Source organism: Mobilicoccus pelagius NBRC 104925 (assembly GCF_000247995.1).
Lineage (GTDB): Bacteria > Actinomycetota > Actinomycetes > Actinomycetales > Dermatophilaceae > Mobilicoccus > Mobilicoccus pelagius.
This window is the reverse complement of the sequence record NZ_BAFE01000019.1, coordinates 1-57,288: the sequence shown is the minus strand read 5'-3', so window position 1 is coordinate 57,288 and position 57,288 is coordinate 1. Positions and strand designations below refer to the sequence as shown.

Here is a 57,288-nt window from a genome sequence, read left to right as displayed (position 1 = left end):
GTCGAACTCATGGACTCGCCGTGAGCACCGCACCCGTCGTCCTCGCGATCGCTCTCATGTGCGTCGGCACGGTCGCCGGCGGCATCCACGGCGTTCGGATCTCGCGCACGACATCCGACTTCTACGTCGCCGGCCGCAGCGTCACGCCGTGGCGCAACGCGTTCGCCATCGGCGGCGAATACCTCTCGGCCGCCTCGTTCCTCGGCATCGCGGGCCTCGTGTACGCCTCCGGGTGGTCGATGCTGTGGTTCCCCGTCGGCTACACCCTCGGCTACGTCGTCCTCGCCGCGGTCGTCGCCGCACCGCTGCGACGCTCCGGGGCGTACACGCTGCCCGACTTCGCCCAGCTCCGGCTGCAGAGTCCCCGCCTACGGCTCTACACCTCCGTGCTCGTCGTCCTCATCGGGTGGCTCTACCTCGTCCCCCAGCTCCAGGGCGCCGACATCGCCGTCGCCACCCTCACCGGGGCGCCCGGGCGGGTCGGCAGCGCCCTCGTCGTCGTGGTCGTGACGATCAACGTCGTCTCCGGCGGCATGCGCTCGGTGACCGACCTGCAGGCCGTGCAGTACTGGGTGAAGCTCGTCGCGATCGCCGTGCCCGCACTCGTCCTCGTCGCGTTGTGGGCGGGCGACGGGCACCCCGCGCCGACGTTGCCCGCGCCGCCCGCCGTGTCGACCCGCGCGGAGATCTACGCGACGGGCTCCCTCCTCCTCGCCCTGTGCCTCGGCACGATGGGGCTGCCCCACGTCGCCGTCCGCTTCTACACGAACCGTGACGGCGCCTCGGCACGCCGCACGACCGTGCCGGTCGTCGGGCTGCTCGCGCTCTTCTACCTCTTCCCCCCGGTCTACGCCGCGTTGGGCCGCGTCTACCTCCCGGGCCTCCCGGCGGGTGGGCAGGCCGACGAGATCGTCCTCCTCCTCCCCCGCGCGGCCGCGCCCGGCCCGCTCGGGGAGACCCTCGTCGTGCTCCTCGCGGTGGGGGCGTTCGCCGCGTTCCTCTCGACCGCCTCCGGACTCGCGGTCGCCGTGACGGGCGTCGTCGACCAGGACCTCGTCCGCCCCCGCCTCCGCGCCTGGACGGGCGACGACGTCGACGGCATCGTGAGCTTCCGCCTCTCCGCCGTGATCTCCCTCGTCGTCCCGCTCCTCATCACCGTCGGCCTCGGCCGGGTCGGGCTCGCGACGACGGTCGGGCTCGTCTTCGCCGTCTCCGCCTCGACCCTGTGCCCCCTGCTCGCGCTCGGGGTGTGGTGGCCCGGACTCACCGCCCGCGGCGCGGCGCTCGGCATGACGGCGGGAGGGATCGGATCCCTCACGTGCACCGTCCTCGTCCTCACCGGGCACGTGCCCGAGGGGACAGCCGGGCTCCTCGTCACGCGGCCCGCGGCGTGGAGCGTGCCGCTCGCGTTCGTCACCGCCGTCCTCGCCTCCTACGCGACGGCCGACCACGTGCCCCGCGGCACGCAACGGATCATGACCCGGCTCCACACCCCCGACCACCCGGCATCGCTCCCGGGCCGGCATGCCTGAGCCGTCCCCGGCACCCCGGACGTCACGGGCACCCCGGATCCCCCGGAACGACGGTCGAATCCGCCACCCTCCACGAGGCGCCGCATCCCCGTTCGTCGTCACCCGCCGACCGCTCGGCGTCGACACCTCCGCCGCCGATCGCACCCTCGCGCCACCGGCCTCTCCGCTGCACGACGCACGGCGCCGCCTGCGCACTCCCCCCGCAGAGTGGAGCGCACGACCCCCGCCGGGGGGCGGCCACCCGATCGATGCGACACGACCCCAAGGAGGTGCTCGTCGGTGGACACGACCAGCCCCGCAGCCTCGCCCTCGTACCGCCAGGTACAGGAGAGCGACGACTTCAAGGACCTGCGGAGGAGATTCCGGGGATTCGTCTTCCCCTGCACGATCTTCTTCCTCGTCTGGTACTTCGCCTACGTGATCCTCGCGGCGTACTTCCCCGCGATCATGGCGATCCCGGTGTTCGCGAACATCAACCTCGGACTCGTCCTCGGGCTGCTCCAGTTCGTCACGACGTTCGGCATCACCATCGCCTACGTGCGCTGGGCCGACAGGGTCTTCGACCCCCGCGCCGAGGCCATCCGTGACCGCATCAACGGCGGGTCCCCCCTCGCCGCCGACGACAAGGACGACCTCCGATGACCCTCGCCTCCCTCGCCGCGGCGGGCGGCACGACCGACGTCGGCAACCCGATCCTCAACATCTCGATCTTCGTCGCGTTCGTCGTCGTCACCCTCACCGTCGTCATCAAGGTCGCCTCCGGCAAGAAGACCGCGGCCGAGTACTACACCGGCGGTGCCTCCTTCTCCGGCGGCCAGAACGGGCTCGCCATCGCCGGCGACTACCTCTCCGCGGCGTCCTTCCTCGGCATCGCCGGCGCGATCGCCCTCCAGGGGTACGACGGGTTCCTCTACTCGATCGGGTTCCTCGTCGCGTGGCTCGTCGCGCTGCTCCTCGTCGCCGAGCTCATGCGCAACACGGGCCGGTTCACGATGGCCGACGTGCTCTCGTTCCGGCTGCGTCAGCGGCCCGTGCGCCTCGCCGCCGCGACGAGCACCCTCGCCGTCTCGTTCTTCTACCTCCTCGCGCAGATGGCGGGCGCCGGCGGTCTCGTCGCCCTCCTCCTCGGCCTGTCGGGTCGCACCGCGATCAACGTCGTCATCGCCGTCGTCGGCACCGTGATGATCGGCTACGTGATGATCGGCGGGATGAAGGGCACGACGTGGGTCCAGATCATCAAGGCCTGCCTCCTCATCGCCGCCGCGTTCCTCATGTCGGTGTGGGTCCTCGGACTCTCCGGCTTCAGCCTTCCCGCCCTCTTCGACGCCGCCGTGGCGAACTCACCCAAGGCCGGTCAGGCCCTCCTCGAGCCGGGCCTCAAGTACGGCAAGTCCGACCTCACGAAGATCGACTTCATCTCCCTGTCGATGGCCCTCGTCCTCGGCACCGCCGGCCTGCCCCACGTCCTCATCCGCTTCTACACGGTGCCGACGAGCAAGCAGGCCCGGAAGTCCGTCGAGGTCGCGATCTGGCTCATCGGCGCGTTCTACCTCTTCACCCTCCTCATCGGGTACGGCGCTGCCGCCCTCGTCGGCCCGGACCGCATCAACGCCGCCGCCGGCAAGGCGAACTCGGCCGCGCCGCTCCTCGCCCTCGAGCTCGGCGGCCCGATCTTCCTCGCCATCGTCTCCGGCATCGCGTTCGCGACGATCCTCGCCGTCGTCGCCGGCCTCACCATCACGACGTCGGCGACCATCGCGCACGACATCTACAACGAGGTCATCAAGCGCGGCGAGGCCTCCCCCGAGAAGGAGGTGAAGGTCGCCCGCATCGCGACCCTCGCCGTCGGTGTCATCGCCATCGCGGGCGGTGTCCTCGCCTACGGGCAGAACATCGCGTTCCTCGTCGCCCTCGCGTTCTCCGTCGCGGCGAGCGCGAACCTGCCGACGATCCTCTACTCGCTGTTCTGGAAGCGGTTCAACACCCGCGGTGCCCTGTGGAGCATCTACGGCGGGCTGTTCTCCTGCCTCTTCCTCATCTTCTTCTCCCCCGTCACGTCCGGAAAGGAGACGTCGATCTTCCCCGCCGCCGACTTCGCGTTCTACCCGTTGGAGAACCCCGGCATCATCTCGATCCCCCTCGGGTTCTTCCTCGGTTGGCTCGGCTCCGTGACGAGCAAGGAGTACAACGAGACCAAGTACGCCGAGATGGAGGTCCGCTCCCTCACCGGCATCGGCACCTCCGGCGAGGTCCTCGCCCACTGACGCGAGGCCCGCACCGCACACATCGAACCGCCCCGGACGCTCAGAGCGTCCGGGGCGGTTCGATGTGTGCGGTGCGGGGTGACACGTGCGGCGCGTGTGACGCCGCGATGTCAGCGCCGGACTGCGTCGAGGGCGTCGACGACGCCCTCGCCGTAGAATGCATTGTCGTCGGCGGTGCCGGTGCAGCGGGCGTCACCGGCGGGGCAGGCGTGGTCGTCCGCCTGTGTCTTGAGCAGCGACACGAGCTGCGCCGGCGTGGCGTCCGGGTGCGTGCCCTTGAGCAGCGCGAGGACGCCCGCGACGTGCGGGGAGGCCATCGACGTGCCCGACAGGTTCGCCCAGCGCTGACCCTGGTAGGTCGAGAGGATGCGACGCCCCGGCGCGGCGACGTCGATGACGCCCTCGCCGTAGTTCGAGAACGACGCGAGGTTCGACTCGGCGTCGATCGCCGACACCGTGACGACGCCCGGGAGCTCGGTGGGGATGTCGTGGCACGTCGTGTTGACGGTGCGCGTCACCGGCGTCGAGTCGTTGGGCGACTCCTCGTCGGTGGTCTTGTGCGCGAGGTCGTAGGCGGAGTTGCCCGCCGCGGCCGCACTCACGACGCCCCGACGGTCGGCGAACGCGTACGCCCGACGCATCGCCTCGAGCACCGGGGCCTGGTCGGGCTGGTCACCGCACCAGAACTGGAACGGGTCGACGAAGTAGCTGTGGTTGGCGACGGGGATCTGCTTCTTCGCCGTCCACATGATCCCGCACAGCGCGTACTCGGGGTAGATCATCCCGTCGCCGTTGACGACCTTGACCGAGGCGAGCTTGACCGCCGGGGCGACACCGACGATGCCGGCGCCATTGCGAGCCGCGGCGACCGTGCCGGCGACGTGCGTACCGTGCGAGCTCGTCGTCGCCTCCCAGCCGGTGGGCTGCGGCACACCGCCCATCGTGCAGTTCACCGACAGGGCCGGGACGATGTTCTCCTGCAGGTCGGGGTGGTTCGGCTCGATGCCGGAATCGACGATCGCGACCGTGACCTTGCGGTCGCCGTCGGTGATCTCGTGCGCCTTGTCCGCCTTGATGAGGCGGTTGTTCCACTGGTCGGGCTCCATCGGGTCGAGCCCGGCGGCCGGCGCCGACGGCGACCCGGTGTACATGCCCTCGAACGTCGCGAGCTTGCGGTGGCCGGGCGGCACCGGGCGACCGACACCCGCGCCGGGCGCCTCGGAGACGGGCACCGTGCGCGTCGGACCGGCGGACTCGATCGTGCCCTTCGCACCCGCACGCAGGGTGGGGAGGAAGGAGGACCGCGTCGACTGCACGACGAGGACGCCGATCTCCTCGTACCGCTGCACGACGGTGCCGCCCGCGGCGGCGACCGCCCGCTCGGCCTTCTGCATCTGGCCGTGGTTGACCTTCGCGACGTTGACGACGTAGCTCATCGTCCGCCCCTCGGGCGCGACGACGGGGACGGTGGTGGAGGGGCCCTCGCTCGCACCGGCTGAGGCGGGGACCGCAGAGGCGAGCAGGGCAGGGACCACGAGCGTGCCGGCCGCGGTGAGGGCCAGGCCGAAGCGCGTGAGACGAGAGGAAGTGGGCACGGAGTCTCCTGTGTTCGGTCGATGCCGGACGCCGTCGTCCGACCGGTCCAGTAGACACGGCGAAAGGCCCCCGTCAGGCGATCGCCGAATGGGTTTTTTTGGGCGCAAAGACGATTCGTGACCACGGGTGACGCGTCCGCCCCGGGGAACGGCGCGGGACGCGTGGTCGGGCACGGCGCCCGGGTGACGCACCCGCCGCTCCAGGACCGCGGGACGCCACCGTCACGAGCCCCGGCGGCCACCGATCGCCGGTACCACCCCCTACGCTGGCCGGAGGCCACGGGAGACCCCCGCGGTCGATGTCCCGGGTGTCGTCTCCCGCCGCCCCCGCTCCTCACGAAGGAGACCCCCCGTGGTCCGCGCCCTCTCGATCTCCGCCTGTTCCGTCCTCGCCCTCGCACCCCTCGCCGCGCCCCAGAGCGCCGCAGCGGCCCCCGCCCGTCCCGCGTCGGCGCCGATGGTGCAGCGCGTCGAACAGCCTTCGACGCCCGTCGCCGAACGCGCCCGCCACGGCCGGCTCGCGAGCTACGTCGTCAACCTCCGGGACTCCTCCCGTTCGACCCGCCTCGCCGGGCACGCCGCCGTCCGTCGTTCCGGTGGGCGCGTCGTCGCCGCGTGGCCCGAGATCGGCGTTCTCGTCGTGCAGTCCACCGATGCGCGGTTCCTCGGCCGCGTGCGCACCCAGCGTGGTGTCGAGTCGGCCGGCGCCACCCGCAGCGTGCCCGTCCGCCCCACGCCGCGCTCGGCCCGTACGGTCACCTCCGAGGGCACGCGCGGCGGCCGGGAACGCGCCCAGTGGAACCTCGCGATGATCCGCGCCGACAAGGCCCAGCGGGTCACCCGCGGCTCGAAGTCGGTGCGCGTCGCGGTCGTCGACTCCGGCATCGACCCCACCCACCCCGACCTGCGGGGCGCCCTCGACCCGGCCACCTCGATCGGCTGCACGAACGGCGGCCGCCCCACCAAGGGCGTCGCCGCGTGGCGCGCGACGAACAACCTCCACGGCACGCACGTCGCGGGCATCGTCGGCGCGGCCCGCAACGGCAAGGGCATCGTCGGCGTCGCCCCCGGGGTGCGGATGTCGTCGGTCAAGGTCGTCGACGAGCAGGGCATGATCTACCCCGAGTACGCCCTGTGCGGCGTCATGTCGGCGGCACGCTCCGGCGCCAAGATCGCCAACCACAGCTACTTCGTCGACCCGTTCGTCTTCTGGTGCGACGACCAGCCCGGCCAGCGGGCCGTCAAGACGTCCCTGCAACGGGCGTTCGCGTGGTCCGCGAGGCGCGGGGTCGTCAACGTCGCCGCCGCGGGGAACTCCGGCCTCGACCTCACCGACAAAGGCGTCGACAGCGAGAGCCCCACCGACGCCCGCGCCCGCACCCGCCGCATCAACGCCGGCTGCACCGACCTCCCCACCGAGCTCCGCGGCGTGCTCTCGGTGTCGGCGGTGGACCGCACGCGCGAACTCGCGCCGTATTCCAACGACGGCCTCGGCGTCGTCGACGTCACCGCACCCGGAGACGAGATCCTCTCCACCGTCCCCGGCGGCCGGTACGCGGTGGAGTCGGGCACGTCGATGGCGGCGCCGCACGCAACCGGGGTTCTCGCGCTCCTCGCGTCACGCCACCCCAAGGCCACGCCCGCGCAGCTCACCTCGATGCTCAAGCGCCAGGCCCGCCCGCTCCCCTGCCCGCGCGACTCCGGCTGCCGCCGCAAGGGATCGGTGACGAGCTACTACGGCCACGGACTCGTCGACGCCCTCGCCGCCGTGAAGTGACGGCGCGCGGCGCCTCCGAGGTCACCGCGTCGGGGTGGCCGTGAGCGACCCCCGCGGGTCGACCACCCGGTAGAGGACGCCCGCGACCGTCTTCGCACGCGGGGTCACCGTCACCGAGTACGCCCCGACCCGCCCGTCCTGGTCGTACCAGAAGGTGTAGGCCGCTTCCCCGTTCGTCGCACCGCAGTCCAAGGTCGTCTGCATGGGGTTCTCGTGCTCGACCGCCACGGCCACGTCGACCCTGCCGCGCCCGACGCAGGACACGTCCATCGCGAACGCCGACCCCGGCATGCCCGCGTCGTCCACGTCACGCATGGTGACGCCTCGGCCGCCCGCGTCCGGTCCCACGACGATCCCGCTGCGTTCGACCCGGAGGACGTCACCGCCCGGGGAGGGCGCGGGCGCCGGCCGGTCGTGGACGAGGCGGCGGCGGTACCCCTCGGCCTCCTGCTCGGGCCCGGCGGCGGGGCTCGCGGAGGGCGAGGCCGCACCGGGCGAAGAGTTCGAGGACGAGTCCGGACCCGCAGCAAGGGCCGTGGCCACGGACGAGGCAGCGGATCCCGGTGCGGTGGTGTCGGTGGGCGTCGCCCGGGGCGTCCCGCCGCTGCAGGCGGCGAGGGTCGCCGTCGCCAACGCCGCGGCGGTCACCGCTCGAAGGGCGCGTCCTCGTGTCGTCGGTGACATCCTCGTCTCCTCACGTCGGGCCCGTCGTCGGGCGTGGGCCCACTCCACACCCATCGAAGGTCTCACGGGCGCCGAATCGCCGAACTCCGCACCGTTCGTCGCAGAGAGGGCACCGACCGACGACGCCGGGCCCCGAAGCGGCCGCTGCGGGGGGCTCGCCCCGTACCGTGCCGAGGGTGAAGTGACCCCGGCCATACGGCCGTCACCGTCGACACCAGGAGGTCCCGTGCCCGACCAGAACTACGCCCCCTCGCCCGAGTTCGCCGCCCAGGCCGTCGGCACGGCCGATCTCTTCGACCAGGCCGAGAAGGATTTCGAGGGCTTCTGGGCCGAGCAGGCGAGGACGCACGTCACATGGCGCACCGACTTCGACACCACGCTCGACTGGAGCGACGCGCCGTTCGCGAAGTGGTTCGTCGGCGGACAGCTCAACGTCGCCGAGAACTGCGTCGACCGCCACGTCGAGGCGGGCAACGGCGACCGCGTCGCGATCCACTTCGAGGGCGCCGAGGGCGACACGCAGACGATCACGTACGCCGATCTGCAGAAGCGCGTCTGCCAAGCGGCCAACGCGTTCACCGAGCTCGGTGTGAGGACGGGCGACCGCGTCGCGATCTATCTGCCGATGATCCCCGAGGCGATCGTCGCGATGCTCGCCTGCGCCCGGCTCGGGGCCCCGCACTCGGTGATCTTCGGCGGGTTCTCCGCCGACGCGATCCGCAGCCGTGTGGCCGACGCCGAGGCCCGCGTCGTCGTCACCGCCGACGGGCAGCACCGTAAGGGCAAGGTCGCCCCGCTCAAGACCGCCGTCGACGAGGCCGTGCGCGGCGAGGACTCCCCCGTCGAGCACGTCGTCGTCGTGCGCCGCACCGACGCCGACGTCGAGTGGACCGACAAGGACGTCTGGTGGGACGAGCTCGTCGACCGCCAGAGCACCGAGCACGAGGCGCAGGCGATGGACGCCGAGCACCCGCTGTTCATCCTCTACACCTCGGGCACGACGGGGAAGCCGAAGGGCATCCTCCACACCTCCGGCGGCTACCTCGCCCAGGCGGCCTACACGAACCGGATCGTCCACGACCTCCACCCCGAGACCGACGTCTACTGGTGCACGGCCGACATCGGCTGGGTCACCGGACACTCCTACCTCGTCTACGGGCCGCTTGCGAACGGCGCGACGCAGGTCGTCTACGAGGGCACCCCCGACCACCCGCACCAGGGCCGCTGGTGGGAGATCGTCGAGAAGTACAAGGTGTCGATCCTCTACACCGCCCCCACCGCGATCCGCGCGTGCATGAAGTGGGGCGCCGACATCCCCGCGAAGTACGACCTCTCCTCGATCCGCGTGCTCGGCAGCGTGGGCGAGCCGATCAACCCCGAGGCGTGGCGCTGGTACCGCGAGCACATCGGCGGCGGCTCCGCACCCATCGTCGACACGTGGTGGCAGACCGAGACGGGCGCGATCATGATCTCCCCGCTGCCCGGCGTCACGACCCTCGAGCCGGGCTCGGCGCAGCGTCCCATCCCCGGCATCAGCGCCGAGATCCTCGACGACATGGGCGAGCCGTTCACCGAGCCCGAGAAAGTCGGTTACCTCGTGCTCACGAAGCCGTGGCCGTCGATGCTCCGCGGCATCTGGGGCGACGACGCACGGTACAAGGAGACGTACTGGAGCCGGTTCGGGAGTGAGTACTACTTCGCCGGCGACGGCGCGAAGTACGACGCCGACGGCAACATCTGGCTCCTCGGCCGCGTCGACGACGTGATGAACGTGTCGGGCCACCGTCTCTCCACCGCAGAGATCGAGTCGGCGCTCGTGAGCCACCCGACCGTCGCCGAGGCCGCCGTCGTCGGCGCCGCGGACGACATGACCGGCCAGGCCGTGTGGGCGTTCGTCATCCTCCGCGGGGACGCCGCGAACGACGACGAGGAGAAGACCGTCGCCGACCTCAAGGCCCACGTCGCAGGTGAGATCAGCCCGATCGCCAAGCCGAAGTCGATCATGGTCGTCTCCGAGCTGCCCAAGACGCGCTCCGGCAAAATCATGCGCCGCCTCCTCAAGGACGTCGCCGAAGGCCGGGAGATCGGCGACTCCACCACGCTCACCGACGCCTCCGTCATGGACTTCATCAAGAAGGGCATGAGCAAGGGCTGACCCCCGTCGCGCACTCCCGACGCCCCACCCGCCCCCGGCCGGTGGGGCGTCGGCGTCCCCGCCCCACCTCGACCACGGAGCGATGACGTCATCCGGTGTCGTCCGGCGAAGGGTGTCGGTAGCGTGCGGAGGGTGAGTGGATTCAGCGACCTCCTCGACCGGCTGCCCTTCGACACCCGCGGGCTGCGCAAGCTGCCCGTGCCGGGGATCTCGGGCTCCTGCCTGCTCGAACTCGACCTCGCACGCGGAATCGGCGAGACCTCCCCCACCTCGCCCGTCGAAGCACTGCGGGAGCGCCACACGCCCACGCTGCACGCCGTCGTCGAGGGCCTGCGCGACGCGACCGGGGACGACAAGGTGCTCGGGCTGATCGTCCACGCTTACGCCCCGGCACTCGCCCCCGCGCACGCCGAGGAGGTGCGGGCCGCCGTCGAGGGGTTCTCCGACTCCGGCAAACCCGTCGTCGCGTGGGCCGAGACGTACGGCGAGATGACGAACGGCGTCGCCGGCTACCTCGTCGCGACCGCCGCCGACGAGATCTGGCTCCAGCCGAGCGGCTACCTCCAGATCAACGGCGCCGCCGTGCAGGCGGTGTTCCTCCGTGAGGCCCTCGACAAGATCGACGTCGAGCCGCAGTTCGACAAGCGGCGCGAGTACAAGTCGGCCGTCGAGACGTTCACGCAACGCGACATCAGCGAGCCCAACCGCGAGATGCTCACCTCGCTCACGGAGTCCGCACTCGAGGTCCTCCTCACCGGGATCGCCCGAGGCCGGGGCCTCGACGTCGACGACGTCCGCGCGGTGCTCGACGAGGGCGCCCTCACTCCCGTGCGGGCCGGTGAGCTGCGCCTCGTCGACCGCATCGGTTACCGCGACGAGGCGTACACCGCGCTGAGGACACGCGTCGGCGCCGAGCCTGACGTCGAACTCCGGTACGTCGAGCGGTACGACCTCGGGTTCTCCGCCGTCGAGGCCGTACGGGGTCGCGGGCGCAAGACAGTCGCGATCGTCCAGGCGAACGGCGCGATCCACCTCGGCCGCTCGGGCAACGCACCGCTCGGCGGACGCTCCATCGGGTCGGACTCCCTCGGCGCGGCACTGCGCCAGGTCGCGGACGACGACAAGATCGGCGCGGTCGTCCTCCGCGTCGACTCCCCCGGCGGCTCGGCGGTCGCCTCCGACGCGATCCGGCGGGAGATCCTCCGGCTGAGGGAGGAGAAGCCGGTCGTCGCGTCGATGGGCACGGTCGCGGGCTCGGGCGGGTACTTCATCTCGATGCCCGCCACCGAGATCGTCGCCGACGGCACGACGCTCACCGGGTCCATCGGGGTGTACGCGGGCAAGTTCGTCACCCAGGGCGGTCTCGACCGGCTCGGCATCCACCGCACGCAGATCGAGCGGGGCCGATACGCCGGGATGCTCAGCGACCAAAGGCCGTTCACCGAGGACGAGTGGGCGCTGCTCTCGCGGATGCTCGACGAGATCTACGCCGACTTCACCACGAAGGCCGCGGAGGATCGGGGCATGCCGGTCGAGCAGCTCGAACCCCTCGCCCGGGGCCGCGTGTGGACCGGAGCCCAGGCCGCCGACCTCGGCCTCGTCGACCACGTCGGCGGGATGCGCGCCGCGATCGACCGGGCCTGCGCCCTCGCCGACCTCGACCCCGAGACCACCCCCACCCGCATCAGCCCCAAGCTCGGCGTCCTGGACCGGTTCCTGCCCGCCGACAACTCCGACGCCGTCACCCGCACGACGACGGGGCTCGGCGGCGCGGCCGTCCGCGGCACGGTGACCGCGGCCCTCGGCGAGGGCGTCCCGCTCCTCGATCAGGCGCTCGCCGCCCTCGGGGCGCGTGGCGCGGGAGTGCTCACCATGACCCCCACCCGTTGGACCTGAGGAGCGAGACGATGACCGAACAGACCACCCCCGCCGGCCCGCCCGTCCTGGTGGACCGCGACGGCCACGTCGAGACGTGGACGTTGAACCGTCCCGAGGTGCGCAACGCGATCAGCGACGACGACGTGGTCGACGCGATCGTCGAGAACGCCGCCCGGATCACGCGTGACGACGACGTGCGCGTCGTCGTCCTCACCGGCGCCGGGTCGGCGTTCTCCGCGGGCGGCAACGTCACCGCGATGGCCGAGAGGACCGGCATGTTCGGCGGCACCCCGGCACAGATGCGGGAGGGCTACCGCCGCGGCATCCAACGGATCCCCCGCGCGCTGTACGACGTCGACGTGCCGATGATCGCCGCCGTCAACGGCCCGGCCGTCGGGGCCGGCTGCGACCTCTCGCTCATGTGCGACCTCCGCATCGCCTCGACGAGGGCCTTCTTCGCCGAGAGCTTCGTGCAGCTCGGAATCATCCCCGGTGACGGTGGCGCGTGGTTCCTGCCCCGCGTCGTCGGTGCCGCCCGTGCGGCCGAGATGGCCCTCACCGGCGACCGCGTCGACGCCGCGACGGCGTGCGAGTGGGGACTCGTCTCCCGCGTCGTCGAGCCCGACGAGCTCCTGCCCGCCGCGCACGACCTCGCCCGCCGCATCGCCGCCAACCCGCCCCGTGCGGTCCGCATGACCAAGCGGCTCCTCCGCGAGTCCGGGCACTCGAGCCTCTCGACGCTGCTCGAGCTCTCCGCCGCGATGCAGCCCCTCGGCCACCACACCACCGACCACACCGAGGCCCTCACCGCCATGCGCGAGAAGCGACGCGGCGAGTACACCGGCGACTGAGCGGACGCCTCGACCGCCGAAGCTCCGACGGCCCGACCCGGGCCGGGCCGGGCCGCGCCGTGGGTGTCGGCGGCGCCCTCACCGCTTCCCCCTGCTGCGCGACGCCGCCCAGGGCCGGCCCTCCAGGCCCGCCGCCGCAGCTGGGTCGGCCCCGAGGACGAGGAGGACGTGTCCCCGACCGGCGGCGGAACGGCCGCGGCGCTCCGGCCGGGTGGCCGGAGCGGGCGCTCAGTCCTCGGCGCGGAGGACGGGGATGCTCGCCTCGTCGCCGGTGGGCCTGCGCTGCGCGACGGCGGCGAGGGCGGGACGCAGATCGAGCCACCACTGCTTCTTGGGGCGGCGGTTCTCGAGGTCGAGCTGCTCGTCCATGTGCGCGACCGACGCGAACGTCACCCGCCCGTCGACGAGACCGACCATGCGTGCCTCGCGGTCCCCGCCGTCGAGCTGATCGGCGAGGCCGTCGATGGCGTGCGTGACGAGGCGGGTCGCGAGGATCCGGTCGAACGGGCTGGGGTTGCCGCCCTGCTGGACGTGGCCGATGACGGACTGCCGCACGTCGAACAGCTCCTGCCCCTCCTCCTCGAAGAGACGGGCGAGGAAGTCGGTCGTGTAGAGCTCGTTCGCGCGCTCGTTGCGGATCGTGAGGTACAACCGCTTGCCGGCCCGGAACGCCGCCTTCATCTCCTCGACGTCACGGGAGAGGTCGGCGAGGGTGATGCCCTCCTCGTGGAGGTACACCCGCTCCGCGCCGGAGGCGATGCCCGACATGAGCGCGAGGTAACCGCACTTGCGTCCCATCGTCTCGGCGACGAAGCAGCGACGGGCGGCGTTCGCCGACATCTTGATCGCGTCGAGGGCGCTCACCGCCATGTTGAGGGCGGTGTCGGCGCCGATGGCGAGCTCGGAGCTCGGCAGGTTGTTGTCGATGCTTGCGGGCACGAGCATCATCGGCAGGTCGAAGGCGGGGAACCGGCCGCGTTCGGCGTTCATGAGGTGCACGGCCCGGTAGGCGTTGTATCCGCCGATGACGAGTAGCGCGTCGAGTTCGAGCTTCTCGATCGACCGGCCGAGGGCGTACAGCTGGTCCTCGGTGGGAATCCGGCGCCGCGTGCCGAGTTCGGCGCCACCCTCGGCGGCCCACCCCTCGACGTCACCCCATGACAGGTCGCGCACCGTGCCCTCGAGGAGGCCGGGGAACCCGCCGTCGACACCGACGATGTTCATGCCGCGCGTGAGGCCGAGACGCTCCGCCGCGCGGGCCGCGGTGTTCATGCCCGGCGCGAGACCACCCGCGTGGACGACGCCGACGCGCGGCATCCGCTCGGAGGACTCCGCGAGCGACGGCGGTCGCGACATCCGCTCGAACACGGCGTACATGTCGCCGAAGCTCGCGCCGCGGGCGGTGACGGCGGCCTCGTAGTCGCCGTTCTCGACGAACGAGGCGACCTCACGGGTGCGCTGCACGGCCTCGACGAGGGGCAGCTGGGCGATGCGGTTGTGACGGACGCCGACGATGTGCGGCGTGCTCTCCGGCGTCGCGGCGAGGACGTCCTGCACGGCGGCGTACCCGAGCAGCGTGCTCATCCACCGGTCGTAGGCGCTCGGCGAACCACCTCGCTGGACGTGCCCGAGGATCGTCACGCGCGTGTCCTCCCCGAGCCGCTCGGCGAGGACGTCCTTGACCTGTTCCGCCGTGACGGGGTCGCCGTGGCGGTCGCGAGCGCCCTCGGCGACGAGGACGATGCTGTCGCGCCGCCCGGCCGCACGCCCTGAACGGAGGAGGTCGCACATGTCGTCCTCCCAGCCGTCGGCCGGGGGGATCTCGGGGACGAGGACGTAGTCGCAGCCGCCCGCGATCGCGGCCATGAGCGGCAGGTACCCGCAGTGACGACCCATGACCTCGACGACGAAGCTGCGCTGGTGGCTCGCCGCGGTGCTCGCGAGCGTGTCGATCGCGTCGACGATGCGGTGGAGCGCGCTGTCGGCGCCGATCGTCATGTCGGTGCCGACGAGGTCGTTGTCGATCGAGCCGACGATGCCGGCGATCATGATCGCCGGATGCGCGGCGGCCTGCTCGGACGTGATCTCGCCGCGGTCGACGAGTTCGGCGAGGAGCCCGGCCCAGTCACGGCGGAACGTGTCGGCGCCGGTGAGGCTGCCGTCACCGCCGATGACGACGAGCCGGTCGATGCCGTGCTCGAGGAGGTTGCGGGCCGCCCGCAGCTGCCCCTCCCGTTCACGGAAGTCCTTGCTGCGCGCCGTGCCGATGACCGTGCCGCCGCGGTGGAGGATGCTGCCGACGTCGTCCCACTCCATCGGGGTGATGCCGTCGCCGCCGTCGACGGCGCCCTGCCATCCCTCGTGGATCGCGTACACCTCGGCCCCGAGGTGGATTCCGGTGCGCACGACGGCACGCACGGCCGCGTTCATCCCCTGGGCGTCGCCCCCGCTGGTGAGGACCCCGATCCGCGTGCTCATCGCGCCTTCTCCTCCGGTCGTCGTCCTGAGCGCGGCGGGCGGGCCGCGGATCCCGCGACGACGTCCGGGCCGTGCCCGTCTCCGCCCTCCATCATGCCGGGTGCGCGGCCTGGCGCGGCGTGGGGCGGAGACGCCGGTCGACCGCGACGGCCTGCGGCGAGGACGACGACGCCCTCGCGTACTGCGGCGAGCTCGAGAGGCACGCGGGCGTCAGCGAGGTGCCGCGGGCGCGACGCCGGGCGACATGCACGTCGGGGCCAGTGCGTCGGCCGGTGTACTCATCGGCTCCCACAGGTCACGGCCGACGAAAACGGCCCGCAGCACGTCGGGCCGGTCGGTGATGACGGCGTCGACACCGACGTCGAGGAGTCGATGCATCGTCGGGGCGTCGTCGACCGTCCACGTGACGACCCGCACCCCGAGGCCGTGAGCCATCTCGAGGACACGTTCGACGTGCACGCGGACCCGCCCGAGACGTACGGGGACGTGCGCGAACGGCGCCGTCGCGATGTCCCACGGCGGACGCACCCCCGCCCGCGCGCACGCGACGAGGGTCGTGAGCGACCGCCACCCGAGCGTCGTCGCCACCGCAGGCACCTCGCGGCGCACCTCCCGCAGCCACCCGCCCCAGGCGCCTGCGATGCACAGCCGATCCGCCACCCCCGGGCGGCGGAGGACGTCGACGAGCGGGCCGATCGCCCGTGCGTCCTTGAGGTCGACGGAGAAGTACGTGTCGGGGAACGCCTCGAGCGCCTCCTCGAGCGTCGGGATCGTCTCCCGACCCTCCACGCGGATGCGCCGCAGCTCCTCGAGCGTCCGGGCTGCGACGGGCCCCCGGGCGTCGGTGACGCGGTCGAGGGTGGCGTCGTGGAAGCACACGAGCCGCCCGTCCGCGGTGAGTCGCAGATCGCTCTCGAGATAACGGAACCCGAGCCCCGTCGACAGCGCGAACGCGGCGAGGGTGTTCTCGGGGGCCGACCCCCCGCCGCCACGGTGGGCCAGGGCGATGGGTCCGGTCGCATCGGCGTACGCCATGCCCCCACTGTCCCCGAGGAGCGGCGGGCCTCCGGACCGGATCGCCGCCCCGGCGACCCTGTTCACGCATCTTTCACGCCGCGGGAACCGACCGCTCACGCCCCTGCCGTGGCGGCGCCACCCGACGCGCTCGACGGCCCCAGGTCTCGCTGCACCCCTGTCGACTCGCTAAGGTCGTTCTTGACATGCACCAGGGCGTACGCCCGCACAGGAGGTTCCCGATGTCCACTGCTACACCCCCCAACCCGGATCCGGCGGCGCCGCGGGCCTCCGACCCGACGATCGGCCGCCTCGTCGCCGACGCGATCGACAACGTCCGCGCCATCGTCCGCAACGAGATCGCTCTCGCCAAGGCCGAGATCACCGTCGACGCCACCAAGGCCGCCAAGGCCGCGGCGATGCTCGTGGTCGCGGCCGTCATGGCCGTCTTCGGCCTCGTGTTACTGCTCCACACGATCGCCCTCGGGCTGCACGCCCTCGGGCTCGCGCTGTGGCTGTCCTACCTCATCGTCACGCTCGTGCTGTTCGTCATCGCGGGCATCGCGGGCCTCATGGGCATCAAGTCGCTCAAGAAGGTCAAGCCGGCCCCCGAGCGTGCCATCGCGACGACGAAGCAGTCGGTCGACGCCGTCAAGCGCAGCACCTCCGGTGCCGCCACCGAGCGCGCCCGCCTCGCCGACCCGGCGACCCACGGCCCGTCGCAGGCGGCGAACTACGAGCTCACGACCTCCGCGCCGCGCAGCACGGCCGGAACCGGGTCCACCGAGGTCACCTCGCACTGAGCTCGTCCCCCGTTCCGCACCGAACGCCCCACCGGATGATCCGGTGGGGCGTTCGGCGTCTCCGGGCCCCTTTTGGCAGGCGGTCGAGACGACCATGGGGGCGGACTCCCCGACTCCTGCTCCAGAGACGCGCCACGACACCGCTGGTCAGCAGCACGGGCCTCGGCAACGGCGACGACGAACCCGTCGTTCCGGCCGTTCGCCCCGTGGGACCGCCCTCCTGTCACGGAGGCCCAGCGGGGGCCGGCGCCGCCGTGCTGGGCTCGGAGCCAGGCACGACGGGGTGGGACGGCCTCGACCGCAGAGCCTCGCAGGACGAGTGGATCCCGAGCGCCGGGTCCCGACCGTCAGCCGACTGCGCAGCCGCCGACGGGCACCTCGCTGCGGCCGACCTCGTCGAGCACGGGCCGGACCTCCTCGAGGCGGAGGACGTAGGCGGTGTCGGGGGTGTTCTCGGCGCGGGCGAACACGAGCCCCGTCACCTCCCCGGCGGTCGTGAGGAGTGGCCCGCCCGAGTTCCCCGGCTGGATGCGGGCCCTGACGCCGTAGATGCGTCGGACGACGCCGCGGTCGTCGTAGATGTCGCGGCCCCGGGCCGTGATGTGCGCGCCCACCCGGGCCGCATCGGTGCGGTAGGGCCCGCCGAGGGGGTAGCCCGCGACGACGGCGTCGTCGCCCACCTGCGCCGGGGAGTCGGCGAGCGGAAGGGGCGCGAGGTCACCCGTCTCGGCGGCGAGGACGGCGACGTCGCGGGCCGGGTCGAAGGCGACGACCCGGGCGCGGGACCAGAGCCAGTCCTTGCGGATCGAGACCCGCTCCGAGCCGCTCACGACATGGGCGTTCGTCACGACCAGTCCCGGTGCGACGACGAACCCGCTGCCCTCCTGGATGCCGCCGCACCGCGGGGCGGGCGCGTCGACGCGGACGACGGAGCGTCCCGCCCGCTGCACGTCCGGATCGTTCGCGCTGCGCGGGTTCCCCTCGTGGGTGGGGGCGGGCGGCGCCTCCCCCTCGAAGACGCGGGGGAACTCGTACCGCACGAGCAGGGCCGTGGCCTCGTCGAGGATCCGGTCGCGGGGGATCGGGGCGGCGGTGTCGACGACGCCGAGCACGCGGCTGGAGTCGACGACGTGGGCGACGTCGCCCGGGAAGGCGACCCGGACGAGCCCGGCCCCGAGCCAGAGCGTCACCGCGGCGATGAGGGTCGTCGCGACGGCGCCCCCGACACGGCCGATCGGCCCCGGCCGGCGTCGTCCCCCCAGGAACAGACGGGTGAGGCCGGCGCACACCCCCTGCCCGACGAGCGCGGCCACGAGGACGAGCGTGACGAGCGTCGCGGTGAGCATCGGCCCCGGCAGCCGCTCCGTCCACGATTCGACGAGCCCGGGTGCGAACCGCAGGCCGAGCGCCCCACCGGCGGTGAACCCGAGGAGGCTGCCGACGACGTGGAGCAGCCCCCGGTCGAACCCGACCCCCGCGTAGAGGAGCAGGGCGAGGACGAGGAGCCCGTCGAGCCCCCATCCCGCCGCCACGAGATCGGTCATACGACGTCGTCCCCGCAGACCTCCGTGCCCGCAGGCGTGGCCGGGTCGGCGTCACCCTCCGACGCCGGCGCGGGCGGCATGACGACGGGTGGGCGGCCACCGCTCACGCGGTCGGGGAGGACGCGGGTGACGGCGGCGTCCCACGGGCGGGCGAGCCCGGTGAGGACGAGGAGTCGGTCGAGCATCGCCGCCGTGAATCCCCACACGAAGACGCCGTCCAGCTCGAACCCGACACCGTGGTACCCGACGGGATGGGTGACGGTGATGCGGTGCGCGGGGTCGGCGAACCGGGCGAGCGGGATCGTGAGGATGCGGGCGACCTCGACGGGCGAGGTCACCGTGATCGGCGAGGGGTTCGACCACCAGGCGAGGACGGTCGTCACCGACGAGTCCGACGCGGGCACGGGCACGGGTGGGAACGTCGTGAGGACGTCGACGCCCGCACGGTCGAGGCCGATCTCCTCCCCGGCCTCGCGGAGGGCGGCGTCGACGGGGCCGCCGTCGCCCGGGTCGATCGCGCCGCCGGGGAACGAGACCTGCCCCGCGTGGGAGCGGAGACGGCCCGAACGTTCGGTGAGGACGACGGTCTCCTCCCCCGGGGCCTCACCGGGCCCGACGAGGAGGAGCACCGCGCTCCGCCGACGGCCGCCGCCGGCGACGCGGCCGTGCGTGAAGAATCCGTGGGGTGCGCGACCCGCCTCCTGCGCCGCGTGGTCGAGCCACGCCGGGCGGGGCGTCACGAGCCGCCCGCGCCGGACGGGTCGGGGACCGTGCCGGGCGGAGGGGTGTCCTTGAGGAGCTTCCACGCGACCTTCGGCTCGACGACCCCGATGCCCGCGGAGTCGCACCACCGCGCCACGGCGCAGGCGCCGCACGCCGGTCGACGCGAGTGGCACGTGCGTCGGCCGTGGAAGATGAGGACGTGGGAGAGCATCGTCCACTCCTTGCGCGGCACGAGCGCGCCCACGGCCTCCTCGACCTTGACGGGGTCCTCCTCGTCGGTCCACCCGAGGCGGCGCACGACGCGGCCGAAGTGCGTGTCGACGGTGATCCCGGGGATGTCGAAGGCGTTGCCGAGGACGACGTTCGCCGTCTTGCGACCCACGCCGGGCAGCTCGACGAGCGCCGGCAGCGAGGCGGGCACCTCGCCGTCGTGCCGCTCGACGAGGGCCGCCGAGAGGCCGAGCAGCGAGGAGGCCTTCGACCGGAAGAACCCCGTCGGCCGGATGAGCGTCTCGAGCTCCTCACGGTCGGCGCCGGCGAGCGCCTCGGCGTCGGGATACCGGGCGAAGAGGGCCGGGGTCACCTTGTTCACGCCGACGTCGGTCGACTGGGCCGAGAGGACGGTCGCGACGAGGAGCTCGAAGGGATTCCTGAAGTCGAGCTCGCAGTGCGCGTCGGGGTACCGCTCGGCGAGGACGCGGTACGTGCGTCGCGCGCGGCGCTTGAGGGCGAGAGGCGACTCGACGTCCCGCCGCTCCGCCGTGGTCGTCCCGGCGGTGTCGGCGGCCGTGCCCGCCGCACTCGTCGCGTCGGTGTCGGTCGTCGGTGTCGGCGTGGAAACGTCGTCGTCAGGGCCCGTGTTCACTCCGCCAGGGTAGGTCGCGCCAGATCCTCGGATCGCGTCGAGTGACCTCTGGCACACTGGACACGTGGATAACGACGTCGTACGCACTGCTCCCCTCTTCGCCGCCCTCGACGACGCGGACGTGTCGGCCCTGCAGGCCTCCATGTCCACCACGCGGCTCTCACGCGGCGAGGTGCTCTTCCGCGAGGGGGAGCAGGGTGATCGGCTCTACGTCATCGAGGACGGCAAGGTGAAGCTCGGCCGCACGAGCAGCGACGGCCGCGAGAACCTCGTCGCGATCCTCGGCCCGGGCGAGATGTTCGGCGAGCTGTCGGTCTTCGACCCGGGCCCGCGCAACGCCACCGCCACGGCGGTCGCCGAGACGCGCCTCCTCGGTCTCGGCAACGAGGGGCTCCAGCAGTTCCTCCTCGAGCGTCCCGCCGTCGCGCAGAGCCTGCTCGCCGCGCTCGCCAAGCGGCTGCGCCGCACGAACGACTCGCTCGCCGATCTCGTGTTCACCGACGTTCCCGGCCGGGTCGCCAAGGCCCTCCTCGACCTGTCGGAGCGGTTCGGCAAGCCCACCGAGGACGGCATGCTCGTCGCCCACGACCTCACGCAGGAGGAGCTCGCCCAGCTCGTCGGCGCCTCCCGCGAGACGGTCAACAAGGCGCTCGCCGACTTCGCCGGCCGCGGCTGGCTGCGCCTTGAGGCCCGCGCCGTCGTCCTCATCGACATCGAGCGCCTGCGCCGCCGCAGCCGCTGACGCACCGACCGCCACGTCTCCCATGACGCCCCGGCGCCCGGCGTCGCGCTCGGCACACCGCTCTCACTCCCCGCGAAGGTAGTGGAGCTGGGCTTCGACGCTCTTGGCCGCGGCGGGCCACACCTCGCGGGGAACCTCCGCGTAGACGATCTCGAGGACCGATTGCACGTCGGTCGCGCCGTCCTCCACGACGCGGCGCACCTGGTCGAGGCGTTCCCTGCGGTGGTCGAGGTAGAAGTGCACGGACGCGTCCGCGTCGGGCAGGGCGGTGCCGTGCCCGGGCAGGAACCGCCGCACCCGGCCGCTGCCGGTGAGGGAGGCGAGGCGGTCGAGCGAGGTGAGGTAGTCGTCGAGACGTCCGTCGGGCCAGGCGACCATCGTCGTCCCCCACCCGAGCACGGTGTCGCCGGTGAGGAGCGCGTCGTCGGCGCCGACGAGGAAGCACAGTGAGTCGGCCGTGTGGCCGGGCGTCGCGAGGACGCCGATCTCGAGCCCGCCCGCGTCAATGACGTCCCCGTCCGTGAGGTCGTCGACGCCGGGCCCCTGGGCGCGGACGGAGGCACCCACCCGGTCGGCGTACTCGCCCGCCCCCTCGGAGTGGTCCGCGTGGCGGTGGGTGAGGAGGACGGCCTCGACGCGGCGCCCGTCGACGGCCTCGTCGATCGCGGCGAGGTGCGCGGGGTCGGGCGGCCCGGGGTCGACGACGACGCACGCACGGCCGTCCCGAGGGCCGAGGACCCACGTGTTCGTGCCCTCGAGGGTCATCGGCGACGGGTTGGGCGCGAGGACGGCCACCGCATGGGGCGACCCCTCGCCGCCCGTCCACGAGCCGGGTTCGACGGGGGACGGGGGCTGGGCGGCGCTCACGGGCGGCCTCCTGCGACGGGGAGTTCGACGCGCATGCGCAGCGTGCCGGAGTCGGTGCGTTCGAGCACGGGCATGATGCGGCGCATCGGCGGCGCCCATGCGAGGAACGTCTCGGTGTCGGGCGCCTCCGCGACCTGCTCGACGCAGACGACGGTGGGCGGCAGCATCGCGGCGCGCCCCTCGGCGAGGGCCGCGAGGAGCTCCCGCGGCCGCACCCAGTCGGCCGAGTCGGCCTCGCTCGTGCGGTCGTCGGGGATCTGCCCCTCGGGCAGCCGGGCGGCGAAGAACCGGGTGTCGTAGCGGCGCGGCTCGAACTCGGGGGTGACCCAGTGCGCCCACGGGCGGAGCAGATCGGTGCGGAGGACGAGCCCGCGACGGATGAGCATCTCGGCGAACGACTGCTCGCGGGAGAGGAGCCGGTCGCGCTCGGCCTCCCACTCCTCCCCCGAGACGTCCCCGACGAGACGCTCCTCGTCGGGCCCGGCGAGGAGCACGCCGCACTCCTCGAAGACCTCCCGCGCGGCGGCCGCGACGAGCTCACGCGCCTCCGCCTCGTCGATCGCCCCGAGCCACTCGGCCCACCGCTTCGGCGACGGCCCCGCCCACGGCAGGTCGGCGTCGGCGTCACGGGCGTCGACGCCACCACCGGGGAACACCATGCGGTTCGGCGCGAACGCCATCGAGGCACGCCGTCGCAGCATGAACACCTCGACGGCGTCCCCGTCGGACACGTTCGGCGCCTCGGCCGCGCTCGGCGTCGCCTCGAGTGCCCCCTCACCCACGGCTCGCGGGGCGGACGCGTCGCCGCGGCCCGCGACGTCGCGGACGACCATCACCGTCGCGGCGGCACGGGCGGGTGCCACCTCGGCGATCTCGACCGGCCCCGTGCCCCCGTCCGTCGCCGCCGGTCCGAGCATCGAGACGAGATCCTCCGAGACCTCGAACCACCGCACGACGACGTCTGGCCCGCCGTCGTGCAGCGTGATGTCGAACGGCGTGATGTCGGACGACATGGCGTCGCGCGACGCGGCGTCCTGCGATCTGGCGTCTCTCGTCATGGCGTGTCCCTCCGGGGTGTGTGGCGTGGGGGCGTCGAGATGTGCGGTCAGACGTCCTCGGCGAGGGCGACGACGACCTCGACCTCGACGGGCGCGTCGAGCGGCAGGGCGGCGACGCCGACGGCGCTGCGGGCGTGGACGCCCGCCTCACCGAACGCGCGGACGAAGAGGTCGCTCGCGCCGTTGACGACGCCCGGCTGCCCCGTGAACGACGGGTCGCTCGCGACGAACCCGACGACCTTGACGACCTGCGCGACCTTGTCGAGATCACCGACGAGGCCCTTGATCGCGGCGATGGCGTTGAGCGCGCAGATCTGCGCGAGGTCCGCCGCCTGCTGCGGGGTGACGAGCCCGGGGCCCTCGCCGACCTTGCCCGTCGTGAGGAGCTGCCCGTCCTGCATGGGGAGCTGCCCGGAGGTGTGGATGCGACGGCCGTCGCGCTGCGCCGGGACGTAGGACGCCACGGGCGGCACGACTTCGGGGACGACGAGGTTCAACTCGGCAAGGCGGTCTTCGACGGTGCTCACGACGTTCTCCTTCTCGGGTGGATCCGCGACGGCGGCAGGTCAGGACTGCAGGGGGCGCTTGAGGTAGGCGACGAGGTTGCCCTCGGGCATGACGACGACCTGCACGAGCTCCCACCCGTCCGATCCCCAGTTGTCGAGGATCGCCTTGGTGGTGTGGACGATGAGCGGAACGGTGACGTACTCCCACGTGGTCATGCCGAAACGATAGGCGGTCCCACCGACAGGCACGTGACATCGGGCACGGCGCACGTGTCGACGCGGTGCGCGCGGGTGGCGCCGTCCGGCGGGAACGGCCCCACGCCGAGCGGCGACCCGACCGCCCGTCCGCGACCCGAGCGTCCCGGTCGCTCGGGGCACGCGCCGGCGTGAGACACGACGAACCCCGTCACCGGCTGCGGCGGGCCCGGGCGGTTCCTACAGTGAAGGCATGGACGCCCCACCCCCGATCCCCGACGGCCCTCTCGATACCGCCGACGCCGACGGGGAGGTCACCACGCCCGACTGGCCGGGGGTCCGGCTCCACGTCGTCACCGGCAAGGGAGGCACCGGCAAGACGACGGTCGCCGCCGCCCTCGCCCTCACCCTCGCGAGCCTCGGTCGACGCATCCTCCTCGTCGAGGTCGAGGGGCGCCAGGGCATCAGCCAGGTGCTCGACGTGCCGCCGCTGTCGAAGGAGGAGCGTCTCCTCATGCGGGTCTCCGGCGGAGGCGAGATCTGGGGCCTGTCCGTCGAGGTCAAGGCCGCCCTCCTCGAGTACCTCGACATCTTCTACAAGCTCGGCCGGGCGGGCTCCGTCCTCGAACGCACCGGTGCGATCGACTTCGCGACGACCGTCGCCCCCGGCGTGCGTGACGTCCTCGTCGTCGGCAAGGTCTACGAGTCGGTGCGTCGCCACCGCCAGGGCGGCACCCAGGCCGGTCCCCCGTGGGCGTACGACGCGGTCGTCCTCGACGCACCGCCCACCGGCCGCATCGGTCACGTCCTCAACGTCAACGAGGAGGTCGCCGAGCTCGCGAAGGTCGGCCCGATCCGGGGGCAGGCGGACTCGATCACGCGGATGCTCCGCTCCGGCACCGCCGTCGTCCACCTCACGACGCTGCTCGAGGACATGCCCGTCCAGGAGACCGTCGACGCCGTCGCCGAACTCGCCGGCATCCAGGTGCCCGTCGGCGCCGTCGTCGTCAACCAGGCCCGCGACGAGATCCTCTCCCCCGAGACCCTCGCCGCCCTCACCGGCGACGAGCACGCGGGCAGCGCCCGCGACGACGCCAGACGCGCGGAGATCGGCGCGGCCCTCGAGAGCGCCGGACTCCCCGGGACGGACGACGTCGTCGACGCGCTCCTCGCGCAGGCGCGCGACCACGCCGAACGGATCGACCTCGAGAACGAGCTCCTCACCGTGCTCGCCGACCTCGGCCGCCCCCTCTACGTCCTCCCCCGCGTCGCAGGCGGGGCCGACCCCGGGGGTGTGCGCATCCTCGCCCAGCAGCTCGCGGAACAGGCGGTATGGCAGTGACCTCCATCCCCGGCCCCGGCCGAAGCCCCGACGGCGTGACCCGTCGACGCCTCGACGGCACCGATGACCACCCGCGCCTCGACGTCGACACCGTCCTGCGCGACCCCGGCGTCCACATCGTCGTCTGCTGCGGGTCGGGCGGCGTCGGCAAGACGACGACGGCCGCGGCCCTCGCCGTCCGCGCCGCCGAGCAGGGTCGGCGCGTCGCCGTCCTCACGATCGACCCTGCCCGCCGGCTCGCCCAGTCCCTCGGCCTCACCGACCTCGACGACTCCCCCCGCCTCGTCACCGGTCTCGACGACGCGGAGGGCGGCACGCTCGAGGCGATGATGCTCGACATGAAGCGCACGTTCGACGAGGTCGTCCAGGCGCATGCCACCCCCGAGAAGGCGGAGCAGATCCTCGCCAACCCCTTCTACGAGGCCCTCTCCAGCTCCTTCGCCGGCACCCAGGAGTACATGGCGATGGAGAAGCTCGGGCAGCTCCGGGAGCTCACCGGCCCCGACGGCGCGCCCCGATGGGATCTCGTCGTCGTCGACACCCCGCCCTCCCGCTCCGCACTCGACTTCCTCGACGCCCCCTCACGGCTCGGGTCGTTCCTCGACGGCCGGTTCATCCGTCTGCTCCTTGCCCCCGCGAAGGCCGGCGGACGCGCCTACACGAAGGTCGTCGGTGCGGGCATCGGCATGGCGTCGGGCGTGCTCTCCAAGATCCTCGGCGCGTCGATGCTCGACGACGTCCGTGGCCTCGTCGCCGCGCTCGACACGATGTTCGGCGGGTTCCGCGAACGCGCCGACCACACGTACTCGCTCCTCCGGCAGCCCGAGACGGCGTTCGTCGTCGTCGCCGCCCCCGAACGCGACGCGCTCCGCGAGGCCGGGTACTTCCTCGACCGACTCGCCGCCGACGGGATGCCGCTCGCCGGCGTCGTCGTCAACCGCATGGCCCACGCCCGCACCGAGGCCGTGTCCGCCGACGCCGCGCTCCGGGCGGCCGAGACGTTGCGCGACCGAGCCGAGGCCACGGATGCGGCCCCCACCCCCGGCGCGGCCGACGTCACGGCCGAGCTGCTCGAGGTCCACGCCCGCGCGGCCGCCGAGGCCCGGCGTCACGAGCGGCTCAGCCGTGAGTTCGCGGCCCGCTACCCCGGCATCCCCCTCGTGCGCGTACAGGTGGCCGCCACGGACGTCCACGACCTCGACGGCCTGCGCACGATCGGCGCCGCCCTCGGCGGCTCGAACAGCGAGGACGCCGGAGCCTGACGCGACGGAGGCACGAAAGAGGCCGCCCTCATCGGCGCTTGGGTGCCGGGGCGGCCTCGAGATCATTCGCCTCGTTCGTCGGACCGTGCGCGCTGGAAGAGTTCCTTCCAGGAGGTCACTCCGGGGTGGCGGCGGAGGATCGCGCGCCGCTCGCGTTCCGTCATCCCGCCCCAGACGCCGAACTCGGCCCGGTGGTCGAGGGCGTCGGCGAGACATTCGGCGACGACGGGGCACTTGAGGCAGACGCGCTTGGCCTGCTGCTGTGCCGCACCCTGTACGAAGAGTTCGTCGGGCTCGGAGGTGCGACAGCCTGCCAGGGGGGTCCAGTCCTCCACCCAGTCAGACTGACGACGCCGCATCGGCGTTGATGTGATCGTCATTGTTCGTCCTTGCGTCGGCGACCCGTGAAAGAGCGGTTGCACTGTCTCGATCGTCACCCGCCGGCCGGTTTCGTAGTGGTTCGACGTCATCGGCGCACCACGAGCCGGTCGGGCTCCGTGGCTCCACGGTAAGAAGCGCAGGCGAGGCGGCGCGATCCCCCGGGAGGATGGTTCCTTTCCACCCGAAAGGACTGGATCTTCGGTCCTGCGTCACCTAAAACGCTCTTTTCGGGCGCTTTTAGCATATCGACTCCCCGCTTGACACGCGACCCGACGCCCGGCGGCGCGTCGCCCGACAGTTCCGTCGAGGTGGGCCGCGCGGCGTGGTGACGCAGTAGGGCTGTCGACATGTCCGACTACCCTGGTGCGCATGAACAGACGTCAGGGTGATGCGACCTCCGTCGCGAGGCTCCTCGCGGCCTTCGTCGCGGCCTCGACCGTGCTCGGCCTGCTGGCCGCGGGCATCTTCATGCCCGTCGCGGGTCTCGCGGGCATGTCGACCAAGTCGGTGGTCACCGCGTTCGACGCGTTGCCCGCGCAGTTCACGTCCTCACCGCTCGCTCAGCAGTCGCGCATCCTCGCCTCCGACGGCTCCGTCATCGCGACGTTGTACAAGGAGAACCGCCTGGTCGTGCCCCTCGACCAGATCTCCGAGGACATGCAGAAGGCGCAGGTCGCGATCGAGGACCGGCGCTTCTACGAGCACGGCGGCATCGACGGCAAGGGCATCCTCCGGTCGATCGCCGCGGCCGCCCGAGGCGGCGACAAGCAAGGCGCGTCCACGCTCACCCAGCAGTACGTCAAGCAGTTGCTCGTCACCACCGCCCGGCAGAACGGCGACGAGGAGGCTGCCGAGGCGGCACAGGCCCGTGCCGGCATCGCCGGGTACGTCCGCAAGATCCAGGAGATGAAGTACGCCATCTCGATGGAACAGCGGCGCAGCAAGGACCAGATCCTCGAGGGCTACCTCAACATCGTCTACTACGGCGCCGCGGCCTACGGCGTCGAGGCGGCCGCGCACCGGTACTACAACACGTCGGCCGCCAAGCTCACCCTGCCGCAGGCGGCGATGATCGCGGGCCTCGCGCAGAACCCCAGCACGGCCGACCCGATCAACAACCCCAAGCGGGCCATCGCGCGTCGAGCCGCCGTCCTCGAGGCGATGCACGACCAGGGCTACATCAGCCTCGCGCGCATGAAGCGGGCCAGGAACGCCCCCCTCGGGCTCGACACGCAGCCGCTCAAGCCCTCGTGCCCGTCGGCCACCGACCCCTACGTCTGCTACTACGTCGTCAACTGGCTGCTCGACCAGCCGGCCCTCGGCAAGACCCAACAGGAGCGCGAGAAGCAGCTCTTCTACGGCGGGCTCAACATCCGCACGACGTTCGACCCCGAGCTCACGAAGTACACGACAAAGGTCCTCGCCGCCCGCGTCCCGCCGGCCAACGCGGCGCGCCGCGGTGCCGCCGCGGCCGTCGTCGAGCCGGGCACGGGACGCGTGCTCGCCATCGGCCAGAACACGACGTGGGACCTCGTCGGTGGCCCCGGCAAGACGAGCGTCAACTGGTCCGTCGACCAGAAGTACGGCGCCTCCGGCGGGTTCCAGATCGGGTCGACGGCCAAGGTGTACGGCGTCGTCACCGCTCTCGAACAGGGCATGACGGCGAACAGCTCCTTCTACGCCCCGCCGGACGGCACGCACATCTCCGGAAAGCGGTTCGGCGGTGAGAAGTGTGGCGTCATCGACCGCTACTTCGCCCCGTACAACGCCGAGGGCGAGGAGCACGGCATGACGACGCTGCGCGAGGCGACGGTCAAGTCGATCAACACCGCCTTCGCGCAGCTCGCCACCAAGGTCGGCATCTGCGCCGAGCGCGAGACGATGAAGAAGATGGGCCTCACCCGCGCCGACGGCAAGGACTACGGCGTCGGCGGCATCGCCGCCACCGTGCTCGGCGCCGACAACGCCTCACCCCTCACCCTCGCCGCGTCGTACGCGACGCTCGCCGCCGGCGGCGTCTACTGCGAGCCGCGGCCCGTCGAGAGCGTCATCGCGTTCGACGGCACCGAGCTGCCGGTGGGGGAGAACAAGTGCCGTCGGGCGGTGGAGCCCAAGGTCGCCTACGACACGACGAAGATCCTCACGGGCGTCCTCCGCGAGGGCGGCACCGGTCGCAAGGCGGCGCTGGATCGGCCCGCAGCGGGCAAGACGGGTACGGCCGACAACAGCACCGAGACGTGGTTCGCCGGGTACACCCCGCAGCTCGCGTCCGCAGTCTGGTACGGCACGCCGTACACGCAGCGTTCCGTCCACGCCTACGGCGGCACGGTCGCGGCCCCGCTGTGGCGCCAGATCATGTCGTCGGCCAGCAAGGGCATGAAACCGCAGGAGTTCCGCCGCCTCGACTCCTCCCCCGAGGAGGCCAAGAAGCACGGCCGCCAGATGACGGTCCCCGACGTCGTCGGCCGCAGCCGCGAGTCGGCGACGAAGATCCTCGAGGAGGCCGGGTTCACCGTCGAGGTCGCCGACAAGCAGGAGTCGTCCGCGGCCGTCGCCCCGGGTGCCGTCGCGAAGACGTCCCCGGCCGGCGCAGGCCAGGCCCAGGTCGGTTCCACGGTGACGCTCACACTGTCGGCGGGTGGACGCGCCCAGTAACCCCTCCCGACCGTCCGTCATGGATGCGACCGGCCCCACCGTCGATGGTGGGTCCGGTCGCATCTTCTGGGAGACTGGGCGCGATGCACACGCTCACCTCAGCCGCCGTCTCCACCGGGCTCGCCGGTGCGGGTGCCGTCGCGTACGGCTCCCTCGTCGAGCGCAACGCGTTCACGCTCCGCAGGTACGTCCTGCCCGTGCTTCCTGTTGGTCGGGGGCCGATCGACGTCCTCCACCTCGCCGACGCGCATCTCCTGCCGACGCAGCGGCGCAAGCGTGCGTGGATCTCCTCCCTCGCCGAGCTCGAACCAGACGCGGTGATCAACACCGGCGACAACATCGCCCATCCGGAGTCGATCGGGCCGCTCATGGAGGCGCTCGAACCGTTCCGTGGGTTGCCGGGGGCGTTCGTCCTCGGGTCGAACGACTACTTCGCGCCGGGCCGCAAGAATCCCGTCGACTACCTCGTCCGCAAGAAGCCGAAGCCGCGGACGCCGCGCCTGCCCACCGACGTCCTCGTCGGGGAGCTGCGTGACTCGGGCTGGGTCGATCTCACGAACGCGCGCGGTCGCATGAGCGTGCGCGGTCTCGACGTCGAGCTCGTCGGGGTCGACGACCCGCATCTGCACTACGACCGGTACGACGAGGTGGCGGGGCCTGCCGATCCGCGGGCCGACCTCACGATGGGGGTCGTGCACGCGCCGTACACGCGCGTCCTCGACGCGATGACGGCGGACGGTGCGGATCTCGTCCTCGCGGGGCACACGCACGGCGGGCAGCTCGCGGTGCCGTTCTACGGCGCGATCGTCACGAACTGCGACATCGACCGGCAGCGCGTCAAGGGCGTCTCCCGCTGGTGGCCGGGCGCGAACGGCGTCGACTCGGCGCAGGCACCCGACGATGCGGCGTGGCTGCACGTCTCGGCGGGACTCGGCACGTCGCCGTACGCCCCGATCCGGTTCGCGTGCCGCCCCGAGGCGAGCCTCCTCACCCTCGTCCCCCGACCCTGACGGCCTGCGCCGACGAGGTCGTGACGGCCCCCGATTCGGCGATCGGCGCCGGTGTCGGCTAAAGTGAGGCGGTCGCCCTCACGAGGGCTTCGGGGTGTGGCGCAGCTTGGTAGCGCGCTTCGTTCGGGACGAAGAGGCCGCAGGTTCAAATCCTGTCACCCCGACCACACGAGAACGGCTCCTGACCACCAGGTCAGGAGCCGTTCTCATGTCCACCCCTCTCAGGCGAGGACCTGCACGAGGAGGATCTTGACGATCGTGCCGAGCGCGAAGAGGGCGCCGTAGGCCGAGTCGATCCGTTCGTCGTTGACGCGGGAGTTCGCGAACGCGAGGATCGCGGGCTGGCCGACCCACCCGGCGAACCCGCCCGTCGCCCGCTGCGCCGAGAGGCCGATGAGGCGGGCGGCGAGGAACACGAGCACTCCCCCGACGAACATCGAGGCACCGGCGACGACGACGATCGCCAGGCCCTCGAGCGTGAACGCCTCGGCGAGGAAGGCCGGCCCCGACGCGAGACCGACGCACGCGAGGAAGATCATGAGGCCGAGCTGACGGAGCGTGCCGGCGACCTGCTGCGGCAGATCCCACCGGAACGGGCCCGTGCGGTGGAGCGACCCGAGCACCATCCCGACGACGAGGGGTCCCGCGGCCGCGCCGAGCTGGAAGACGATCCCGCCTCCCAACGGCAGCCGTACCGCCCCGGCGAGGAGGCCGAGAGCGATGCCGAGCCCCATCGTCAACGCGTCGACCTGACTCACGTGCCGCTCGGAGTCGCCGAAGAAGTTCGTCGCCTCCCCGAGCGACTCGCGCGGCACGACGGCGAGCACTCGGTCACCCGGCTGGAGGACGAGGTCGTCGCGGGCGAGCATGTCGAGGTCGCCCCGGCGCACGCGGGTGACGACCCCACGGAGACGGCCGTGTACGTCGAGCTCCCCCAGCGGGCGTCCGACGACGTGCGGCGAACTCACGAGGAAGCGACGAAAGTCGACGACCCGGCGGTGGTCCGTGAGGGACGCCTCGGTGTCGACGTGGCCGAGGGCCGCGACGGCCCGCTCCACGTCGTCCGGCGAGCCGATGACGAGTACCCGGTCACCGGCGAGGAACGAGCCCCGCCCGCGCGCGACCCGCACGACACCCTCGCGTTCGAGGTAGCTGAACTTGACGATCTGCTCCGTGAACCCGGGGACGTCCTCGATGGGGATGTCGTTCTCCACCCGGGCCGTGACGGCGGTGAGACCCGCCTCGGCGAGGGAGGGGGTGTCCTTCGTGCCGGGCCAGCGCCGCCCCACGACGACGGCGACCATGATCATGCCGAGGATCACGCCGGTCGGGTAGGCGAGGGCGTAGCCGACGAGGGTGGCGCCGTCGCCGTCGGTGGCGGTGATGGCGGCGTCGATCGCGGGCGAGGTGAGCGCACCGGCGTAGAGGCCGGCGACGTGTGCCGACGTGAGCCCGAGCAGGTGTCCGAGGCCCGCGGCGACCGCCGCCATGACGCCGAGCCCCGCGACCCCGGCGGCCATGAGTGACCACTGGCGTCGCAGGTCGGAGAGGAACGTCGACCCCGCGGCGAGCCCCACGGTGTAGCAGAAGAGGACGACGCCGAGGCTCTTGACGAGGTCGTTCCCCGCGCCGAAGCGCGGATCGAAGGCCCCGATGACGAGACCCATGAAAAGGGCCCCGGCGGCACCGAAGCGGAGGGGGCCGAACTTCACCTGACCGAGCAGGGCGCCCGTCGTGAGGACGAGCATGATCGTGAACAGGTGGTCGGCGGCGAGGAAGTCGAGCATGGCCGTCCCGAGGTCGAGTCGAACGTTGGTCGGACCATTGTGCGCCCGGCCCGCCCGAGGGCGAGACCTCGATCACACGAGGGCGATCGTCACCGTCGCGGCCGTGACGACGAGGACGGTGAGGAGCCGCGCGGGGACACCCACGGCCGCGGGCGGCGACGTCGAAGACGCCCGCCCGGTCGCAGATCTCGGCGACGACGGTGATCGCGAGGAGGAACACCGCGATGGGGGCGACCCGGGTGAGGGCGTCGAGGACACGTCGGGTGTCACGGACACACGGACACACGGACACCACGATCCCGTGGCGGGGCGTGGCGTCCGTGCGGCGCGGGGTCAGCGGCGGATCTGGTTGACCGAGTCGGCGAGCTCGTCCATCGTCGAGAGGACCTTGGAGTTCGCCGACAGACCGCGCTGGGCGAGGATGAGGTTGGTGAGTTCGCGGCCGAGGTCGACGTTGCTCGCCTCGACGACGCCGGCGTAGATCTCGCCGCGTCCGCCGGTCCCGCCCGAGCCGGCCTGGGGCGCGCCCGAGGCGGTGGTCTGCTTGAAGTCGGTGTTGCCGATGCGTTCCAGACCGGCGTCGTTGGCGAATCGCGCGATCTGGATCTGCCCGAGGACGACCTGCTGGCCTCGGGCATCCTGACCGAGCACACGACCACGCTGGTCGAGGGCGAAGCTCGACGGGGTGGCCGACGGGTTGGGGATGCGGATCGGCCGGTTGTCGACGCCGAGGACGGTCTTGCCGTCGCCGGCGCGCAAGGTGCCGTTCGCGTCGAGGTTGAAGTTGCCGTTGCGGGTGTAGGTGCGCTCGTTGCCGCTCTGGAGGACGAAGTAGCCGGCTCCGCCGATGGCGACGTCGGTGGGCTTGTTCGTCGTGATGAACGACCCCTGGTGGAACTCGCCCTGAATCGCGCGGGTGACCACGCCGAGGCCGAGCATCGCCGGGTTGATCGCGCCGTTGGGCTGGGGCGGTGGGGTGATGTTCGCGCCGCGGGCGATCTGGGACAGGCGGTCCTCGAACATCGCCCGGTCGACCTTGTACCCGTCGGTGTTGACGTTGGCGACGTTGTTGCCGGTGACGTCGATGAAGATCTGATGCTGGCGCATCCCGGAGATCGCGGAATCGGCGGCACGGAACATGCAGGGGCTCTTTTCTCCAGCGTTTCGTCGTGGGGACGGCCGGTGCGCTCGTGGGCGAGCGCACCGGCCGCGGGCCACCGCACGCGGTGGCCGAGGTCGACATGGCAGCGTCGACGCAGGGTCCGAAGACCGGCGAGGATCCGACCGGGTCAGCGCTTCATGTTGATGAGGTCGTTGAGGACCTCGTCGGAGGCGGTGACGACCTTGGAGTTCGCCTGGAAGCCACGCTGGGCCATGATGAGGTTCGTGAACTCGCCGGCGAGGTCGACGTTCGAGAGTTCCAGCGTGTTCTGGATGATCTGACCGCGACCCTCGGAGTCGGGCTCGCCGACGATCGCATCACCGGAGTTCAGCGTCGGGCGGAACATCGAACCGCCGACGCGGTCCATGCCCTGCGGGTTGTTGAACTTGGCCAGGGCGATCGTCGCGATCGGCGTGCCCTCCGGGTTGGCGTCGTTGAAGCCGGTGATGACGCCGTTGGGGGCGACCTGCCACGAGGTGTACTCCTCGGAGCTGATGGTGATCTTGTCGCCGTCCGCGCTCTGCACGTAGCTGCCGTCGCCGGTGACGAGGTCGCCGGCCTTGTCGAGCGAGAAAGCACCGTTGCGGGTGTAGAGCGTCTGCTCGCCGCGCTTGACCTGGAAGAAGCCGTCACCCTGGATCGCCATGTCGGTGGGCACGTTGGTGACCTGCAGACCACCCTGCTTGAAGTCACCCGAGATCTGACCGAGGCGCACGCCCAGGCCGACCTGCGTCGGGTTCTGGCCACCCGCGGTGCTGGGGGCCGAGGCGTTGCGGACGGTCTGGCTGAGGCTGTCCTCGAAGACCGCGCGGGTCGACTTGTAGCCGTGGGTGTTGACGTTCGCGATGTTGTTTCCGGTGACGTCGAGGTAGATCTGGTGGTTGCGCAGACCGGATACGGCCGACCACATGGAACGGATCATGAGAAGAGTCCTCCTTCTCGAGCCGAGGCCCGAGGACTGTTACGCAGGGGTACCGGGGGTACCGGGGGTGCCGGTGCTGTCGGTGCTGTCGGTGGGGGTGCTCCCCGTCGTGCCGTCCTTGGCCGTGGTGGTCCCGTCGGAGGGGGCGGAGCCGGTGGTGCCCGTCGTGGGCGCGGGGGCGGTCGTCGATGCCGTGGCAGGTGACGTCACCGAGGTGACCGATCCGAGCGGCACGTCCTTGCCGTTCACGACAAGAATCGGCCCGGACTCGGAGAACCTGACCGATTCCACGAGTCCGGCGAGCGTCTTGGACGCATCGGCCGGGTCGGCGTAGGTGATGTTCGCGCCGATCATCCCGACGGCCGTGGACATTCGCTGTTCGACGCGTTGCCCGGCGTAGTAGGCCATGAGTTGGTCGTTGCTGCTCGTGAGGTCCTTGACGGCCTTCGACATCGCCTCGGCGTTCGTCGAGAGCTCGTTGACGCGTTCGAGCATCGCCATCGACGCGGTCTGCTGCATCATCGCCGTCGTGTCGGCGGGCTTGCTCGGGTCCTGGAACCGCATCTGGGCGACGAGCAGGCCCATGAAGTCGTCGGCGTCGAGGGCCATGCCGTACTTGCGGTTGATCTGGTTGGCCTGCGCCGTCATCTCGGGGGTGACGTTGGAGACCCACGTCTTGGACTCGGGGTCGTACGTCGCCTTGGACCGCGGGATGCGCATGGTGGCGCCGTCCGGCTGCGTGATGGTGACGTAGGTCTGGTCGGACGGGGTCGCGCCGGTGGCGCCGCCGGTTCCGGTGACGGGGGTGGTCATGGGTCCTCCTCAGGAACGCCGGAAGTCGGCGTCGGTGGGGACGGTGGTGGCCGTTCCCCTCGGGGCAGGGGCATAGGTGAGCTGGTCGGTGGTGTCGGCGTCGAGGTCGAAGCCGCTGCCGTCGCGGGTGGCGGCGCGGGCGGCGCGTTCCTGTGCGTCGGCGGCGTCCTGCCAGGTGGGTCGACCACCGTCGGCGAAGCCGCCGGAGTCGACGTCGATGGAGGTGGCGTCGAGGCCCATGCCGGCGAGTTGGGTGCGGAGGGCGTCGACGTTGTCGCGGAGGAGTTCGCGGGCCTGGCTGTCGAGGGCCCGCATGACGACGGCGACCTCGCCGCCGCGCATCTCGAGGGTGATGTCGACCTTGCCGAGGTGGGCGGGGGCGAGCTGGAGCGCGATCTGGTACGAGCCGTCCTGGCCGCGCAGCACCGGGCCGAGGCCGCGCATGAGCTGGTCGCCCATCGGCGGGGTGTGCGGCGCGGGTGTGGCGGCACTCGCGACCGGCGCCGAGGCTGCTGCGGTGAATCCCCGCTGGGTCTGGACGAATCCGGCCGCGTCGGGGCGGGTCGTCTCCCGCGGGGTGGCGGGGTTGGCGGACGCCGCCTGACCGGAGGTGCCGGAGCCGTCGGAGCGGTCTCGGCCGGAGTCGGAGGTGGAGGCCGACGTCGTCTCGGCGCGGGGCACGGCAGGAGCCGGAACAGGGGCGCGCTGTGCCGGGGCTGCGTCCTCGGGCTCGGGAAGGCGCGGGGCCACCTCGGGGCGCACGGCCGTCACCGGGACCTCGGCCGGAGTGGCCGGAGGCACGGTGGGCGTGGGAACGCCGACGGGCAGGCGCGGCGGCCGGAGGCCCGGACCGTCCCCAGGTCGGACGAGGCCCGGCACGTCGGACGTGTCGGAGACGTCGGTTGCATCGGACGTCGTGGCGTCGTCGGACACGGTGGTGCCGGTCGTCGGCGCCGGGACACCGGTCGTCTCCCCCTCGGCCGCGGCGCGCGCCCCGGGTGCGCCGGGGCGCGCGCCGGATGTGGAGGCGCCCGCGAGCCCGGTCGAGGCGGGGACGCCCGTGGACGGCGTGGCCTCGGAGGCGTCGGGGGTAGAGGTGGCCGTGCCCTCGGGCGCCGACGTCGCGGCGGCGCGCGAGCCACCGGGTGTCGAGGCGGGCGCGAGGCCGACGTCGTCGCTCGTCGAGCCGGAGACCGTGGCGTCCGCCGAGGTCGCCGGGACGCCGAACGCGGCACCGGCGGGTGCGCTCTCGCCCGTCGGCGAGGCGACCGAGGAGGCCGCCCAGGAGGCGGCTCCCGGCGCGGTCCCGTCCACGACACCGGCAGGCATCGCCGGAGCCGAGGCCCGAGCGACACCCTGGGCGAGCGTCGGCGACGGGGCCGTGGCGGACGCCGCCCCGGCGCGGACGGAGGTGGTCGACGTCGCGGACTGCGCTGCGGCACCCGCCGTCGCGGAGGCAGTCGCCGTCGCGGCGGCGCCGGTCGTCACGGGCTGTCCGGCGGCGACCGGGGCGGGTCCCGAGGTCTGCTCGGCGTCGGCCTCGGTGGACACGCTCCCGACCGTGGTGCCGGACGCGGGCGCGCCGGCCTCGTCGGACGCGGCGTGCGTCGAGGCGACGGCGGCATGCGTCCCTGCCCGCACCGCGGCGAGGGCGGAGGCGCGGGAGGCCGCGACGTCGACGAGTCCGTCGGTCGAACCCGACGCCGTCTCGCGCGAGGCGGCGTCAGAGGCACCGGCCGCCGCTCCCGCGGCCCGGGTCTCCTCCGCACCCGCGGTCACGGAGTCGGTAGGGGCCGAAGCCGTGGCGCCTGGAGCGGGGGCGGCAGACGCCGGGGACGTGGGCGTCGTGGCGGCGGTCGACGCCGGGGCGTCGCGCCCCGCGCCCGCGGCACCGGAGGCGGCCGGACTCTCGGCTGTCGAGACGGCGTCGGCCGAGTCGACGTCGGGTGCACCGGCCTCGGCGGCGGCACCCTCGAGCACCGACGCATCGGGCGTCTCGGCCCGACGCAGGGTCTGGTGCCACGGGCCGCGCTCGGTGAGGCGGACGAACGCCGCCTCGGCCGCGCGCGGATCGGTGCCCCCCGCGACCTCGTCCGCGGTGTCGGTGGATACCGCGGCGACGGCACCGTCGGAGCCCACGCGGCCGTCGGTCCGGGGCGGGGTCGTCGATTCGGCACCGTCGTCGACGCGACGGTCGGGCACGGCGGTGCGCGGCGCGGTGGGCGTCGTCTCGGCGGGGGGTGCGGTGTCGAGGGCGTCGTCGAGCGCGTCGCCGAAGCCTTCGACGGCGGGGGTCGTGCGACTCGACTCGGGGCTGCCCGCACGCAGACGCGTGCGGGTGACGTCGGTGATCTCGGTCATGCGGATGTTCCCAGCCCCGCCATGATGCGGCGGACGTAGTTCCGTGTCTCGGCATACGGCGGGATGCCGTCGTACTTGCGCACCGCGCCGGCGCCCGCGTTGTAGGCGGCGAGCGCGAGCTCGGTCGACTCGAACGTGCGCAGGTGGGAGCGGAGGAGGCGGGCGGCGCCGTCGACGGCCTGGGCCGGGTCGAAGGAGTTGCGCACGCCGAGGCCGCGGGCGGTGCCGGGCATGAGTTGCATGAGCCCCTGCGCGCCGGCGTGGCTCACGGCGGTCGTCTTGAAGCCGCTCTCCTGCTTGGCGACGGCGGCGAGGAGGGTCGCGGGCACGCCGTACTTGCGTTCGGCGTCGCGGAAGAGGGTCTGCAGACGCGCCGGGGCCTGGTCGAGGGCCTGGGTGCCGCGGGCGTCGGGGGCGAGGCTCGTGCGGGCGGCCCGCGGTGCGGCGTCCGTCGCGGCACCGGCGCCGGCGGCGGCGAGGGTGGCGTTCGCGGCGGCGGCGCGGGAGGCGGCGTCGAGCATCGTCGTCGACGACGTCGTGGTGGCGGGCCCGAGACCGGCGAGCGCCGTCTGGACGACGGCCTGGGTGTTCTCGACGTCGGAGCCGACGAGGCTGTCGCGGACGGCGTCGGCGACGACCTCCTGCCACGTCGCGGAGTCGACGGCGGTCGGCGATACGGCGGCGGCGCGCAGGCTGGAGGCGAGCTTCGTCGTGTTCACTCCGGCGGCGGGCAGCGGCGCGGAGGCGAGCGCGGCCGAGCGGGTCGCCCGGGCGGTGCGATCGGCGCCGGCGGCGGGGATCGTCTCGATCGGCGCGGCCGAGGGCTGCTCGGGGAGGATGCGGCGGATGGCCGTGAGGTCCTTGTGGACCTTGCTGATCTTCACGACGTCGCCGGTGTGCGGCGCGTGGATCATCTTGCCGCCGCCGACGTAGATCCCGATGTGGTGGACGGGGTTGCCGAACGCGACGAGGTCGCCGGGGCGGGCCTGGGCGAGGGAGGGCACCTTGACGCCCTGTCGGGCCTGGTCACGGGAGACGCGCGGCAGGGAGACGCCGTGCTGCTTCATGACGAGCTGGACGAACCCGGAGCAGTCGAGGCCCGTGCGGGGGTTCGTGCCGCCCCACTTGTAGGGGATGCCGAGGTACTTCTTCGCCGTGGCGAGGACGGCGTCGGCGTCCTTGATCCCGGAGGAGGCGCGGGTCGGCGTGGGGGCGGTGCGCTCGGTGTGCCCGGTGGCGGCACGCTGCGGGGAACTCGTGCGGGCCGTGGGGGTGGGTGCCGTGAGCGTCGACGTCGAGGCGCGGCTCCCCGCGCCGTTCCGCGCACCGGAGGAGGTCGAGGACGTCGAGGCCGGACCGGCAGCATTCCCCGTGGATCCCTGGGCGCGCGTCATCGCGTCGCGGAACGCACCGGCGTTCGGCGACGTCGCACCGACCGCGGCGGTCGAGGGACCGCCCGGGGTGCCGAACAGCGACTGGATCTGGGTGACCCGCGCCTGGGCAGCGGCAAGGCTGCTCGTGTCGATCGTCATCGACGTCCTTTCTTTTTCCGGGACGCACTCTCTTCGGCGGTTCGTTGGTCCGCGTCGAGCATTTCGGCGAGGCGCTCTTCGCGGGCACGTCCGACGAGCCGTTCGAGTCCTTGGGTGCGCATCGCCGCAGCTCGGAAGGCCTCTCGGGCGGATTCCGTCTGTTCGTGCGCGAATTCGTAGGCCTGCGTGGCCTGGGTGACGGACGCGGCGGCGGCCTCGGCGGAGGCCTGGTGGCGTCGGAAGTCGACGAGCGGCGTCTCAGCATCCGGCGGCCGGACGAGCCTCGGGTAGTCTGCGCGGCGCCGATCGAGGGTGCCTGCGGCCTCGCGTTCGGCGATGGACGCGCCGGCCATCTCGGCCCTGGCGCGGTCCTCCTCGATGCGGCGGACGCGCAGCAGCGTGTCGTACGGCGTCTTGAACTTCGCCATGGGTACCTCCGTGGCCTGGTCGATCCGGCGGGTCGGTCCGGTCGGACGGGGTGGTCCGGCGGGTCGAGACAGCGGTTCCGGCGGTGCGCGCGTGGTCTCGCCAGGTGGGTCGTCAGCCGCTCTCGGCGATGCGGTGGAGCTCCTCCCAGGCGGTCGCGGCGGGTGTGAGGTCCTCCATGTCCTGCTTGAGGAACGCGTCGATCTCGGGCGACTGCTCGAGGGCGCGGTCGACGGTCGGGTTGCTGCCCTTGACGTAGGCGCCGATGTCGATGAGGTCCTTGGCGTCGCGGCGGGCGGCGAGCATCTGCCGGAGCACGGTGGCGTCGGCGCGTTGCTCCTTGTTCGTCACGGCCTTGGTGACACGGGAGATCGACTCGAGCACGTCGATCGCCGGGAAGTGGCCCTGGGTGGCGAGCTGGCGGGAGAGGACGATGTGCCCGTCGAGGATGGAGCGGACGTTGTCGGCGACGGGGTCGGTGAGGTCGTCGCCGTCGACGAGGACGGTGTAGAGCGCGGTGATCGACCCGGTCTTCGCCATGCCGGCCCGTTCGAGGAGCTTCGGCATGAGGCCGAACACGCTCGGCGGGTAGCCGCGGGTGGCGGGCGGCTCGCCGGCTGCGAGGCCGACCTCGCGCTGCGCCATGGCGACACGGGTGACGGAGTCCATGCAGAGGATGACGTCCTGCCCCTGGTCGCGGAACCACTCGGCGATGCGGGTCGCGGTGAACGCGGCGCGCAGACGCACGAGGGAGGGCTCGTCGGAGGTCGCGACGACGACGACGGACCGCTTCATGCCCTCCGGCCCGAGGTCGCCCTCGATGAACTCTCGCACCTCACGGCCACGCTCGCCGACGAGGGCGAGGACGGAGATCGGGGCCTCGGTGCCGCGGACGATCATCGACAGCAGCGAGGACTTTCCGACACCGGACCCGGCGAAGATGCCCATGCGCTGGCCGCGGCCGGCGGGGATGAGCGTGTCGATGGCGCGGACGCCGAGCGGCATGGGGTCGGTGATGCGTTCACGGTCCATCGCGCGGGGCGGGATGCCGTCGCTGCTCGTGAGGACGACGTCGCGGAGGGCGGGGCCGTCGTCCATCGGTTGGCCGAGGGCGTTGACGACGCGGCCGAGGAGCCCACGACCGACGGGGATCTGGAGCGGCGCCCCGGTGGAGAGCACGGGGTTGCCGGAGCGGACGCCGCGGAGGTCGGAGACGGGCAGGCACGAGGCGTACCCGTCGCCGAGGGCGACGACCTCGGCCATGATCGGGCCGTGGTCGCCGATGATCTTCACGGCCTCGCCGATGCCGAGCTCGAGGCCGGAGACCTCGATGGAGAGACCGACTGCGCTCGTCACGCGTCCGCGGGCGAGGGGTCGGGCGGCCCTCGCGGCCTGCGAGGCGAGGTCGGCGTAGAGGCCGGGCAGTTCGATGCCGCCGCCGAACGCGCCGGAGGCGAGGATCGGGGCGGCGCTCATGCGTTCAACGCCGTCCGGACGCGGTCGAGCGCCCCCTCGAGGGAGGCGTCCACCTCGAGGTTGGTCGCCATTGCGATGGCGTCCCCGCGGGCGACGGTGGGGTCGGCGACGACGTCGGCGACGGTCCACTCCATGATGTCGCCGGTGATCGCGGTGACGTCGTCGTGGTCGGCCGGGTTCATGCGCAGGGTCACTGTGGCGCGGCGGGGCACCTGGGACAGGGCGCGCATGACGGCGTCGCGGGCGGTGCACTCCCCCACCTCGAGGTGGTGACCGACGAGGGACTCGGCGATCTGCACCGCGAGCTCGGTGACGACCTCCTGCAGCTCCGTCACGGCGGGCGCCTGGTAGTTGAGGGCACCGGCGATGGCGTTCTCGACGTTCGCGAGGAGCTCCCCGAGGCGCTCTTTGCGGGAGGCGCGTTCGCGGGCGTCGCGTTCGGCGATCTCGGCCTGCTGCTGGGCCATGAGGTCGAGGCCCTCGCGGCGTCCGGCCTCGAAGCCCTGGGCGCGGCCGTCCTCGTATCCCTGCGCGTGCGCCTGCTCTTTCGCCTTCTCGACGACCTCGGCGAGGTAGGGGTCGACGAGGCGCGGGTCGGCGACACCGACGGGGGCGTACTCGGTGGCGGTGAGGTCGGCGCCCATCCGGGCCGGTCGGGACGTGTCGTCCTCGGCGGCGCGGATGACGTAACTCGTCCGGTTCGGCGTGTACCGCAGTCCCTCAGGCAATGAACTCGTCCCCACCGCCGCGGGCGACGACGATCTCGCCGGCCTCCTCGAGCATGCGGATCGCACGGATCACGACGGCCTGGGCCTCCTCGACCTGCTTGAGGCGCACGGGGCCGAGGATGCTGATCTCGTCGGCGAGGGCGAGCGCGGCACGCTCGGACATGTTCCGTGTGATCTTCTCGCGGACGTCCTCGCGCACACCCTTGAGGGCGACGGCGAGGTCCTTCGACTCGACCTTGCGGAGGACGACCTGCACGGCGCGGTCCTCGAGACCGACGATGTCCTCGAACATGAACATCTGCGCACGGACCTGTTCGGCGAGTTCGAGGTCGCGCTTCTCGAGACCTTCGAGGATCATCCGCTCGGTCGTGCGGTCGGACTGGTTGATGATCTCGACGAGCGGCTTGAGACCGCCGACCTTGGTCGAGTCGGCCGCCTGCACGAGGGTCGACAGGCGGCGTTCGAGGTGGGACTCGACCTGCTTGACGATCTCCGGCGACGTGCGGTCCATGATCGCGAGACGGTGCGCGACCTCGGCCTGCATGTCGGAGGTGAGGCCGGAGAGGATGATCGCGGCCTGCTCGGACTCCATGTGGGCGAGGACGAGCGCGATGGTCTGTGGGTGCTCGTCCTGGAGATAGTTGAGGATGAGCTTGGCGTCGACACGGCGGAGGAACTCGAACGGCAGCTCGACCAGGGAGGCCGTGAGGCGGTCCATGATCTCCTGGGCCTTTTCCTTGCCCATCGTCGCGACGAGGATCTCCTCGGCGAATCCCACACCGCCCTGCACGTAGTACTGGCGAGCCTTGGCGAGACCACGGAACTCCTCGAGGACCTCGTCGAGGACCTCGACGTCGACGCCCTCCAATCGGGCGATCTCCGCGGTGAGCGCCTCGACCTCGTGCTCGGGGAGCGACTTGAGGATGGCCGCCGAGGCGTCCTTCCCGAGCTGCACGAGCAGGATGGCTGCCTTGCGCAGTCCGGTGAGGTGAGGGGCGACGGCGTTGCTCACGGGTTCTCCTTTCCGTCCTCGTCAGGGCAGTGCGATGGGGGGGTGTCAATTGCGTTCGGTGATCCACCCGCGCAGCAGGCGGGCCACCTCGTCGGGGTTCTCGTCGACGAGGGCGGTGATCTCGGCGCGGGCCTGCGTGCGGGCCTCCGACTGCGGATCGATCGGGGTGGCCTCGATGACCGGCATCTCGTCGTCCTCGAGGGCGTACTCGGCGGGTGCCGGCGGAAGCTCCTGCATGGGGACGGCGGTCGAACCGCCCGCACTCGGCAGGGGTTCCGCGTCGTAGGACGTGAGGTCGCCGATCTCGACGGTCTTCGTCTTCTTGCGGCTCTTGCGGAACCCGATGAGCAGGGCGAGGAGGAGCAGCAGCGCGAGGCCGATGTTCTTCGCGAGCTCGACGAGCTGGTTCTGCCGCTCCTGCTCGGCGGCGGCCCTGGCCTCGGCCTCGGCCGCGGCGGACGCCTGCGTGTCGAACGGGACCCGGCTGACCTTGACGACGTCGCCACGCGTGGCGTCGATGCCCGCGGCGGCCGCGACGAGCTGATTCATCTCGGTCTGGTTGAGCGCCGCGGACTTGTTCGCGTCGAGCATGACCGCGACGGTCATGCGGGCGAGACGGCCGGGAGCCTGCTCCGTCACCGTGGTGCGCGTGCCGACCGGGTTGATGGTCTTGCGCTTCTCGGTGTCGTACTGCTGGTTGCTCTGGCCGGAGTTGCCCTGGGGGACGGTGATGTTGTCGGGGCCGAGGACGCCACCGGTGGGGGTCTGGCCGTTGCCGCGGAGCTTCTCGGTCTCGGTGTCCTCCTGCACGGGGACGGCGCCGGGCTGGGCCGGGATGTACTCGTTGGCCTGGATCTTCGTGTCGTCGAAGTTGAGGTCGGCGGTGACGGTGACCGAGGAGGCGCCCGGGCCGACGGCCTTGTCGAGCATCGCCTGGATCTTCTGCTGCGCGCTCGCCGAGAGGCCCTGGGCCTGGGCGAGGCGCTGGTCGCCGATGGCGCTGGCGGCGCCGGCGGCACCGGTGGCCGAGAGGAGGCGGCCGGTGCTGTCGGTCACCGTGACGTTGTTCGCGACGAGCTTCGGCACCGCGCTGCTCACGAGATGGACGATCGCCTCGACCTGGCCCGTGTCGAGCTGCTGCTGCGGCTTGGGGGTGACGAGCACGGACGCCGTCGTCGGCGTCTGCGCGGCGGTGAAGACCTCCTCGTCGGGCAGGGCGAGCTGCACCGTCGACTTCTGCACGGCGTCGAGGCTGTCGATCGCCTTCTGCAGCTCACCCTCGGCGGCACGCTTGGCGGCCATCTTCTGCTGGAAGTCCGAGGAGGCGAAGTTCTGCTGGTCGAGCAGGCCGTAGCCCTGGCTGTTCTCCGTCTGGGCGGGGAGCCCGGCGGCGGCGAGGTCGATGCGGGTCTTCGCCACCTGTTCCGCCGGCACCTCGACGGTCGAACCGCCGTCGGCGAGCTCGTAGGGGGTGCCGAGCTCGTCGAGCTTCGCGGTGATCGCCCCGGCGTCCTGGCTCGTAAGGCTCGTGAAGACAGGCGTCATCGTCGGCCGGCTCGCCCACTGGAAGAAGGCGACACCACCGACGAGGGCCACGACGAGCGCGATCACCGTGACGACACGCTGGCCGGCGGTGAACGTGCTCCACGTGGTCCTGACCTTGGTGAGCGCGTCGGAGAGTCGTTGGTTCACAGCTGCATCCGGATGATGTCGTTGAAGCTCTGGAGGGCCTTGTCACGCACGTTGACGGCGAGCTGCGTGGCCACCTGGGCCTCGTTGGCGGCGACCGTGTACTCGTGGATGTCCTTGAGGTCGCCGGTGGCGGCGGCGACGGCGAGCTTGTCGCTGCGTTCGTGGAGGGCGCCGAGCTCGCCGAGCTTCTCCCCGACCATGCCGGTCGCGCCGGACTCGAGGCCGCGGCCGAGGTCGGTGGGCTCGCTCGCCCACGTCGTCATGTTCGCGGCGGTGACCTCGGGACGGGTGAACGTCGTCGGGGCGGCGGCGCCGGTGGCGGTGATCGGCATCGTGGCCGGGCCGGTGGCACCGACGGACTGCACGGAGGAGGGCCCGAAGGCCTCGATCCGGCCGGCGAGCATCTGACCGAAGGAGGCGACGCCCTGGGCGGCCGTGGTCGTGTCGACCTCGGTGCGCGGCGGGGCGGCCGACACGCCGTTGGCGGGGTTGATGCCGAACCCGGGCGTGACGCCGAACCCGAACGAGGGCGTGATGGGGGCGATGCTCATCTACCGATTCCGATCGCTGCTTCGTAGGTCGCCTTCGTGCGTTCCACCGCGGCGAGGTTGGCCTGGTAGGCGCGCTGGGCCTGCATGAGCTGCGCCATCTGGTCGGAGAGGTTGATGTCGGGCACCCGCACCTGCCCGCGGGCGTCGGCGAGGGGGTGGTCGGGCATGTCGACCACGCGGCCCTGCGGGTTGCCCCACACGTTGCCCGCGACGTACGTGCCGGCGGGCTTGCCGTAGTCGGCGGCCTTCGCGACGACGTACCGCGCCTGGAACGCGGCCTCGTCGGTGCGCGAGACGTTGTTCATGTTGGCGATGTTGTCGCTGACCGCGTCGAGCCACTTGCGGTTGACCGTGAGGCCAGAGTTGGAGACGTTCATCGCGTCGAACATGGCACTCATGACGTCACCCCCGATCAGGCCGAGCCGCTGATGGCGGTGCGGAGGCCACGGAACTTGTTCGTGAGGGCCTGGGACACGAGCTGCTGCGTGAGCAGGGTCTCCTGGCCCGCGACGGCCTCCTCGTCGAGGTTGACGTTGCTGCCGTTCGTGCGCGTGGGCTCGAGGGAGCGTGCCGTCGCGATGTCGATGCCTCGCGGGTCGGTGCCCTCCGTGTACGCCTTCTTGAGCACGCTCTCGAAGTCGACCTTGCCAGCGAGGAACCCGGGGGTGTCGATGTTGCTGAGGTTGTCGGAGATGGTGCGCTGACGCATCGAGAGACCGGTCATGGCCTCGCTGAGCGTGCGCGTCGTCATGTCGCCGATGAAGAAACTCATGCGTGTCGACTCCCCCCTGGAGTGGGCTGTGTTCGGGGTCGTGGCAGGAACCCCGCCGTCGTCCGTCCGTGGTGACCATGGCCCTCCGTGGCCTCACCCCTCATCGGCCCCGCTCGGGCGCTCCTGAGACCTCCCCACCGCCCGGTAACCGCCTGACCTGCATGGATGCAACGTGGCATCGGGAGCGGGAACACCGGTGACGGGCGGCGAATCCGCCCACGCCCCAACGCGATCCGCCGGCGAGTGGCCCGACGGGACTCCGGCAGCGTCGCGCGTCGCCCACCTCTCCCCACCGTCGCGGCGATCTCGCCCGCGGGCTTTGCGCACACGAGCGGCGTCGTCGCGGGCACACGCCCGGGTCTCCCCCGGCCCCGGACGACACACGACCCCGCCCCGCAGCAGGCGGGACGGGGTCGTGGGGTGCGGCGTGGACGTCAGGAGCGCGGTCGCGGCTTCGTGCCGTCGACGTGCCCGGTCGTCGTGGCCGAACCGTGCTCGGCCCACACACCGTCGACGATGCCGCGCGGACGCTGGGGCAGCTCGTCGAGGACGTACCGGGCGTCCTCGGGGCGGTTCCTCGCCCGCTCGAGATCCCGCAGCGCATGGATGGCGTACCTGCCGAGGAAGAGCATCGCGACGAGGTTGATGAGCGCCATGAGGGACATGGCGAAGTCGGCGAGGTCCCACACGAACGCGAGCTTCGCGAGGGCGCCGACGAGCACGGCGACGACGACGAGGAGCCTGATCGCGAGGCGCCCGACCTTGCCGCCGCCGAGGAAGTCCATGTTGATCTCGGCGTAGGTCGAGTTGCCGAGCACCGAGCTGAACGCGAAGACGAAGATGAGGACGGTCATCACCGGCACGACCCACCCGCCGAGGACGGAGGAGAGCGCGGCCTGCGTGAGGGAGGCGCCCGCCTGCTCCTTCGTCGTCACACCGGGGGTGTACACGCTCGGGCCCGCGAGGAGGATCATCACCGCGGTCGCGGTGCACACGACGATCGTGTCGACGAAGACGCCCGTGGCCTGGACGATGCCCTGGTGGGCGGGGTGGCTCACCGTCGCGGTCGCGGCGGCGTTCGGGGCCGAACCCATACCGGCCTCGTTGCTGAACATGCCGCGCTTCACGCCGTTCATGAGGGCGGCGATCATCGCGCCGCCGGTGCCGGCGAGGGCCTGGTCGAGGCCGAACGCGCCCCGCACGATGTCGAGCAGCGCGCCCGGCACCTCGGGGGCGCGCAGGGCGATGACGGCGACGGCGAGGAGGAAGTAGACGAGCGCCATGATCGGCGCCATGTACTCCGTCACACGGGCGACGGACCGCACGCCGCCGAGGACGATGGCGGCCGTGACGATCGCGAGGACGATCGCCGTCACCGTCGGGGAGACGCCGTGCCCGGAGGAGAGGACGTCGGCGATCGTGTTGGCCTGCACCATGTTGAACGCGAGGCCGAACGCGAAGATGAGGCACACGGCGAAGACCATGCCCGCCGGGCGGGAGCCGAGGCCGCGCTGGATGTAGAAGGCGGGGCCGCCGCGGAACGTGTTGTCCTCGTGGGGCTGCTTGTAGATCTGGGCGAGGGTCGCCTCGACGAAGGCCGTGGCCATGCCGAGCAGCGCCATGACCCACATCCAGAAGATCGCTCCGGGGCCGCCGAGGGCGAGGGCGATGGCGACGCCGGCGATGTTGCCGGTGCCGACCCGGCTCGCGAGGCTGATGCAGAACGCCTGGAACGAGCTGATGCCGCCCTCCTGGCCCGAGCGGGAGCCGAGGATGACGCGCCACATCGTGCGCGCGGAGCGGAACTGCATTCCGCGGCTCCACAGCGTGAACAGCACGCCGCAGATCGCGAGGAGGGGCACGAGGCCCCACGTGGTCAGCTTGTCGTTCATCGCGAGGACGAGGTCGTGGATGGCGTCCATCGGGCTCTTCTCTGGGGCATGGGGTGGGCTGTCCGGGTTCCGGGGCCGGACCAGGCTGCCCACAGGGTACGCGCAGGCTCGCCCATGACACCCATGACGCCCACGCCGGGCGATCGCCCGGTGACCGGCCACGGCCCCTCGACCAGCCTTCTTCGTCACGGCGGTCTGCCGGCTCGTGTTTCTCGGATGCGGGGTGAGGCGCGCCCTGAGACCGCGGTCGGGGAAGTGGGGCGCTGACCGGTCGAGGAAGTGACCGCTGCGCAGTGGGAGATCTATGAGATGAACAGCCGGTGACGCATGGCTCAGGGGGTCAGCACGTTCGACGAGGCCGTGGTGAGCCATCGGTCTACAACCGGCTCTTCCCGGACGAGGGTGTAGGTCGAGCTGCGGCAGGGTCGTGGGGGTGGGCGCGTCGGTGCCGAGGTAGACGTCGAGGTCTCTCGAAGATGGAAGCTCTCACACTGCCCATCTGCAAGACCTCGACGTGTCTGACGCCACCTTTCACGAACCCTGACGTGACCACCCTCACCGGCCTCGACGACCTGGGCCCGCAGGCCGTGGGGCAGTACCTGGCCCCGGATCAGGCGGTGCTGGCCTGCCGTGTCGTCGCCGAGGACCGATGGTGTCGGGCATGCGGGTCCGGACCCACAGAGGCGATCACCGGACGGCTCGAACACCTGCGCGGCACCGCCCTGGGCTTCCACCACCTCACCCACCACATCGCCCGATCCCTCCTGGAAGCCGGTGGGTTCAAACGACGCCTACACCGTTGATCGGGAAGAGCCCGTGATCTCGTATCCATTGAAGGGCAACCACGTCTGCTCCCACGACTCGCGCACCTCCACAGCGGTCTTCACGTGGGCCAACCTACGGTCGGGATGGGTTCTTTCGAGTAGGCCTCACCTGAACCGAGTCCAGCACGCCCACCCCTCCCCCGCCCTCGGGTCCGGTTGCCCGCCGCACACGCCGGACGCCGCGCCTCCCCCGAGGGGTGGACGCGGCGTCGGTGCGTGAAGGAGAGGCCTCAGCGCGGGCGGTAGACCGCGGCGCGGCCGATGGTCTGTCGTTCCCAGCCCTCGTCGACGTTCATCGTCGTCTCGGCGCCGCCGAGGAAGAGGTAGCCGTCGGGACGCATGACCTTCTTGACCTGCTGGAGGATCCTGCGCTTGGTCTCGACGTCGAAGTAGATGAGGACGTTGCGCAGGAAGACGATGTCCATCTGCCCCATCGGCGGGAACGGCTCGGCGAGGTTGAGGAACTTCGTCTCGATCATCGCCCGGAGCCGCGGGTCCACCTGGTAGTTCATCCCGTTGCGGGCGAAGTACCGGACGAGCAACGGCGCGGGCAGGCCACGGTTGATCTCGAACTGGTTGTAGATGCCCTCCTGGGTGCGCTTGAGCATCTTGTTGTCGATGTCCGTCGCGAGCAGGCGGATGCGCCAGCTCGGGTCGGCCCCGATGAGCTCCTGGATGAGCATGGCGATCGTGTACGGCTCCTGGCCGGAGCTGCAGGCCGCGCACCAGATGTTGAGCGCACGCTCGCGTCCGCGCTGGACGAGAAGGCCGGGAAGGATCTCGTTCGAGAGCGCCATGAACGGGTGACCGTCGCGAAAGAACGAGGTCTCGTTCGTCGTCATCGCCTCGACGACCTGGTCGCGTACGGGTCCGTTCGGGTTCGCCCGCAGCGCCCGCACGAGGTCGGCCACCGACGCGTCGCCCCGTTCGCGGGCGAGCGCGACGAGACGCGACGCGATGAGGTATTCCTTGCTGCGATCCAGGACGATCGCCGACCGCGCCCGAACGATCTGACTGATGAAGTCGACGTCGGATCCGGACAGGCTCATGCTCTCCCGCTCCTCGAAGTGGCGTCACGACCGCTCATGGCGCGTGACGTGATGGCCTCCGGAAGCTGCGGCAGAGGGATGATGTCGCACGGCAACCCGGCGGCGACGGCTGCACCGGGCATTCCCCACACGACCGAGGTCGCCTCGTCCTGCACGAGGAGGCTGCCCCCGGCCCGCAGGATGGGGTCGGCACCACGGTGCCCGTCCTGACCCATTCCGGTCATGATCACGGAGAGCACGTTGCCGCCGTACACCTCGGCGGCCGACCTGAACATGGGGTCGACGGCGGGGCGGCAGTAGTTCTCCTGCGGCCCCTGGTCGAGGACCGCGGTGACGATGTCGCCGGACCGCTTGAGACGCATGTGGTAATCGCCGGGGGCGATGAGCACCTTGCCGGGCGTCACCGGTTCGCCGTTGCGGGCCTCGACGACCTTGAGGGCCGACTTGCTGTCGAGACGCTGCGCGAACAGCTGGGTGAACACCGGCGGCATGTGTTGGGTGACGACGATCGGCACCGGGAGGTTGCCCGGAAGGTGCTGGATGACCGTCGTGAGCGCGTCGGGGCCACCGGTCGAGACGCCGATGGCGACGAGGTCGACCTTGCCGGAGCGCCCGGCGGTCGTGATCGGACCGGCCGGCCCCGCGGCACCGGCGGCGGCACCCGGCGCGTCCGCGCCCCGTGGGGGCTCTCCGCCGAACGCAGGACGCGCCCGCCTCGGCGGCATCGGTGCATGCCCGGTGAGGGACTTGATCTTGGGGATGAGCTGGCTGCGCACCGCCTCCATCGACTCGCTCACCGAACCGACGTTGGCCGGCTTGGTGACGTAGTCGCTCGCGCCCCGCTCGAGGGCGTCGAGGGTCGCCCCGGCGCCCCGCTCGGTGAGCGTGGAGAACATGATGATCGGCAGCTTCTTGTCGCGCTTGCGCACCTCGACGAGGGTCTGCAACCCGTCCATCACCGGCATCTCGACGTCGAGCGTCATGATGTCCGGTTTGAGCATCGGCAGCTTGTCGAGGGCGTTCTTGCCGTTGACGGCGGTGCCGACGACCTCGATCTCGTCGTCGGCCTTGAGGACGTCGGTGATGAGGCGGCGGATGACGATGGAGTCGTCGCAGATGAGGACGCGGATCTTCGGGCCCGTCATCAGAGCAGGCCCAGCATCGTGAGCTTGTCCTCGATGACCTCGGGCGTGAACGGCTTGATGACGTACTCGTGCGCGCCGGCCGCGAGGGCCCGGACGATGTTCGCCTGCTCGGCCTCCGTCGTCACCATCATCAACGTGATGTCGCGCCACGCGCGGTTCTTGCGGATCTCGACGATGAACTCGAGCCCGTTCATCACGGGCATGTTCCAGTCGATGAGGCAGACGTCCGGAAGCGGTCCGCGCTCGACGGCGTCGACCGCCTGCCTGCCGTCGGCGACCGCCTCGACCTCGAAGTCGAGGTTTTCCATCATCCGCGTCAGGATCGTGCGCATCGCGCGCGAATCGTCGATCACCAGTGCACGCATCGTCGTCCTCGCTGATCGGGTCGACCCGGTGGGGTCTTCGTCGCCGCCGTACGGCGGCCGGGGGGGTGACCCGCACCGGCGGTGGGGGCCTCACCCACTCATCGGCGAAGGCGCTACGTTCTCAAGCGGTCCCGCCGAACCGGACGGACAGGATCTGCGTCACGTGGCGCCGGGGGCCGTCAGTAACGGAATCGTTCGAGGATCTCGCGAAGCTCGTTCGCCTTGGCGCCGAGGTCGGTGGCCGCGACGGCCGTGCCGCGGGAGGCGTCCATGTTGGCGCTCGCGGTGCGGCTCATTCGGGCGACGTGGTCGGAGACGCTCGTCGCGCCGCTCGCCGCCTCGTGGACGTTGCGGCCCATCTCGTCGGTCGTCGCGGTCTGTTCCTCGACGGCGGACGCGATCGTGTTCTGGGTGTCGTTGATCTGGGCGATGATCGCGGTGATCTCGGAGATGGCCGCGACGGCCTCCTCTGTATCGGCCTGGATCGCCTCGATGCGACGGCCGATGTCCTCGGTCGCCTTGCTCGTCTCCTGGGCGAGGTCCTTGACCTCGTTCGCGACGACCGCGAAGCCCTTGCCCGCCTCACCGGCGCGGGCGGCCTCGATCGTCGCGTTCAACGCGAGGAGGTTCGTCTGCTCCGCGATGCTCGTGATGGCCTTGACGACCTCGCCGATCTCCGCCGAGCTCGCACCGAGCTTGGCGATGGTGCCGTTCGTCCGGTCGGCGACGACGACGGCCGTCGCGGCGACACCGGCGGCGTCCTCGGCGGACTTCGCGATCTCCCGGATCGACGCGGTCATCTCCTCGGTGCCGGCGGCGACCGTCTGCACGTGCGTCGACATCACCCCGGAGGACCCGGACACGGCGCCGAGGTCGGCGCTTGCCTCGCTCGCACCGCGGTCGAGCTCCCCCGCGTGCTCGACCAGCCGGTGCGAGGCCTGAGCCACCTCACCGGTGGCACCCTCCATCGCGACCAGCACGGCCCGCACGGATTCCCGGGTCGCGTCGGCGGCGCGCGCGAGGTCGCCGATCTCGTCGCCGGGCCCGACACCCGTCGGACGCGTGAGGTCGCCCGCGGCCATGCCGGTGAGGGTCTCCTCCACGCGACGCATCCGCCCCGAGACCGAGCGTGAGACGAGGAGGGCGAGCGTCGCGAGGGTCGCGGCGGTGAGGAGGAGGACGACGAGACCGGCGATACGGCGGCGCCCCGCGGCGGCGTCCATGTCGGCCGAGGCCTGCTGGGCCGCGGCGTTCGCCGAGGCACCGAGCTGCTGGACCACCGTCCGGCTCTCGCCGAGCAGGGCCCAGGAACGGTCGATGCTCTTCGCACCGGTCTTGCGGTCCTTCGCGAGGTAGAGGCGGGTGCCCTCGTCCTCGGCCTGCGTGAATTCGCGGTCGATCTCTTTGAGCCGGACGACGGCGTCGGCCTGCTGTGTGTCGACACCCTCGGTGGGGAGTTCCTGGAGGAGGGCCTTCTTGCGGTCGTGCACGGCGCGCGAGTCCGCACGGGCGGGGGACGTCTCCGACGCCGCCTCCCAGTCCCCCCGGTTGACCTGGAGGACGTAGACGGTCATCGCGTTCCGCAGCCCCTCGTCGAGGGCCGAGATCTGGGCCGCCTTCTGGGCGAGGGAGGTCTGCGTCTCGTGCCGCTCCGACGCCTCGGAGGAGGCCCACGAGCCCGCCCACGTCGTGACGGCGAAGAGCAGGAGCCCCAGCACGCCGACGACGCCGATCGAGACGATCTTCGTGGCGAGCGGCACCCGGGTGAGGAACGACGGTGCGGTCGAGCTGGACGACACGGGGACTCCTGAGGGGACGTGCACAGCAGTGGCCTGACGCCTGCCAATCGGCGAATACGCCTACGAAACGAGGGAATCGGGCCGTGTCGTCACTGTGTCGCCCGCGGGCGGGGGCCGCGCCGCGCCCGTGGCGCCCCGCCGATGCACGCTCCCCGGCGCCCGGGCTGAGCCGCGTCGACCCTGACGGAGCGAGATGTGAGAATCGGGACGCCGGCCCGACCACGGCCGGACCACACCTGCGGACCGGCACGTGCCGGGCAAGGAGCCACGATGAAGATCGCCCTGGGCGCGGATCACGCCGGGTTCGCCCTCAAGACCGCCGTCGCCGACCACCTCACCGCCCTCGGGCACGAGGTGCTCGACGGGGGCACGAACTCCCCCGAACGCACCGACTACCCGATCTACGGGTCCCGGGCGGCGCGACTCGTCACGAACGGCGAGGCCGACTTCGGCGTCATCTGCTGCGGGTCGGGTATCGGCATCTCGATCGCGGCGAACAAGGTGCCCGGCGCCCGGTGCGTCGTGTGCACGGAGCCGTACTCCGCGGCGATGGCCCGTCGCCACAACGACGCGAACATGCTCGCGCTCGGCGAACGGTTCGTCGGCGTCGACATGGCCCTCGCCTGCGTCGACGCGTTCCTCGCCGCCGACTTCGAGGGCGGCCGTCACGCCGGCCGCGTCGCGCTGTTCGAGCAGATCGAGTCCGGCACCGAACTCTGATCGCCCGTAGGCCGGCGACACCCGCGAGCCCCGCCCGTCCCGATGAGGGACGTGCGGGGCTCGCGTGTCGTCGCACGGTCGCGGCACGACTGCGGTCAGGCGGCGACCTCGACGTCGACGGCCTTGTCCGTGTCGAGCACGAGCATGAGCTCGCGGTCGAGCTTGCAGACCTGCGTGACGAGGTCGCGGACGCGGGGCGGCACCGTGTCCGGCGGCGCCTCGAACCGGTCGAGGTCGGGCTCGAGCACGTCGCCGATCTCGTCGACGAGGAGGCTCGTCACGGAGTCCGCCGCGCGGACGACGACGTTCGTCACCTCCTGGCCCTCCGCCCGCTGTGGGAGGCCCATGCGTTCACGGAGGTCGATCGTGATGACGATCTGGCCGCGGAGGTTGATGAGGCCGGAGACCTCCCGCGAGGAGAGCGGCACCTTGGTGAGGGCCTGCTCGCGGAGCACCTCCTGGACCGTCTCGACGGGGACACCGAAGAGGTGGCCGCCGAGGCGGAACGTGCAGTACTGCGTGGACATAACGGGTCCCTTCGCCGGGTTCGGGTCAGTAGGTGAAGCGGCCGACGAGCGTCTGCAGCTCCGCGGCACGCTGGGCGACGGTGTCGATGTTGCGGGCCATGTTCTGGGCCGAGCCCCGGGCGGTGCCCGCCTGGTGGCTCGCGGAGTTCGTCGCATGGTCGAGCTCCGCGGCCGTGGCCGTGGCCGTGAGCTCCTCCGACGGCGCGGCGACCGACGAGGCCGCGGGGCTCACGTCGCCGATGATCGCCTGCATCGCGACACGCGTGTCCTCGGCGGACCGGGCCATGTCGCCGACCTCGTCGTTCGTCGTGGCGACGCACGGCACGGTGAGGTCGCCCGACCTCATGGCCCGCAGCGAGTTCCGCACCCAGAGGACGGAGTCGAGGATCGCCTTCGCGATGCGCAGCGCGAGGAGCACGAGGAGCGGCAGCGCGACGAGCGAGGAGATGATGATCGCGAGACGTGCCTGACGCGCGGCGGCGGCGGCCTCCCCCGCGGCCTGGGCGCGGCGGGCGTCGAGCGACGTCGCGAGTCCACCGATGAGCGCGACGAGCAGGATCCGGCCGTGCAGGCCGAGAGACCTGTGGGAGGGATCCCGCGAGGTCGCCGCCACGTCGGGCGCAGCCGTCGGTCGGAACAGGGTGGCCATGGGGTTCCTCGTCTCTCGGCGTCGTCGGCCGAGGTGTCGTGCAGGGATGGCTGGGCCTCGTCGCGCCGGCGTGGATGCGTGGGTCGGTCAGTACCCGGCGGCAAACGCGCCGGAGTATTCCGATGTGCTCGGCGGGAGGAGACCGGCGAGGGTGGCGTCGATGTTGAGCAGCTCGGTGACGTGCTCGTTGACGACAGCGGAACCGAGGTTGCCGCCGGTGTCGAGGTGGGTACGGATCGACAGCTCGTCCTCGACGATGTCGAGGACCTGCGCGACGACGAACCCGACCAGGTGCCCCTGGTGGTGGCACACGACGACCTGCAACGAGGCGTCCTGCGCCTCCATCGCGTCGTAGCTGCCGTAGTCGTCGGCGAGACGGAGGAGCGGGAGGATGACGCCGCGGTATTGGACGACCTGGTTGGGGCCGACCGTCTCGACGCGCGACATCGAGAACTCCTCGAGGCGTTCGACGCAGGCGAGCGGCAGGGCGACCCGACGTCCGTTGCTGAGCTTGACGACGAGGAGCGACGTCGAGTCCTTCGAGGACGCGATGGCCTCCTCGGCGGCGCGACGCGCGGCCTCGGCGCTCTCGTTGACCATGCCGGCGTGGGCGGCGAGGGCGTTCGCGTCGAGGATGAGCGCGACCCGGCCGTCGCCCATGAGCGTGGCGCCGGCGTAGAGGTCGATGCCGCGGAGCTGCTTGCCGAGCGGCTTGACGACGATCTCCTCGGTGTCCTCGATGTCGTCGACGACGAGCCCGAACTGGCGCTGGTCGGCGCGGAGCACCGCGATGAACGTCGTGTCGTGGTCCTCCTTCTCGACGCCGAGCTGGTCGCGCAGGTCGACGAGCGGGAGGAGCTGACCGCGGAGACGGTAGACGGGCGTGCCCTGGATCGTCTCGAGGCGCTCGGCCATCTGCTCCTTGTCGAGCCGGACGAGCTCGAGGAGGTTGACCTGTGGGATCGCGAACATGTTGTCCTTGCCGCGCACGAGCAGCGCGGGGATGATCGCGAGCGTCAGCGGGATCTTGATGCGGGTCGTCGTGCCCTTGCCGAACTCCGAGGTGACGTCGATGACGCCGCCGATCTTCTCGATGTTCGTCTTGACGACGTCCATGCCGACGCCACGGCCGGAGACGTTGCTCACCTTGTCGGCCGTCGAGAACCCGGCCTTGAAGACGAGGTGGTTGGCGTCGCGGTCGCTCATCCGGTCCGCCTCCTCGCGGGTGATGAGCCCCTTCTCGACCGCCTTGTCCTTGACCTTCTCGGTGTTGATGCCGGCGCCGTCGTCGATGATCTCGATGTTGACCTGGCCGCCCTCGTGGAACGCCCGCATGAGGAGGACGCCCTCGGCGGGCTTGCCCTTCGCGACGCGGTCGTCCGGCGGCTCGATGCCGTGGTCGCAGGAGTTGCGGACGAGGTGCGTCAGCGGATCCTTGATCGCCTCGAGGATCGTCTTGTCGAGCTCGGTCTCCTTGCCCTCCATCTCGACCCGGATCTTCCGGTCGAGGCTGTTGGCGAGGTCGCGGACGACGCGGGGGATCTTGTTCCACACGTTCTCGATGGGCTGCATGCGCGTCTTCATGACGCCCTCCTGCAGCTCGCTCGCGACGAGGGAGAGGCGGTGCATGGAGCGTTGGAGCTCCTGGTCGTCGCTCGCCGCGGCCCGCTGCACGAGCTGGTTGCGGGAGAGGACGAGCTCACCGACGAGGTTCATCAGGGAGTCGAGGAGGTCGACGTCGACACGGATGCTGCTGTCGGCGACGGAACGGACCTGCTTCTTCTCCTCGCCGCCGGCGTGGGCGCCCTGGCCGGAGGACGTGCCCTTCTTCGGGGTGCTCTGCGTCGTCTTCGCGACGTCCGCCTGGGCGTCGGCGGCGGCCTTGGCCGCGACCTTCGCCTCGGACTTCGCATCCGCCGGGGCGGGCGTCGAGCCCGCAGGCGTCGACTCGGCCGGCCTGCCACCGGCGGGGCCGCCCGTCGCGGGCTGGTCGCCGGCCGGGCGCTGCTCGGTGGCGACGGTCGTCACGGTGACGGCGGTACCGTCCGCCGCGGCCATCGACTCCTCGTACGTCGACACGGTCGTCGTCGAGGCGCCGTCGGTCGTCGACGTGACGGACTCCTGGTAGGACTCGACGACGGGCGCGTCGGCCGCCGCGGCACCCGCGGCACCCGCGGCCTCCTCCGCCGTGGCGACATCGGTGACCGCGACGGCCTCCGCGGGCGCCTCTTCGGGCGTCTCCGTGGTGACGGCGGTGGCGCCACCGGCGGCGGCAGCGGCCTCGGCCTGCGGCGAGCGACCCTCGAGGAGCGCGTGGAGCTTCGCGGTGAGCTCGACGTACTCCTCGTCGCCCTCGTTGCCGTCCTGTTCGATGTGCCCGAGCAGACTGCGGACCGCGTCGACCATCTCGAGGAGGGCCGTGGCCATCTCGGGGTTGAGCGTCATCTCGCCGTCGCGCAGCTTCGAGAGCAGCGACTCGCCGGCATGGGCGACACGTTCGAGGGTGTGCAGGGCGAGGAAGCCACTGGTGCCCTTGATCGTGTGCAGGGTCCGGAAGATACTGGACAGCAGCTCCCTCGAGTCGGGTTCCCGCTCGAGCGCGAGCAGGTCCTGGTCGAGCTGGTCCAGGTTCTCGTGACTCTCCACGAGGAATTCCTGAACGATCTCCTCCATGCCGTCCATGGGCACCTTCCTGGTCGCATTGTCGTGCCGACCACCCATCGGCGGCACCATCGGTGACCTGAGCGAGAGTTCGCCCGGCCGAGACCCGCACCCGACGTGTCTGCCACGCGCGTCGTCAGGTCGGGCGACCCCCTGCCGATAGGGGGAGAGACGGAGCCTCCACGGCGCCCGCACCACCTCGGCCCCCGACAGCACCGCCGGGACTCCCCCTGAGCGGCAAC

49 protein-coding genes, 1 tRNA gene and 1 pseudogene (1 of these 51 only partly in view) are annotated in these 57,288 nt (G+C 71.8%); 17 read left to right on the top strand and 34 right to left on the bottom strand.

The genetic code is table 11. The annotated features are described in order from the left end of the window. From MOPEL_RS03420 to MOPEL_RS03405, 4 genes are all read left to right on the top strand, one after another. A protein-coding gene (locus tag MOPEL_RS03420; protein ID WP_040632714.1) for a hypothetical protein crosses the window boundary here: on the top strand, positions 1-24 show its final stretch. It extends 366 nt beyond the left edge of the window; only the last 24 of its 390 coding nucleotides appear in the window; its start codon lies beyond the left edge, outside the window; its stop codon occupies positions 22-24. Further along, positions 21-1,532 (top strand): sodium/solute symporter, encoded by a 1,512-nt coding sequence (locus tag MOPEL_RS03415; protein ID WP_009481461.1) that lies wholly within the window; start codon positions 21-23, stop codon positions 1,530-1,532. Before MOPEL_RS03420 ends, MOPEL_RS03415 begins: the two co-directional genes overlap by 4 nt. Positions 1,533-1,811: 279 nt before the next feature. After that, the gene (locus MOPEL_RS03410; RefSeq protein WP_009481460.1) at positions 1,812-2,174 is read left to right on the top strand and encodes a DUF485 domain-containing protein; all 363 of its coding nucleotides are present in this window, start codon (positions 1,812-1,814) and stop codon (positions 2,172-2,174) included. Further along, positions 2,171-3,796, top strand: a complete 1,626-nt coding sequence (locus MOPEL_RS03405; RefSeq protein WP_009481459.1) for a monocarboxylic acid transporter — start codon at positions 2,171-2,173, stop codon at positions 3,794-3,796. The genes MOPEL_RS03410 and MOPEL_RS03405 overlap by 4 nt, the downstream gene beginning before the upstream one ends. A gap of 110 nt (positions 3,797-3,906) precedes the next feature. On the opposite strand, the gene MOPEL_RS03400 is transcribed toward MOPEL_RS03405, so the two are convergent. Further along, positions 3,907-5,391, bottom strand: coding sequence for a S8 family serine peptidase (locus MOPEL_RS03400; RefSeq protein WP_009481458.1), 1,485 nt, complete (start codon positions 5,389-5,391; stop codon positions 3,907-3,909). 352 nt (positions 5,392-5,743) lie between these two features. Between MOPEL_RS03400 and MOPEL_RS03395 the strand changes: the two genes are divergently transcribed. After that, positions 5,744-7,168 (top strand): S8 family peptidase, encoded by a 1,425-nt coding sequence (locus MOPEL_RS03395; protein ID WP_009481457.1) that lies wholly within the window; start codon positions 5,744-5,746, stop codon positions 7,166-7,168. A gap of 21 nt (positions 7,169-7,189) precedes the next feature. Here the strand turns inward: MOPEL_RS03395 and MOPEL_RS03390 are convergent, their stop codons facing one another. After that, complete coding sequence (locus MOPEL_RS03390) at positions 7,190-7,852, bottom strand: hypothetical protein (RefSeq protein WP_141631160.1); 663 nt, start codon at positions 7,850-7,852, stop codon at positions 7,190-7,192. Positions 7,853-8,078: 226 nt separating this feature from the next. Here MOPEL_RS03390 and acs point away from each other — a divergent pair, with 226 nt between their 5' ends. The 3 genes from acs to MOPEL_RS03375 all read left to right on the top strand — a co-directional run bounded on the left by acs (position 8,079) and on the right by MOPEL_RS03375 (position 12,736). After that, the gene (gene acs / locus MOPEL_RS03385) at positions 8,079-10,007 is read left to right on the top strand and encodes an acetate--CoA ligase (protein WP_009481455.1); all 1,929 of its coding nucleotides are present in this window, start codon (positions 8,079-8,081) and stop codon (positions 10,005-10,007) included. Between the two features lie 132 nt (positions 10,008-10,139). Further along, the gene (sppA, locus tag MOPEL_RS03380) at positions 10,140-11,903 is read left to right on the top strand and encodes a signal peptide peptidase SppA (RefSeq protein WP_009481454.1); all 1,764 of its coding nucleotides are present in this window, start codon (positions 10,140-10,142) and stop codon (positions 11,901-11,903) included. Between the two features lie 11 nt (positions 11,904-11,914). Then, positions 11,915-12,736, top strand: a complete 822-nt coding sequence (locus MOPEL_RS03375; RefSeq protein WP_009481453.1) for a crotonase/enoyl-CoA hydratase family protein — start codon at positions 11,915-11,917, stop codon at positions 12,734-12,736. Between the two features lie 228 nt (positions 12,737-12,964). Here the strand turns inward: MOPEL_RS03375 and MOPEL_RS03370 are convergent, their stop codons facing one another. Together MOPEL_RS03370 and MOPEL_RS03365 are read right to left on the bottom strand one after the other, a co-directional pair. Beyond that, on the bottom strand, positions 12,965-15,214 hold the full coding sequence (locus MOPEL_RS03370; RefSeq protein ID WP_009481452.1) for a 6-phosphofructokinase: 2,250 nt from the start codon (positions 15,212-15,214) through the stop codon (positions 12,965-12,967). 210 nt (positions 15,215-15,424) lie between these two features. Continuing rightward, positions 15,425-16,249 carry a glycerophosphodiester phosphodiesterase family protein gene (locus tag MOPEL_RS03365; RefSeq protein WP_009481451.1) on the bottom strand — a complete coding sequence of 275 codons (825 nt, stop codon included), beginning with the start codon at positions 16,247-16,249 and terminating at the stop codon, positions 15,425-15,427. Positions 16,250-16,470: 221 nt separating this feature from the next. Between MOPEL_RS03365 and MOPEL_RS03360 the strand changes: the two genes are divergently transcribed. Then, positions 16,471-17,031, top strand: a complete 561-nt coding sequence (locus MOPEL_RS03360; RefSeq protein ID WP_009481450.1) for a phage holin family protein — start codon at positions 16,471-16,473, stop codon at positions 17,029-17,031. A gap of 347 nt (positions 17,032-17,378) precedes the next feature. Here MOPEL_RS03360 and MOPEL_RS03355 read toward each other — a convergent pair whose 3' ends face one another. The 3 genes from MOPEL_RS03355 to nth are packed head-to-tail and all read right to left on the bottom strand — an operon-like array spanning position 17,379 to position 20,163. Next, entirely contained in the window at positions 17,379-18,575 is a 1,197-nt protein-coding gene (locus MOPEL_RS03355) for a MarP family serine protease (RefSeq protein ID WP_009481449.1), read from the bottom strand. Continuing rightward, entirely contained in the window at positions 18,572-19,315 is a 744-nt protein-coding gene (locus tag MOPEL_RS03350; protein WP_009481448.1) for an NUDIX hydrolase, read from the bottom strand. The genes MOPEL_RS03355 and MOPEL_RS03350 overlap by 4 nt, the downstream gene beginning before the upstream one ends. After that, on the bottom strand, positions 19,312-20,163 hold the full coding sequence (nth, locus tag MOPEL_RS03345; RefSeq protein ID WP_009481447.1) for an endonuclease III: 852 nt from the start codon (positions 20,161-20,163) through the stop codon (positions 19,312-19,314). Before nth ends, MOPEL_RS03350 begins: the two co-directional genes overlap by 4 nt. Before the next feature lie 64 nt (positions 20,164-20,227). On the opposite strand from nth, the gene MOPEL_RS03340 reads away from it, so the two are divergent. Beyond that, positions 20,228-20,905 (top strand): Crp/Fnr family transcriptional regulator, encoded by a 678-nt coding sequence (locus MOPEL_RS03340; protein ID WP_009481446.1) that lies wholly within the window; start codon positions 20,228-20,230, stop codon positions 20,903-20,905. A 63-nt stretch (positions 20,906-20,968) separates the two neighbouring features. Here MOPEL_RS03340 and MOPEL_RS03335 read toward each other — a convergent pair whose 3' ends face one another. From MOPEL_RS03335 to sp36, 4 genes are read right to left on the bottom strand one after another with little or no spacing between them, the layout of a single operon-like run. Further along, on the bottom strand, positions 20,969-21,772 hold the full coding sequence (locus tag MOPEL_RS03335; RefSeq protein ID WP_009481445.1) for an MBL fold metallo-hydrolase: 804 nt from the start codon (positions 21,770-21,772) through the stop codon (positions 20,969-20,971). Further along, entirely contained in the window at positions 21,769-22,830 is a 1,062-nt protein-coding gene (locus tag MOPEL_RS17555; RefSeq protein ID WP_009481444.1) for an NUDIX hydrolase, read from the bottom strand. Before MOPEL_RS17555 ends, MOPEL_RS03335 begins: the two co-directional genes overlap by 4 nt. A 47-nt stretch (positions 22,831-22,877) precedes the next feature. Beyond that, positions 22,878-23,357, bottom strand: coding sequence for a RidA family protein (locus MOPEL_RS03325; protein ID WP_009481443.1), 480 nt, complete (start codon positions 23,355-23,357; stop codon positions 22,878-22,880). Positions 23,358-23,396: 39 nt separating this feature from the next. Next, positions 23,397-23,552, bottom strand: coding sequence for a Sp36 family protein (sp36, locus tag MOPEL_RS17065; protein ID WP_141631157.1), 156 nt, complete (start codon positions 23,550-23,552; stop codon positions 23,397-23,399). A 232-nt stretch (positions 23,553-23,784) separates the two neighbouring features. Here sp36 and bagA point away from each other — a divergent pair, with 232 nt between their 5' ends. Together bagA and bagB are read left to right on the top strand one after the other, a co-directional pair. Then, entirely contained in the window at positions 23,785-24,873 is a 1,089-nt protein-coding gene (bagA, locus tag MOPEL_RS03320) for an ATPase BagA (protein WP_009481441.1), read from the top strand. Continuing rightward, entirely contained in the window at positions 24,864-26,135 is a 1,272-nt protein-coding gene (bagB, locus tag MOPEL_RS03315) for an ArsA family ATPase (RefSeq protein ID WP_009481440.1), read from the top strand. The genes bagA and bagB overlap by 10 nt, the downstream gene beginning before the upstream one ends. Before the next feature lie 62 nt (positions 26,136-26,197). Here bagB and MOPEL_RS03310 read toward each other — a convergent pair whose 3' ends face one another. After that, positions 26,198-26,515, bottom strand: a complete 318-nt coding sequence (locus tag MOPEL_RS03310; RefSeq protein ID WP_009481439.1) for a WhiB family transcriptional regulator — start codon at positions 26,513-26,515, stop codon at positions 26,198-26,200. A 370-nt stretch (positions 26,516-26,885) separates the two neighbouring features. Between MOPEL_RS03310 and MOPEL_RS03305 the strand changes: the two genes are divergently transcribed. The 3 genes from MOPEL_RS03305 to MOPEL_RS03295 all read left to right on the top strand — a co-directional run bounded on the left by MOPEL_RS03305 (position 26,886) and on the right by MOPEL_RS03295 (position 30,348). Continuing rightward, a complete protein-coding gene (locus MOPEL_RS03305; protein WP_141631156.1) occupies positions 26,886-29,171 on the top strand; it encodes a penicillin-binding protein in 2,286 nt (761 codons plus the stop codon). 83 nt (positions 29,172-29,254) lie between these two features. Further along, positions 29,255-30,181: a metallophosphoesterase gene (locus MOPEL_RS03300; protein ID WP_009481437.1), complete on the top strand. Its 927-nt coding sequence runs from the start codon at positions 29,255-29,257 to the stop codon at positions 30,179-30,181. Positions 30,182-30,271: 90 nt separating this feature from the next. Then, positions 30,272-30,348: transfer RNA gene (locus MOPEL_RS03295), tRNA-Pro, on the top strand. Between the two features lie 54 nt (positions 30,349-30,402). Here MOPEL_RS03295 and MOPEL_RS03290 read toward each other — a convergent pair. The 15 genes from MOPEL_RS03290 to MOPEL_RS03210 all read right to left on the bottom strand — a co-directional run bounded on the left by MOPEL_RS03290 (position 30,403) and on the right by MOPEL_RS03210 (position 47,337). Further along, entirely contained in the window at positions 30,403-31,968 is a 1,566-nt protein-coding gene (locus MOPEL_RS03290; RefSeq protein WP_009481436.1) for an aspartate:alanine exchanger family transporter, read from the bottom strand. 333 nt (positions 31,969-32,301) lie between these two features. Continuing rightward, positions 32,302-33,108, bottom strand: a complete 807-nt coding sequence (locus MOPEL_RS03285; protein WP_009481435.1) for a flagellar hook-basal body protein — start codon at positions 33,106-33,108, stop codon at positions 32,302-32,304. A 149-nt stretch (positions 33,109-33,257) separates the two neighbouring features. Next, the gene (locus MOPEL_RS03280) at positions 33,258-34,052 is read right to left on the bottom strand and encodes a flagellar hook-basal body protein (protein WP_009481434.1); all 795 of its coding nucleotides are present in this window, start codon (positions 34,050-34,052) and stop codon (positions 33,258-33,260) included. 39 nt (positions 34,053-34,091) lie between these two features. Further along, positions 34,092-34,865 (bottom strand): flagellar hook capping FlgD N-terminal domain-containing protein, encoded by a 774-nt coding sequence (locus MOPEL_RS03275; RefSeq protein WP_009481433.1) that lies wholly within the window; start codon positions 34,863-34,865, stop codon positions 34,092-34,094. A 9-nt stretch (positions 34,866-34,874) separates the two neighbouring features. After that, positions 34,875-37,226, bottom strand: coding sequence for a flagellar hook-length control protein FliK (locus MOPEL_RS03270; RefSeq protein WP_009481432.1), 2,352 nt, complete (start codon positions 37,224-37,226; stop codon positions 34,875-34,877). Further along, on the bottom strand, positions 37,223-38,758 hold the full coding sequence (locus MOPEL_RS18050; protein ID WP_009481431.1) for a transglycosylase SLT domain-containing protein: 1,536 nt from the start codon (positions 38,756-38,758) through the stop codon (positions 37,223-37,225). The genes MOPEL_RS03270 and MOPEL_RS18050 overlap by 4 nt, the downstream gene beginning before the upstream one ends. Then, positions 38,755-39,186: a flagellar FliJ family protein gene (locus tag MOPEL_RS03255; protein WP_009481430.1), complete on the bottom strand. Its 432-nt coding sequence runs from the start codon at positions 39,184-39,186 to the stop codon at positions 38,755-38,757. Before MOPEL_RS03255 ends, MOPEL_RS18050 begins: the two co-directional genes overlap by 4 nt. 112 nt (positions 39,187-39,298) lie before the next feature. Continuing rightward, positions 39,299-40,660, bottom strand: coding sequence for a FliI/YscN family ATPase (locus MOPEL_RS03250; RefSeq protein WP_009481429.1), 1,362 nt, complete (start codon positions 40,658-40,660; stop codon positions 39,299-39,301). Then, entirely contained in the window at positions 40,657-41,388 is a 732-nt protein-coding gene (locus tag MOPEL_RS03245) for a FliH/SctL family protein (protein ID WP_009481428.1), read from the bottom strand. Before MOPEL_RS03245 ends, MOPEL_RS03250 begins: the two co-directional genes overlap by 4 nt. Next, positions 41,381-42,400: a flagellar motor switch protein FliG gene (gene fliG, locus MOPEL_RS03240; protein WP_009481427.1), complete on the bottom strand. Its 1,020-nt coding sequence runs from the start codon at positions 42,398-42,400 to the stop codon at positions 41,381-41,383. The genes MOPEL_RS03245 and fliG overlap by 8 nt, the downstream gene beginning before the upstream one ends. Before the next feature lie 45 nt (positions 42,401-42,445). Next, complete coding sequence (fliF, locus tag MOPEL_RS03235) at positions 42,446-44,092, bottom strand: flagellar basal-body MS-ring/collar protein FliF (protein WP_009481426.1); 1,647 nt, start codon at positions 44,090-44,092, stop codon at positions 42,446-42,448. Then, positions 44,089-44,643 (bottom strand): flagellar hook-basal body complex protein FliE, encoded by a 555-nt coding sequence (gene fliE / locus MOPEL_RS18315; protein ID WP_009481425.1) that lies wholly within the window; start codon positions 44,641-44,643, stop codon positions 44,089-44,091. Before fliE ends, fliF begins: the two co-directional genes overlap by 4 nt. Then, positions 44,640-45,032, bottom strand: a complete 393-nt coding sequence (locus MOPEL_RS03220) for a flagellar basal body rod protein FlgC (RefSeq protein WP_009481424.1) — start codon at positions 45,030-45,032, stop codon at positions 44,640-44,642. Before MOPEL_RS03220 ends, fliE begins: the two co-directional genes overlap by 4 nt. A 23-nt stretch (positions 45,033-45,055) precedes the next feature. Then, positions 45,056-45,415, bottom strand: a complete 360-nt coding sequence (locus MOPEL_RS03215) for a flagellar basal body rod protein FlgB (RefSeq protein WP_009481423.1) — start codon at positions 45,413-45,415, stop codon at positions 45,056-45,058. A gap of 434 nt (positions 45,416-45,849) precedes the next feature. Further along, positions 45,850-47,337: an alanine/glycine:cation symporter family protein gene (locus MOPEL_RS03210; protein WP_141631155.1), complete on the bottom strand. Its 1,488-nt coding sequence runs from the start codon at positions 47,335-47,337 to the stop codon at positions 45,850-45,852. A gap of 638 nt (positions 47,338-47,975) precedes the next feature. Between MOPEL_RS03210 and MOPEL_RS17050 the strand changes: the two are divergent. Continuing rightward, positions 47,976-48,110: pseudogene (locus MOPEL_RS17050) on the top strand (ISL3 family transposase); the annotation flags it as partial. A gap of 251 nt (positions 48,111-48,361) precedes the next feature. Here MOPEL_RS17050 and MOPEL_RS03200 read toward each other — a convergent pair. From MOPEL_RS03200 to MOPEL_RS03185, 4 genes are all read right to left on the bottom strand, one after another. After that, the gene (locus MOPEL_RS03200; protein WP_009481420.1) at positions 48,362-49,180 is read right to left on the bottom strand and encodes a CheR family methyltransferase; all 819 of its coding nucleotides are present in this window, start codon (positions 49,178-49,180) and stop codon (positions 48,362-48,364) included. After that, the gene (locus MOPEL_RS03195) at positions 49,177-50,325 is read right to left on the bottom strand and encodes a protein-glutamate methylesterase/protein-glutamine glutaminase (protein ID WP_009481419.1); all 1,149 of its coding nucleotides are present in this window, start codon (positions 50,323-50,325) and stop codon (positions 49,177-49,179) included. The genes MOPEL_RS03200 and MOPEL_RS03195 overlap by 4 nt, the downstream gene beginning before the upstream one ends. Next, the gene (locus tag MOPEL_RS03190) at positions 50,325-50,690 is read right to left on the bottom strand and encodes a response regulator (protein ID WP_009481418.1); all 366 of its coding nucleotides are present in this window, start codon (positions 50,688-50,690) and stop codon (positions 50,325-50,327) included. Before MOPEL_RS03190 ends, MOPEL_RS03195 begins: the two co-directional genes overlap by 1 nt. Before the next feature lie 179 nt (positions 50,691-50,869). Continuing rightward, positions 50,870-52,489, bottom strand: coding sequence for a methyl-accepting chemotaxis protein (locus tag MOPEL_RS03185; RefSeq protein WP_009481417.1), 1,620 nt, complete (start codon positions 52,487-52,489; stop codon positions 50,870-50,872). Positions 52,490-52,759: 270 nt separating this feature from the next. Here MOPEL_RS03185 and rpiB point away from each other — a divergent pair, with 270 nt between their 5' ends. Continuing rightward, the gene (gene rpiB / locus MOPEL_RS03180; RefSeq protein ID WP_009481416.1) at positions 52,760-53,209 is read left to right on the top strand and encodes a ribose 5-phosphate isomerase B; all 450 of its coding nucleotides are present in this window, start codon (positions 52,760-52,762) and stop codon (positions 53,207-53,209) included. Between the two features lie 95 nt (positions 53,210-53,304). On the opposite strand, the gene MOPEL_RS03175 is transcribed toward rpiB, so the two are convergent. The 3 genes from MOPEL_RS03175 to MOPEL_RS03165 form a co-directional block, all read right to left on the bottom strand. After that, positions 53,305-53,736, bottom strand: a complete 432-nt coding sequence (locus MOPEL_RS03175; protein ID WP_009481415.1) for a chemotaxis protein CheW — start codon at positions 53,734-53,736, stop codon at positions 53,305-53,307. A gap of 25 nt (positions 53,737-53,761) precedes the next feature. Further along, positions 53,762-54,385, bottom strand: a complete 624-nt coding sequence (locus tag MOPEL_RS03170) for a methyl-accepting chemotaxis protein (protein WP_009481414.1) — start codon at positions 54,383-54,385, stop codon at positions 53,762-53,764. A gap of 87 nt (positions 54,386-54,472) precedes the next feature. After that, positions 54,473-57,058: a chemotaxis protein CheW gene (locus tag MOPEL_RS03165; protein ID WP_245544700.1), complete on the bottom strand. Its 2,586-nt coding sequence runs from the start codon at positions 57,056-57,058 to the stop codon at positions 54,473-54,475. Positions 57,059-57,288 lie beyond the last annotated feature (230 nt).

Excerpts from the sequence above, each read along its gene's own strand:
- MOPEL_RS03405 (WP_009481459.1), top strand. The coding sequence starts at position 2,171 with ATGACCCTCGCCTCCCTCGCCGCGGCGGGCGGCACGACCGACGTCGGC.
- MOPEL_RS03390 (WP_141631160.1), bottom strand. The coding sequence starts at position 7,852 with ATGTCACCGACGACACGAGGACGCGCCCTTCGAGCGGTGACCGCCGCG.
- MOPEL_RS03375 (WP_009481453.1), top strand. The coding sequence starts at position 11,915 with ATGACCGAACAGACCACCCCCGCCGGCCCGCCCGTCCTGGTGGACCGC.
- MOPEL_RS03370 (WP_009481452.1), bottom strand. The coding sequence starts at position 15,214 with ATGAGCACGCGGATCGGGGTCCTCACCAGCGGGGGCGACGCCCAGGGG.
- MOPEL_RS03365 (WP_009481451.1), bottom strand. The coding sequence starts at position 16,249 with ATGGCGTACGCCGATGCGACCGGACCCATCGCCCTGGCCCACCGTGGC.
- MOPEL_RS03360 (WP_009481450.1), top strand. The coding sequence starts at position 16,471 with ATGTCCACTGCTACACCCCCCAACCCGGATCCGGCGGCGCCGCGGGCC.
- MOPEL_RS03355 (WP_009481449.1), bottom strand. The coding sequence starts at position 18,575 with ATGACCGATCTCGTGGCGGCGGGATGGGGGCTCGACGGGCTCCTCGTC.
- MOPEL_RS17555 (WP_009481444.1), bottom strand. The coding sequence starts at position 22,830 with ATGACGAGAGACGCCAGATCGCAGGACGCCGCGTCGCGCGACGCCATG.
- sp36 (WP_141631157.1), bottom strand. The coding sequence starts at position 23,552 with ATGACCACGTGGGAGTACGTCACCGTTCCGCTCATCGTCCACACCACC.
- bagA (WP_009481441.1), top strand. The coding sequence starts at position 23,785 with ATGGACGCCCCACCCCCGATCCCCGACGGCCCTCTCGATACCGCCGAC.
- bagB (WP_009481440.1), top strand. The coding sequence starts at position 24,864 with ATGGCAGTGACCTCCATCCCCGGCCCCGGCCGAAGCCCCGACGGCGTG.
- MOPEL_RS03310 (WP_009481439.1), bottom strand. The coding sequence starts at position 26,515 with ATGACGATCACATCAACGCCGATGCGGCGTCGTCAGTCTGACTGGGTG.
- MOPEL_RS03305 (WP_141631156.1), top strand. The coding sequence starts at position 26,886 with ATGAACAGACGTCAGGGTGATGCGACCTCCGTCGCGAGGCTCCTCGCG.
- MOPEL_RS03300 (WP_009481437.1), top strand. The coding sequence starts at position 29,255 with ATGCACACGCTCACCTCAGCCGCCGTCTCCACCGGGCTCGCCGGTGCG.
- MOPEL_RS03290 (WP_009481436.1), bottom strand. The coding sequence starts at position 31,968 with ATGCTCGACTTCCTCGCCGCCGACCACCTGTTCACGATCATGCTCGTC.
- MOPEL_RS03285 (WP_009481435.1), bottom strand. The coding sequence starts at position 33,108 with ATGTTCCGTGCCGCCGATTCCGCGATCTCCGGGATGCGCCAGCATCAG.
- MOPEL_RS03280 (WP_009481434.1), bottom strand. The coding sequence starts at position 34,052 with ATGATCCGTTCCATGTGGTCGGCCGTATCCGGTCTGCGCAACCACCAG.
- MOPEL_RS03275 (WP_009481433.1), bottom strand. The coding sequence starts at position 34,865 with ATGACCACCCCCGTCACCGGAACCGGCGGCGCCACCGGCGCGACCCCG.
- MOPEL_RS03270 (WP_009481432.1), bottom strand. The coding sequence starts at position 37,226 with ATGACCGAGATCACCGACGTCACCCGCACGCGTCTGCGTGCGGGCAGC.
- MOPEL_RS18050 (WP_009481431.1), bottom strand. The coding sequence starts at position 38,758 with ATGACGATCGACACGAGCAGCCTTGCCGCTGCCCAGGCGCGGGTCACC.
- MOPEL_RS03255 (WP_009481430.1), bottom strand. The coding sequence starts at position 39,186 with ATGGCGAAGTTCAAGACGCCGTACGACACGCTGCTGCGCGTCCGCCGC.
- MOPEL_RS03250 (WP_009481429.1), bottom strand. The coding sequence starts at position 40,660 with ATGAGCGCCGCCCCGATCCTCGCCTCCGGCGCGTTCGGCGGCGGCATC.
- fliE (WP_009481425.1), bottom strand. The coding sequence starts at position 44,643 with ATGAGCATCGCCCCCATCACGCCCTCGTTCGGGTTCGGCGTCACGCCC.
- MOPEL_RS03220 (WP_009481424.1), bottom strand. The coding sequence starts at position 45,032 with ATGTTCGACGCGATGAACGTCTCCAACTCTGGCCTCACGGTCAACCGC.
- MOPEL_RS03215 (WP_009481423.1), bottom strand. The coding sequence starts at position 45,415 with ATGAGTTTCTTCATCGGCGACATGACGACGCGCACGCTCAGCGAGGCC.
- MOPEL_RS03210 (WP_141631155.1), bottom strand. The coding sequence starts at position 47,337 with ATGGACGCCATCCACGACCTCGTCCTCGCGATGAACGACAAGCTGACC.
- MOPEL_RS03200 (WP_009481420.1), bottom strand. The coding sequence starts at position 49,180 with ATGAGCCTGTCCGGATCCGACGTCGACTTCATCAGTCAGATCGTTCGG.
- MOPEL_RS03195 (WP_009481419.1), bottom strand. The coding sequence starts at position 50,325 with ATGACGGGCCCGAAGATCCGCGTCCTCATCTGCGACGACTCCATCGTC.
- MOPEL_RS03190 (WP_009481418.1), bottom strand. The coding sequence starts at position 50,690 with ATGCGTGCACTGGTGATCGACGATTCGCGCGCGATGCGCACGATCCTG.
- rpiB (WP_009481416.1), top strand. The coding sequence starts at position 52,760 with ATGAAGATCGCCCTGGGCGCGGATCACGCCGGGTTCGCCCTCAAGACC.
- MOPEL_RS03175 (WP_009481415.1), bottom strand. The coding sequence starts at position 53,736 with ATGTCCACGCAGTACTGCACGTTCCGCCTCGGCGGCCACCTCTTCGGT.
- MOPEL_RS03170 (WP_009481414.1), bottom strand. The coding sequence starts at position 54,385 with ATGGCCACCCTGTTCCGACCGACGGCTGCGCCCGACGTGGCGGCGACC.
- MOPEL_RS03165 (WP_245544700.1), bottom strand. The coding sequence starts at position 57,058 with ATGGAGGAGATCGTTCAGGAATTCCTCGTGGAGAGTCACGAGAACCTG.